Origin of the sequence: Enterobacter sp. CGMCC 5087 (genome assembly GCF_003144775.1) — a bacterium.
GTDB lineage: Bacteria > Pseudomonadota > Gammaproteobacteria > Enterobacterales > Enterobacteriaceae > Enterobacter > Enterobacter cloacae_M.
This window is the reverse complement of sequence record NZ_QFXN01000052.1, coordinates 1-55,943: the sequence shown is the minus strand read 5'-3', so window position 1 is coordinate 55,943 and position 55,943 is coordinate 1. Positions and strand designations below refer to the sequence as shown.

At 56.5% G+C, this 55,943-nt stretch carries 55 protein-coding genes, 2 tRNA genes and 1 pseudogene (1 of these 58 running past the window's edge); 25 read left to right on the top strand and 33 right to left on the bottom strand.

Going from position 1 to position 55,943, the window contains the following annotated elements:
- Positions 1-156, bottom strand: the 5' portion of a protein-coding gene (locus tag DEO48_RS26500; protein ID WP_146198241.1) for a hypothetical protein. The gene continues 93 nt to the left of window position 1, outside the view; the window shows 156 of its 249 coding nt (coding positions 1-156); it begins with the start codon at positions 154-156; its stop codon lies beyond the left edge, outside the window.
- Positions 157-161: 5 nt separating this feature from the next.
- Entirely contained in the window at positions 162-401 is a 240-nt protein-coding gene (locus DEO48_RS05220; protein WP_109844546.1) for a DinI family protein, read from the bottom strand.
- 424 nt (positions 402-825) lie between these two features.
- Here DEO48_RS05220 and pepN point away from each other — a divergent pair, with 424 nt between their 5' ends.
- A complete protein-coding gene (pepN, locus tag DEO48_RS05215; RefSeq protein WP_109844545.1) occupies positions 826-3,438 on the top strand; it encodes an aminopeptidase N in 2,613 nt (870 codons plus the stop codon).
- 100 nt (positions 3,439-3,538) lie between these two features.
- On the opposite strand, the gene ssuB is transcribed toward pepN, so the two are convergent.
- From ssuB to ssuE, 5 genes are read right to left on the bottom strand one after another with little or no spacing between them, the layout of a single operon-like run.
- On the bottom strand, positions 3,539-4,309 hold the full coding sequence (gene ssuB / locus DEO48_RS05210) for an aliphatic sulfonates ABC transporter ATP-binding protein (protein WP_109844544.1): 771 nt from the start codon (positions 4,307-4,309) through the stop codon (positions 3,539-3,541).
- Positions 4,306-5,097 (bottom strand): aliphatic sulfonate ABC transporter permease SsuC, encoded by a 792-nt coding sequence (gene ssuC / locus DEO48_RS05205; RefSeq protein WP_023311016.1) that lies wholly within the window; start codon positions 5,095-5,097, stop codon positions 4,306-4,308. Before ssuC ends, ssuB begins: the two co-directional genes overlap by 4 nt.
- 9 nt (positions 5,098-5,106) lie before the next feature.
- Positions 5,107-6,252, bottom strand: coding sequence for an FMNH2-dependent alkanesulfonate monooxygenase (ssuD, locus tag DEO48_RS05200; protein WP_109844543.1), 1,146 nt, complete (start codon positions 6,250-6,252; stop codon positions 5,107-5,109).
- A complete protein-coding gene (locus DEO48_RS05195; protein ID WP_039261603.1) occupies positions 6,249-7,211 on the bottom strand; it encodes a sulfonate ABC transporter substrate-binding protein in 963 nt (320 codons plus the stop codon). Before DEO48_RS05195 ends, ssuD begins: the two co-directional genes overlap by 4 nt.
- Positions 7,204-7,779 (bottom strand): NADPH-dependent FMN reductase, encoded by a 576-nt coding sequence (ssuE, locus tag DEO48_RS05190; protein WP_008499940.1) that lies wholly within the window; start codon positions 7,777-7,779, stop codon positions 7,204-7,206. Before ssuE ends, DEO48_RS05195 begins: the two co-directional genes overlap by 8 nt.
- 248 nt (positions 7,780-8,027) lie before the next feature.
- Here ssuE and pyrD point away from each other — a divergent pair, with 248 nt between their 5' ends.
- Positions 8,028-9,038, top strand: a complete 1,011-nt coding sequence (gene pyrD / locus DEO48_RS05180) for a quinone-dependent dihydroorotate dehydrogenase (RefSeq protein WP_023311019.1) — start codon at positions 8,028-8,030, stop codon at positions 9,036-9,038.
- A 164-nt stretch (positions 9,039-9,202) separates the two neighbouring features.
- Positions 9,203-9,745, top strand: a complete 543-nt coding sequence (gene zapC, locus DEO48_RS05175; RefSeq protein WP_023311020.1) for a cell division protein ZapC — start codon at positions 9,203-9,205, stop codon at positions 9,743-9,745.
- On the opposite strand, the gene DEO48_RS05170 is transcribed toward zapC, so the two are convergent.
- Positions 9,742-10,851, bottom strand: a complete 1,110-nt coding sequence (locus DEO48_RS05170) for a YcbX family protein (protein WP_109844542.1) — start codon at positions 10,849-10,851, stop codon at positions 9,742-9,744. The two genes, zapC and DEO48_RS05170, sit on opposite strands and share 4 nt — an antisense overlap.
- 98 nt (positions 10,852-10,949) lie before the next feature.
- Here DEO48_RS05170 and rlmKL point away from each other — a divergent pair, with 98 nt between their 5' ends.
- The 6 genes from rlmKL (at position 10,950) to rmf (ending at position 18,876) form a co-directional block, all read left to right on the top strand.
- Entirely contained in the window at positions 10,950-13,058 is a 2,109-nt protein-coding gene (gene rlmKL / locus DEO48_RS05165) for a bifunctional 23S rRNA (guanine(2069)-N(7))-methyltransferase RlmK/23S rRNA (guanine(2445)-N(2))-methyltransferase RlmL (protein ID WP_023311022.1), read from the top strand.
- Positions 13,059-13,070: 12 nt separating this feature from the next.
- Positions 13,071-14,978: an ABC transporter ATP-binding protein gene (locus tag DEO48_RS05160; protein WP_109844541.1), complete on the top strand. Its 1,908-nt coding sequence runs from the start codon at positions 13,071-13,073 to the stop codon at positions 14,976-14,978.
- 13 nt (positions 14,979-14,991) lie between these two features.
- Positions 14,992-16,245, top strand: a complete 1,254-nt coding sequence (gene pqiA, locus DEO48_RS05155; RefSeq protein WP_109844540.1) for a membrane integrity-associated transporter subunit PqiA — start codon at positions 14,992-14,994, stop codon at positions 16,243-16,245.
- Between the two features lie 4 nt (positions 16,246-16,249).
- Complete coding sequence (gene pqiB / locus DEO48_RS05150) at positions 16,250-17,890, top strand: intermembrane transport protein PqiB (protein ID WP_109844539.1); 1,641 nt, start codon at positions 16,250-16,252, stop codon at positions 17,888-17,890.
- Positions 17,887-18,453: a membrane integrity-associated transporter subunit PqiC gene (gene pqiC / locus DEO48_RS05145; protein ID WP_024907767.1), complete on the top strand. Its 567-nt coding sequence runs from the start codon at positions 17,887-17,889 to the stop codon at positions 18,451-18,453. The genes pqiB and pqiC overlap by 4 nt, the downstream gene beginning before the upstream one ends.
- Before the next feature lie 255 nt (positions 18,454-18,708).
- A complete protein-coding gene (rmf, locus tag DEO48_RS05140; RefSeq protein ID WP_013097261.1) occupies positions 18,709-18,876 on the top strand; it encodes a ribosome modulation factor in 168 nt (55 codons plus the stop codon).
- A 71-nt stretch (positions 18,877-18,947) separates the two neighbouring features.
- Here rmf and fabA read toward each other — a convergent pair whose 3' ends face one another.
- On the bottom strand, positions 18,948-19,466 hold the full coding sequence (fabA, locus tag DEO48_RS05135; RefSeq protein WP_008499931.1) for a 3-hydroxyacyl-[acyl-carrier-protein] dehydratase FabA: 519 nt from the start codon (positions 19,464-19,466) through the stop codon (positions 18,948-18,950).
- A 68-nt stretch (positions 19,467-19,534) separates the two neighbouring features.
- Entirely contained in the window at positions 19,535-21,295 is a 1,761-nt protein-coding gene (locus tag DEO48_RS05130) for a Lon protease family protein (protein WP_109844538.1), read from the bottom strand.
- A gap of 186 nt (positions 21,296-21,481) precedes the next feature.
- Here DEO48_RS05130 and matP point away from each other — a divergent pair, with 186 nt between their 5' ends.
- Positions 21,482-21,934 (top strand): macrodomain Ter protein MatP, encoded by a 453-nt coding sequence (matP, locus tag DEO48_RS05125; protein ID WP_008499929.1) that lies wholly within the window; start codon positions 21,482-21,484, stop codon positions 21,932-21,934.
- A gap of 63 nt (positions 21,935-21,997) precedes the next feature.
- On the opposite strand, the gene ompA is transcribed toward matP, so the two are convergent.
- Both ompA and sulA read right to left on the bottom strand, forming a co-directional pair.
- Complete coding sequence (ompA, locus tag DEO48_RS05120; protein WP_023311028.1) at positions 21,998-23,053, bottom strand: porin OmpA; 1,056 nt, start codon at positions 23,051-23,053, stop codon at positions 21,998-22,000.
- Between the two features lie 354 nt (positions 23,054-23,407).
- Entirely contained in the window at positions 23,408-23,917 is a 510-nt protein-coding gene (sulA, locus tag DEO48_RS05115; protein WP_032668147.1) for an SOS-induced cell division inhibitor SulA, read from the bottom strand.
- Between the two features lie 217 nt (positions 23,918-24,134).
- Here sulA and DEO48_RS05110 point away from each other — a divergent pair, with 217 nt between their 5' ends.
- Complete coding sequence (locus DEO48_RS05110; RefSeq protein ID WP_109844537.1) at positions 24,135-24,761, top strand: TfoX/Sxy family DNA transformation protein; 627 nt, start codon at positions 24,135-24,137, stop codon at positions 24,759-24,761.
- On the opposite strand, the gene yccS is transcribed toward DEO48_RS05110, so the two are convergent.
- Both yccS and DEO48_RS05100 read right to left on the bottom strand, forming a co-directional pair.
- Positions 24,718-26,880: a YccS family putative transporter gene (gene yccS, locus DEO48_RS05105; protein WP_109844536.1), complete on the bottom strand. Its 2,163-nt coding sequence runs from the start codon at positions 26,878-26,880 to the stop codon at positions 24,718-24,720. The two genes, DEO48_RS05110 and yccS, sit on opposite strands and share 44 nt — an antisense overlap.
- Positions 26,881-26,899: 19 nt before the next feature.
- Positions 26,900-27,346, bottom strand: coding sequence for a YccF domain-containing protein (locus DEO48_RS05100; RefSeq protein WP_023311032.1), 447 nt, complete (start codon positions 27,344-27,346; stop codon positions 26,900-26,902).
- 123 nt (positions 27,347-27,469) lie between these two features.
- Between DEO48_RS05100 and helD the strand changes: the two genes are divergently transcribed.
- On the top strand, positions 27,470-29,524 hold the full coding sequence (helD, locus tag DEO48_RS05095) for a DNA helicase IV (RefSeq protein ID WP_109844535.1): 2,055 nt from the start codon (positions 27,470-27,472) through the stop codon (positions 29,522-29,524).
- A gap of 58 nt (positions 29,525-29,582) precedes the next feature.
- Here the strand turns inward: helD and mgsA are convergent, their stop codons facing one another.
- Positions 29,583-30,041 (bottom strand): methylglyoxal synthase, encoded by a 459-nt coding sequence (mgsA, locus tag DEO48_RS05090; RefSeq protein WP_109844534.1) that lies wholly within the window; start codon positions 30,039-30,041, stop codon positions 29,583-29,585.
- An 80-nt stretch (positions 30,042-30,121) separates the two neighbouring features.
- A complete protein-coding gene (locus DEO48_RS05085) occupies positions 30,122-30,784 on the bottom strand; it encodes a DUF2057 family protein (protein ID WP_109844533.1) in 663 nt (220 codons plus the stop codon).
- A 173-nt stretch (positions 30,785-30,957) separates the two neighbouring features.
- Between DEO48_RS05085 and DEO48_RS05075 the strand changes: the two genes are divergently transcribed.
- Positions 30,958-31,371 (top strand): CoA-binding protein, encoded by a 414-nt coding sequence (locus DEO48_RS05075; protein WP_023311036.1) that lies wholly within the window; start codon positions 30,958-30,960, stop codon positions 31,369-31,371.
- A gap of 35 nt (positions 31,372-31,406) precedes the next feature.
- Here the strand turns inward: DEO48_RS05075 and hspQ are convergent, their stop codons facing one another.
- Together hspQ and rlmI are read right to left on the bottom strand one after the other, a co-directional pair.
- Positions 31,407-31,724, bottom strand: a complete 318-nt coding sequence (gene hspQ / locus DEO48_RS05070) for a heat shock protein HspQ (protein WP_008499919.1) — start codon at positions 31,722-31,724, stop codon at positions 31,407-31,409.
- Between the two features lie 60 nt (positions 31,725-31,784).
- Complete coding sequence (rlmI, locus tag DEO48_RS05065; RefSeq protein ID WP_109844531.1) at positions 31,785-32,975, bottom strand: 23S rRNA (cytosine(1962)-C(5))-methyltransferase RlmI; 1,191 nt, start codon at positions 32,973-32,975, stop codon at positions 31,785-31,787.
- Positions 32,976-33,148: 173 nt separating this feature from the next.
- On the opposite strand from rlmI, the gene DEO48_RS05060 reads away from it, so the two are divergent.
- From DEO48_RS05060 to yccX, 3 genes are read left to right on the top strand one after another with little or no spacing between them, the layout of a single operon-like run.
- Complete coding sequence (locus tag DEO48_RS05060) at positions 33,149-33,706, top strand: kinase inhibitor (protein ID WP_023311038.1); 558 nt, start codon at positions 33,149-33,151, stop codon at positions 33,704-33,706.
- Between the two features lie 10 nt (positions 33,707-33,716).
- The gene (locus DEO48_RS05055; protein ID WP_109844530.1) at positions 33,717-34,505 is read left to right on the top strand and encodes an AraC family transcriptional regulator; all 789 of its coding nucleotides are present in this window, start codon (positions 33,717-33,719) and stop codon (positions 34,503-34,505) included.
- A gap of 11 nt (positions 34,506-34,516) precedes the next feature.
- A complete protein-coding gene (gene yccX / locus DEO48_RS05050) occupies positions 34,517-34,798 on the top strand; it encodes an acylphosphatase (protein WP_023311040.1) in 282 nt (93 codons plus the stop codon).
- Here yccX and tusE read toward each other — a convergent pair.
- Complete coding sequence (gene tusE, locus DEO48_RS05045; RefSeq protein ID WP_047742287.1) at positions 34,795-35,124, bottom strand: sulfurtransferase TusE; 330 nt, start codon at positions 35,122-35,124, stop codon at positions 34,795-34,797. The two genes, yccX and tusE, sit on opposite strands and share 4 nt — an antisense overlap.
- 87 nt (positions 35,125-35,211) lie before the next feature.
- Positions 35,212-35,871, bottom strand: coding sequence for an FtsH protease modulator YccA (yccA, locus tag DEO48_RS05040; RefSeq protein WP_023311042.1), 660 nt, complete (start codon positions 35,869-35,871; stop codon positions 35,212-35,214).
- Between the two features lie 269 nt (positions 35,872-36,140).
- Between yccA and DEO48_RS05030 the strand changes: the two genes are divergently transcribed.
- From DEO48_RS05030 to DEO48_RS05020, 3 genes are all read left to right on the top strand, one after another.
- On the top strand, positions 36,141-37,769 hold the full coding sequence (locus DEO48_RS05030) for an ABC transporter substrate-binding protein (RefSeq protein ID WP_109844529.1): 1,629 nt from the start codon (positions 36,141-36,143) through the stop codon (positions 37,767-37,769).
- 130 nt (positions 37,770-37,899) lie between these two features.
- A tRNA-Ser gene (locus DEO48_RS05025) sits at positions 37,900-37,987 on the top strand.
- 290 nt (positions 37,988-38,277) lie between these two features.
- Positions 38,278-38,535 (top strand): YjhX family toxin, encoded by a 258-nt coding sequence (locus tag DEO48_RS05020; RefSeq protein WP_021240841.1) that lies wholly within the window; start codon positions 38,278-38,280, stop codon positions 38,533-38,535.
- A gap of 125 nt (positions 38,536-38,660) precedes the next feature.
- Here the strand turns inward: DEO48_RS05020 and DEO48_RS05015 are convergent, their stop codons facing one another.
- From DEO48_RS05015 to DEO48_RS04995, 5 genes are all read right to left on the bottom strand, one after another.
- Positions 38,661-39,497, bottom strand: a complete 837-nt coding sequence (locus DEO48_RS05015; protein WP_023311045.1) for an alpha/beta fold hydrolase — start codon at positions 39,495-39,497, stop codon at positions 38,661-38,663.
- A gap of 251 nt (positions 39,498-39,748) precedes the next feature.
- Positions 39,749-39,967, bottom strand: coding sequence for an acyl carrier protein (locus DEO48_RS05010; protein WP_008499867.1), 219 nt, complete (start codon positions 39,965-39,967; stop codon positions 39,749-39,751).
- Between the two features lie 17 nt (positions 39,968-39,984).
- Entirely contained in the window at positions 39,985-41,418 is a 1,434-nt protein-coding gene (locus tag DEO48_RS05005; RefSeq protein WP_109844528.1) for an AMP-binding protein, read from the bottom strand.
- The gene (locus tag DEO48_RS05000; RefSeq protein ID WP_109844527.1) at positions 41,415-42,533 is read right to left on the bottom strand and encodes an MBOAT family O-acyltransferase; all 1,119 of its coding nucleotides are present in this window, start codon (positions 42,531-42,533) and stop codon (positions 41,415-41,417) included. Before DEO48_RS05000 ends, DEO48_RS05005 begins: the two co-directional genes overlap by 4 nt.
- Positions 42,534-42,661: 128 nt before the next feature.
- Positions 42,662-43,798, bottom strand: coding sequence for a D-alanyl-lipoteichoic acid biosynthesis protein DltD (locus DEO48_RS04995; RefSeq protein WP_109844526.1), 1,137 nt, complete (start codon positions 43,796-43,798; stop codon positions 42,662-42,664).
- Between the two features lie 277 nt (positions 43,799-44,075).
- Here DEO48_RS04995 and DEO48_RS04990 point away from each other — a divergent pair.
- Positions 44,076-44,163: transfer RNA gene (locus tag DEO48_RS04990), tRNA-Ser, on the top strand.
- Between the two features lie 43 nt (positions 44,164-44,206).
- On the opposite strand, the gene DEO48_RS04985 is transcribed toward DEO48_RS04990, so the two are convergent.
- Genes DEO48_RS04985 through hpxO form a run of 3 tightly spaced genes read right to left on the bottom strand, consistent with a single transcriptional unit; the run spans position 44,207 to position 47,360 of the window.
- The gene (locus DEO48_RS04985; RefSeq protein WP_109844552.1) at positions 44,207-45,142 is read right to left on the bottom strand and encodes a PDR/VanB family oxidoreductase; all 936 of its coding nucleotides are present in this window, start codon (positions 45,140-45,142) and stop codon (positions 44,207-44,209) included.
- An 11-nt stretch (positions 45,143-45,153) separates the two neighbouring features.
- A complete protein-coding gene (hpxD, locus tag DEO48_RS04980; RefSeq protein WP_109844525.1) occupies positions 45,154-46,188 on the bottom strand; it encodes a molybdenum cofactor-independent xanthine hydroxylase subunit HpxD in 1,035 nt (344 codons plus the stop codon).
- Positions 46,189-46,205: 17 nt separating this feature from the next.
- A complete protein-coding gene (hpxO, locus tag DEO48_RS04975; RefSeq protein WP_109844524.1) occupies positions 46,206-47,360 on the bottom strand; it encodes an FAD-dependent urate hydroxylase HpxO in 1,155 nt (384 codons plus the stop codon).
- Positions 47,361-47,598: 238 nt separating this feature from the next.
- Here hpxO and uraD point away from each other — a divergent pair, with 238 nt between their 5' ends.
- Together uraD and uraH are read left to right on the top strand one after the other, a co-directional pair.
- Positions 47,599-48,099: a 2-oxo-4-hydroxy-4-carboxy-5-ureidoimidazoline decarboxylase gene (gene uraD / locus DEO48_RS04970; protein WP_109844523.1), complete on the top strand. Its 501-nt coding sequence runs from the start codon at positions 47,599-47,601 to the stop codon at positions 48,097-48,099.
- On the top strand, positions 48,096-48,419 hold the full coding sequence (uraH, locus tag DEO48_RS04965) for a hydroxyisourate hydrolase (RefSeq protein ID WP_047174519.1): 324 nt from the start codon (positions 48,096-48,098) through the stop codon (positions 48,417-48,419). The genes uraD and uraH overlap by 4 nt, the downstream gene beginning before the upstream one ends.
- Here uraH and guaD read toward each other — a convergent pair.
- Positions 48,399-49,715, bottom strand: coding sequence for a guanine deaminase (gene guaD / locus DEO48_RS04960; protein WP_109844522.1), 1,317 nt, complete (start codon positions 49,713-49,715; stop codon positions 48,399-48,401). The genes uraH and guaD overlap by 21 nt on opposite strands.
- A 103-nt stretch (positions 49,716-49,818) precedes the next feature.
- On the bottom strand, positions 49,819-51,315 hold the full coding sequence (locus DEO48_RS04955; RefSeq protein ID WP_023311055.1) for an NCS1 family nucleobase:cation symporter-1: 1,497 nt from the start codon (positions 51,313-51,315) through the stop codon (positions 49,819-49,821).
- Positions 51,316-51,459: 144 nt separating this feature from the next.
- Here DEO48_RS04955 and DEO48_RS04950 point away from each other — a divergent pair, with 144 nt between their 5' ends.
- From DEO48_RS04950 to puuE, 3 genes and pseudogenes are all read left to right on the top strand, one after another.
- Entirely contained in the window at positions 51,460-52,176 is a 717-nt protein-coding gene (locus DEO48_RS04950; protein WP_010429412.1) for a GntR family transcriptional regulator, read from the top strand.
- Positions 52,176-53,052, top strand: a pseudogene (gene hpxA / locus DEO48_RS04945) (allantoin racemase). Before DEO48_RS04950 ends, hpxA begins: the two are co-directional and overlap by 1 nt.
- Positions 52,970-53,869, top strand: a complete 900-nt coding sequence (gene puuE, locus DEO48_RS04940) for an allantoinase PuuE (RefSeq protein ID WP_375232164.1) — start codon at positions 52,970-52,972, stop codon at positions 53,867-53,869. The pseudogene hpxA and the gene puuE overlap by 83 nt, the downstream one beginning before the upstream one ends.
- 48 nt (positions 53,870-53,917) lie before the next feature.
- Here the strand turns inward: puuE and hpxZ are convergent, their stop codons facing one another.
- The 3 genes from hpxZ to hpxX are packed head-to-tail and all read right to left on the bottom strand — an operon-like array spanning position 53,918 to position 55,883.
- Positions 53,918-54,304, bottom strand: coding sequence for an oxalurate catabolism protein HpxZ (gene hpxZ / locus DEO48_RS04935; RefSeq protein WP_109844520.1), 387 nt, complete (start codon positions 54,302-54,304; stop codon positions 53,918-53,920).
- Positions 54,301-55,698: an AtzE family amidohydrolase gene (locus tag DEO48_RS04930; RefSeq protein WP_109844519.1), complete on the bottom strand. Its 1,398-nt coding sequence runs from the start codon at positions 55,696-55,698 to the stop codon at positions 54,301-54,303. Before DEO48_RS04930 ends, hpxZ begins: the two co-directional genes overlap by 4 nt.
- A complete protein-coding gene (hpxX, locus tag DEO48_RS04925; RefSeq protein WP_109844551.1) occupies positions 55,695-55,883 on the bottom strand; it encodes an oxalurate catabolism protein HpxX in 189 nt (62 codons plus the stop codon). The genes DEO48_RS04930 and hpxX overlap by 4 nt, the downstream gene beginning before the upstream one ends.
- Between the last annotated feature and the right edge of the window lie 60 nt (positions 55,884-55,943).

Below are 55,943 nucleotides of genomic sequence, written 5' to 3'. Positions count from 1 at the left end.
CTCCCACTTACCGCTTTTGTGGATAAATAATAAATAATCCGGGATAGTGTCAGCATCCCGGACAACAGCAAAAGTTAGCATGTCGTCGGATGCTTTTGGCAGCTGGTTGTCGGGCGGGAAGTAGATACGCGCTCCCGAGATGATCATGTTGTCCATGCGCATTATTCTTCCACTAGCCACATATCGGCCTCTTCAAACATTTCCTCCAGCATGCGGTTCAGCTTTTCCCGATCGCTTTTGCTGGCATCGCTATTAAGGCCGTTTGCCTGCATCGGCTTCACCTTCACTTCGGCATCAGGGAAAATCTGGTGCACCCGCTTCGTCAGCTCGGCCAGAATGATTTCTCTGGCCCCTTCGAGCCCCTCAACATTACGCTTATCATAAACCAGTTCTACGAACATAAGTGCTCCGCCAATCACTGTTTGAATATACAGTATTTTTGCTTTGGCGGTTTTGTCTGTCAAGGCATGAACGACCTGTTTTTAAATTTTGGGGAACATACTGCTGGCGTGTTTGTTATCGATTTGCCCTACAGGGCTGATGTGGTCTGGCGCTGACTAGAATTATGCGTGGGGCATGGATGGGGCAAAAGTGGTCTGTGAATTTCGTTAAAGTTCGTTAATCGTGCTTTATCTCGATCTCGCTCATCCCTTGTTTAAAGCGCTCCTGGACGATCTTTATCGATTTTAAAAACTATGAGTTCATATTATACAAATGTAGCAAAAAAGGGTTTTGACCCTGAAAAGATGAACATTCTGCATAGCGCGATTTGCGCAACAGGAATATATTGAAACGTTACTCGACAAACGATGCATAAGGTTTTCTATGACACAACAGCCACAAGCCAAATACCGCCACGACTACCGTGCGCCGGATTACCTGATTAGCGAAATCGATCTGACTTTTGACCTGGATGCCACAAAAACCGTTGTCACGGCGGTGAGCCAGGTGACGCGCCATAGCGCAACTGCGGTGCCGCTGCGTCTGGATGGTGAAGACCTGACGCTGGTCTCCCTGCATATTAATGATGAAGCCTGGTCGGACTATAAAGAAGAAAACAACCAGCTGGTCATCGACAACCTGCCGGAACAGTTTACGCTGCGCATCGTGAATGAAATCAGCCCGGCCGCCAACACCGCGCTGGAAGGGCTTTACCAGTCGGGCGTGGCGCTGTGTACCCAGTGTGAAGCGGAAGGGTTCCGCCATATAACCTGGTATCTCGACCGTCCGGACGTCCTGGCGCGCTTCACCACCAAAATCATCGCCGATAAAACCCTGTATCCCTTCCTGCTCTCCAACGGTAATCGCGTAGGCGAAGGCGAGCTGGAGAATGGCCGTCACTGGGTGCAGTGGCAGGATCCCTTCCCGAAACCGTGCTACCTGTTTGCGCTGGTGGCGGGGGACTTCGACGTGCTGCGCGATACATTCAAAACGCGCTCTGGTCGCGAGGTGGCGCTGGAGCTGTTCGTTGACCGCGGCAACCTTGACCGCGCGCCGTGGGCGATGACCTCTCTCATCAACTCCATGAAGTGGGACGAGGAGCGCTTCGGCCTCGAATATGATCTCGACATCTATATGATCGTCGCCGTCGATTTCTTCAACATGGGCGCAATGGAGAACAAAGGCCTTAACGTCTTCAACTCTAAATACGTGCTGGCGCGTACCGATACCGCAACGGATAAAGACTACCTCGATATTGAACGCGTTATCGGCCATGAATATTTCCACAACTGGACCGGTAACCGCGTCACCTGCCGCGACTGGTTCCAGCTGAGCCTGAAAGAGGGCCTGACCGTCTTCCGCGATCAGGAGTTCAGCTCCGATCTGGGTTCACGTGCGGTGAACCGCATCAACAACGTGCGTACCATGCGCGGCCTGCAGTTTGCGGAAGATGCCAGCCCAATGGCACACCCGATCCGCCCGGATAAAGTTATCGAAATGAACAACTTCTACACTCTGACGGTGTACGAGAAGGGCGCTGAAATTATCCGCATGATCCACACCCTTCTGGGCGAGGAGAACTTCCAGAAAGGGATGCAGCTGTACTTCGAGCGTCATGACGGCAGCGCGGCCACCTGCGACGATTTTGTGCAGGCGATGGAGGATGCCTCTAATGTCGATCTCTCTCACTTCCGCCGCTGGTACAGCCAGGCCGGGACGCCAGTTGTCACCGTCAAAGACGATTACAATCCGGAAACCGAGCAGTATACCCTGACCATCAGCCAGCGCACGCCGCCGACGGCGGAGCAGGAAGAGAAATATCCGCTGCATATTCCGTTCAGCATTGAGCTGTACGATAACGAAGGCAAAGTCATCCCGCTGCAGAAGGGCGGCCACCCGGTACACCACGTGCTGAACGTGACCCAGGCCGAACAGACCTTTATCTTCGATAACGTCTACTTCCAGCCGGTGCCTGCGCTGCTGTGTGAGTTCTCCGCGCCGGTGAAGCTGGAGTACAAGTGGAGCGATCAGCAGCTGACGTTCCTGATGCGTCACGCGCGTAACGACTTCTCCCGCTGGGATGCCGCGCAAAGCCTGCTGGCGACCTACATCAAGCTCAACGTAAACCGTCATCAGCAGGGCCAGCCGCTGTCGCTGCCTGTTCACGTAGCTGACGCGTTCCGCGCAATCCTGCTGGATGAGAAGATTGACCCGGCGCTGGCCGCTGAAATTCTGACCCTGCCGTCAGCGACTGAAATCGCGGAGTTGTTCGAAATTATCGATCCGATCGCGATCGTGGCGGTGCGTGAAGCGCTGACCCGTACGCTGGCTGCTGAACTGGCGGACGAGTTCCTGGCTATTTATAACGCCAACAAGCTTGACGCTTATCGCGTTGAGCATGCGGACATTGGTAAACGTTCTCTGCGCAATACCTGCCTGCGCTATCTGGCGTTTGGTGAAACCGAGCTGGCGAACACCCTGGTGAGCAAACAGTATCACGAAGCGGATAATATGACCGACGCCCTGGCCGCGCTGGGCGCAAGCGTTGCAGCTGAACTGCCGTGCCGGGATGCGCTGATGCAGGAGTACGACGACAAGTGGCATCAGGATGGCCTGGTGATGGACAAATGGTTCATCCTGCAGGCGACCAGCCCGGCGGCCGATGCGCTCAGCAACGTGCGCAGCCTGCTGAAGCATCGCTCCTTTACCCTGAGCAACCCAAACCGCGTGCGTTCTCTGATTGGCGCATTTGCCAGCAGCAACCCGGCGGCGTTCCACGCCGAAGACGGCAGCGGTTATCAGTTCATGGTGGAAATGCTGACCGAGCTGAACAGCCGTAACCCGCAGGTGGCGTCGCGTCTGATTGAGCCGCTGATCCGTCTGAAACGCTACGATGCGAAGCGTCAGGCGAAGATGCGTGCCGCGCTTGAGCAGCTGAAAGGGCTGGAGAACCTGTCTGGCGATCTATACGAGAAGATTGCTAAAGCGCTTGCCTGATGTAAAAGCCCGGTGGGCAGGTAAAAGCAAAACGGCAACCTCGGTTGCCGTTTTTAGTGTTTACTCCCTCTCCCCGTGGGAGAAGGCCGGGGTGAGGGCATCAGGCATTAGCCTTAGCTCGCCGCAACTCCGTTTCCCCCCGTTTCATCACCCGATCCAGCACTTCCGCTTCCAGCTCCGCCAGTCTTGCCGAGCCCACGCGACGAGGCCGCGGAAGATCCACCGTCAGATCCAGACCGATTTTCCCTTCCTCTATTAACAACACCCGGTCAGCCATGGCGACGGCTTCGCTCACGTCATGCGTCACCAGCAGTACCGTAAAGCCGTGCGCCTGCCAGAGGGATCCAATCAAATCCTGCATTTCGATTCGCGTCAGGGCGTCGAGCGCGCCCAGCGGTTCATCGAGCAACAGCAGGCCCGGACGGTGAATCAACGCCCGCGCCAGCGCCACGCGCTGCTTCTGTCCACCCGAAAGGGCAGCAGGCCATTCATCGGCTCGATTTTCCAGCCCAACGGCGGCCAGCGCCTGGCGGGCTTCATCCCGCCAGCTGCCCTTAAGACCGAGCCCGACGTTGTCGATAACCGTTTTCCACGGCAGCAGCCGCGCGTCCTGGAACATCATGCGGGTATCGTCCTGAATATTCGCAAGCGGCGTTGTCCCTGCCAGAATGTCGCCGCCGTTGGGGGCTTCCAGTCCGGCCAGCAGCCGTAGCAGCGTACTCTTGCCTCCGCCGCTGCGCCCGACGACGGCCACAAACTGTCCGGCGGGAATATGCAGATCCAGCCCGTTAAGAATGGTGTTTTCGCCGTAGCGTTTGGTGACGCCGTTCAGCAGTAACGGCGTTCCCTGATTCAGTCGTGCAGTGTTCATGCTTTCGCCTCCTGAAGGGTATAGGCCGGGTTCCAGCGCAGCCAGCTGCGCTCCAGCCACTGGGCGCTGACGTCGGCGAGCTTGCCGAGCAGGGCATACAGAATGATGGCAACCACCACCACGTCCGTTTGCAGGAATTCGCGGGCGTTCATCGCCAGGTAGCCAATGCCTGAGTTGGCCGAGATGGTCTCTGCCACAATCAGCGTCAGCCACATCAGGCCGAGCGCAAAACGCACCCCGACCATAATGGAGGGCAGGGCGCCTGGCAGAATGACATGAATAAAGAGGGAAAAACCCGATAAGCCGTAGCTGCGCGCCATCTCCACCAGACCGCGATCGATGTTGCGGATGCCGTGCCAGGTGTTGATGTAGATCGGGAACAGTGTGCCCAGCGCCACGAGGAAGATCTTGGCGCTCTCATCAATCCCAAACCACAGGATAACCAGCGGGATCAGCGCCAGATGCGGCACGTTGCGCAGCATCTGGATGGAGGTATCCAGCAGCCGCTCGCCCCAGCGGGAAAGGCCGCTGATCAGGCCCAGAACCAGACCGATGCTGCCGCCGATGGAAAACCCAATCACGGCGCGCCAGGAGCTGATCGCCAGGTGCTGCCACAGCTCGCCGCTCACGCTCAGCGACCAGAACGCTTCTACGACGCCCTCCGGAGAGGGCAGAATGCGGCTCGACAGCCAGCCGGTGGATGACGCGAGCTGCCAGAGAGCCACAATGCCGACGGGTAAAAACCACGGCGCGGCGCGCAGCAGCCATTTTTGTGAGGTGGCAGACATGGTCACTCCTTAGCTCTGTGCGGCTTTGCGTGGAATAAACTCGTTCGCCACGGCTTCGCCCTGAAGCTGAAGCCGCTGCGGCTGCGGAATTTCCGGAATGGCAACATCCAGATGCGGGAATAACAGCTCGCCCACCTTGTACGCCTCTTCAAGATGCGGGTAACCGGAGAGAATAAAGCTGTCGATACCCAGGTCAGCGTATTCATTAATCCGGGCGGCTACGGTCTGTCCGTCGCCGACCAGCGCCGTGCCCGCACCGCCGCGCACCAGGCCAACGCCCGCCCACAGGTTCGGGCTGATCTCCAGATTCTCGCGCTTGCCGTTGTGCAGGGAAGCCATTCGGTGCTGTCCGACGGAGTCGGTTTTGGCAAACGCGGCCTGCGCCCTGGCGATGGTCTCATCGTCCAGATGGGAAATCAGACGGTCGGCGGCCTGCCAGGCTTCTTCATTGGTTTCGCGCACGATTACGTGCAGGCGAATACCGAAGCGCACCTTGCGGCCATGGGCGGCCGCCTTAGCGCGTACCTGGGCAATTTTTTCTTTCACCAGCTCAGGCGGTTCGCCCCAGGTAAGATAGAGATCGACCTGCTCTGCCGCCAGATCCTGGGCCACATCCGACGATCCGCCAAAATAGAGCGGCGGTCGCGGCTGCTGAACCGGCGGGAAGTAGAGCTTCGCGTCACGAACGTGAATATGCTTGCCTTCAAAGGTGACGGTTTCACCTTCCAGCAGACGTCGCCAGACGCGGGTGAACTCGGCGGAGGCTTCATAGCGCTCGGTATGGTCGAGGAATACCCCATCGCCCGCCAGCTCCTGCGGATCGCTGCCCGTCACCAGGTTAAACAGGACGCGACCGTTGGACAGCCTGTCCAGCGTTGCCGCCTGACGCGCCGCCACGGTGGGGGAGACCACGCTCGGGCGTAACGCAACCAGGAACTTCAGACGCTGGGTGACCGGGATCATCGACGCGGCGACCAGCCAGGCATCTTCACATGAACGTCCGGTCGGGATCAGCACCCCGGTGAAACCGATTCGGTCTGCCGCCTGCGCAATCTGCTGCAGGTAGCCGTGGTCAACCGGGCGCGAGCCCTCTTCTGTACCAAGATAGTGTCCATCACCGTGGGTGGGTAAAAACCAGAAAAGATTCAGACTCATGATTTAGCTCCTTCTTTGCCTGCGGGCTGCCAGATGCGTTCGCGGATAGTGACCTGTTTTGGCACCAGGTGGTTTTGATAGAAAAGGTCAGCCGTTTGTTGCTGAAGCGCGGCGACGTGCGCGTCCACGGGCGTAATGGTGGTCGGCGGACGGTGGTTGAGATAGCTCGCGATCACCGGCTCAGGTAAGCCCATGGTTTTCGCCAGCAGGGCAATGCTCTCCTGACGCTGGGTCTGGGTCAGCGCATCGGCCTGGGTAAAGGTATCCAGTACGCCCTGAATAAATGCGCCGTTCTTTTCAGCATAAGGACGCGCGGCCAGATAGAACGAGCCGGTCTGCTTCAGCGTGGTACCGTCTTTCAGCACGCGAACGCCGCCCTGCAGCAATGCGGCGGAGTAGTACGGATCCCAGATGGCCCAGGCATCAACGTTCTTCTGCTGGAACGCGGCGCGGGCGTCGGCAGGCGTCAGGTAAACAGGCTGAATGTCAGTGAACTTCAGCCCGGCTTCCTGCAGGGCACGCAACAGCAGGTTGTGTGAGCTGGAACCTTTCTGGAAAGCCACTTTATGCCCTTTGAGGTCGGCGACGCTTTTAATGTCGCTGTTTTCAGGCACCAGAATCACTTCGGCCTTCGGTTTGGGCGGCTCAACGCCAACATAGACGAGGTCCGCTCCCGCCGCCTGGGCAAATATCGGCGGAATATCGCCCGTGCTGCCGAGATCGATACTGCCGACGTTCAGGGCCTCTAGCATCTGCGGGCCAGCAGGGAACTCCACCCAGGAGAATTTGGTGTCCGGGAAGCGTTTTTCCAGCAGCTGGTGGCTTTTCGCCAGCACCATGCTGACGCTGCCTTTCTGATAGCCAATGCGCAAACTTTCCGGAGCCGCTTCTGCGGCATGGGCCAGCGAGGTAAGTGCCATCAGACCTGCCAGTCCGATACGGGTTAACGTTTTAAACATGTGCGACTCCTTGAGGCTGACCAAACGCCGGGGCCTGGATATCCCTGCGGTGCAGAGCGTGCCAGAAGGTTTCCAGAGCGTTATCGAGGCGGGTTTGCAGGTTTGGCGTAAAATGAGGTTTATGTTGATAATCGATAACCTGGGAGTCATCTGCGAAAACGCCGTGGAGGATCTCCTGCGCTTTCAACGCGTTCAGCACCGGCTTCAGGGCATAATCCACGGCCAGTAAATGGGCAACCGTACCGCCCGTTGCCAGCGGCAGCACAACTTTGCCGTCCAGGGCGCGCTCCGGAAGCAGATCGAGCAGGGTTTTCAGCGCCCCGGAAAAGGAGGCTTTATAAATGGGCGTTGCCACAATTAAGCCGTCAGCGCCGTTAAGCTGCTCGATGAGCGTTTTAAGAGCAGGGCTGTCGAAACGGGCATAGAGCAGATCTTCAGGTTCGAAGTTATGCAGGTTCCAGTGGCACACTTCCACATCCAGGGCATTGAGTTTTTCGCGGGCATATTCCAGCAGGGCGCTGGAGCGCGAAGGGAATCGTGGACTTCCGGCCAGGGTAATGACGCGCATACTTCCTCCTTATAACCAATTGTTTGCTTTTATCTAACATTCATAACAATTTTCAGGAGTGTGACACCGCGCGGTTATTCCACTAAATGATTTATCTGCAATTAAAATGCGAAAAAGTGCATAAGAAATAGACGGGAAGGTAAACGATTGCGTTTTGCGCTGATTTTTTGCCGCAGGTCAATTCCCTTTCGCGCGTGGATCGCCCATAATCCCCTCCCGGTTTGCACACCGGGAATCCAGGAGAGTTCATGTACTACCCCTTCGTTCGTAAAGCCCTTTTCCAGCTCGACCCTGAGCGCGCTCATGAATTTACATTCCAGCAATTACGTCGTATTACCGGAACGCCGCTGGCCGCTCTGGTGCGTCAGAATGTGCCGGAAAAACCTGTGCAGTGCATGGGTCTGACCTTTAAAAATCCGCTGGGTCTGGCGGCCGGTCTGGACAAAAATGGCGAGTGCATTGATGCCCTGGGCGCGATGGGCTTTGGCTCCATTGAAATCGGTACCGTTACGCCGCGCCCGCAGCCGGGAAATGACAAGCCGCGCCTGTTCCGCCTGGTTGAAGCCGAAGGGCTGATCAACCGCATGGGCTTTAATAACCTCGGTGTTGATCACCTGGTGGAGAACGTAAAAAAAGCCCATTTTGACGGGATATTAGGCATCAATATCGGCAAAAATAAAGACACGCCGGTCGAGCAGGGTAAAGATGACTATCTGATTTGTATGGAAAAAGTCTACGCCTATGCCGGTTATATCGCGGTGAATATTTCTTCACCCAATACTCCGGGTCTGCGTTCTTTACAATATGGCGAAGCGCTGGACGATCTTCTGAGTGCCATTAAAAATAAACAAAATGAACTCCAGACGATCCACCATAAATATGTTCCGGTCGCGGTTAAGATCGCCCCGGATCTTTCTCCTGAAGAATTGATCCAGGTTGCCGACAGTTTGGTTCGCCATAATATTGATGGTGTTATTGCGACCAATACCACTCTAGATCGTTCCCTCGTGCAGGGAATGAAAAACTGTGACGAAGCGGGTGGGTTGAGTGGACGTCCGGTGCAATTAAAAAGCACCGAAATTATTCGCGCGCTGTCTGCGGAATTAAAAGGACGTCTGCCGATTATTGGCGTCGGCGGCATTGACTCAGTGATTGCTGCGCGCGAGAAAATGGCGGCAGGTGCGTCACTGGTGCAAATCTATTCCGGCTTTATTTTTAAAGGACCGCCGTTGATTAAAGAAATCGTTACTCATATCTAATCTTTTCTCTTAATCAGACAACCAGGGCTTTATTTCCAGCCCTGGTTGTTTTATATTCCGTCACTGTTGCTTATTTAGTCATTATAGTCTTTTATTAATGGTGTTATAACGAGGCGGCAAACAGGACATTTTTAGTACAGGACGTTTGGGGACGGGAGAGACACATGCGAATTAAACCTGACGATAACTGGCGCTGGTATTTTTGCGACGAGCATGACCGAATGATGCTCGATTTAGCCAATGGCATGTTGTTTCGTTCTCGTTTTGCCCGCCGAATGTTAACCCCGGATGCATTTTCCCCGTCGGGCTTTTGCGTTGACGATGCGGCGCTTTATTTCTCCTTTGAAGAAAAATGTCGCGATCTGGTGCTCTCTAAAGAGCAGCGTGCCGAGCTGGTATTAAATGCGCTGGTGGCTATCCGCTTCCTGAAACCGCAAATGCCAAAAAGCTGGCATTTTCTTGCGCATGGTATGAGCTGGACCCCGGCAACGGGGGACGCGGCCAGCGTCAATCTGAGCGATACCGCAGAAGAGGTGAGCCTGCTGGTGGTTGAGCCAGGCGAAAATGCGGCGCTCTGCCTGCTGGCACAGCCCGGCGTAACCATTGCCGGGCGGACGATGCAGCTTGGCGATGCCATTAAAGTGATGAACGACAGGCTTAAGCCACAGCTGCGCGTAGATTCCTTCAGCCTTGAACAGGCGGTTTAAGCTTCCAGCTGTACGGACGTTTTCGGTATGCAGCTACAGCACAGAATTGTGCCGTCATTTCCAATTGCCGATTTTTTCAGCGCACTGACCTCTCCATCCACCAGCCTGATGCGGCAGCATCCGCAAATGCCTGCGCGACAGGAATAGGGTACGCGAATACCTGCCTGCTCCAGTTGCTCCAGTAATACCTGCTGGTTGTTGCCACGGATGACGTTGCCCTGCCAGTGAATATCTACCGCAGAGGCGACATTCGTCACAACGTCGACCATTTCTTCTTCCTGACCTGAGCCGTACTCTTTTGCAGGCCCTCGGGCAAGAATTTCTACCTCATCACCGACGCGGATTGCGCCGCTGGAGCGCGGGATCAGGTTCTGACCGAAATCCACATCGCCGTTGTCCTGCGCAGTGCGGAACGACTGCAGCGTCTTCAGCGGTTCGCCGGAAGGGTGCTTCTGGCCTTTCTCAGGGCTCACCGTGGTGAAAATGCAGCGGCTGCAGGGTTTTACGACATCAAAGATGACGCTACCGATGCGGATCACTTTCCAGGAGTCTTCTTCCCAGGCGTCGGCGCCCGTGACCACCAGGTTCGGACGGAACTGTTCCATCTGAACGCTGGCCTTGCAGCGGCCTTGTAAATCACGCAGCGAGGCTTCGTTAGTCAGCAGGAACGGGAAACCATCGGCGAAGGAGAGGGGAACGGCGTCATGGCGCTTCACGCGACGCGTCAGTTCAGGACCTACCCAGCGCAGCTGCACGTCGCGAGAGAAGAAACCGCTCAGCCAGCGGTTAATCTCATCCGGGGCGATGCGCGCGGTAAAATGATTGCCCCACACTTCCGTTGGCGCATCGACAGGCGCAAAATCAGCAAAGCGAATTACCGCGCTGGAACCGTCCGGCGCGGTAAGGTGTATACCGTCATGAAGCGGGGAAGGGGTAAAGAGAACCATCTGCGGGAACTGGCGTGCGGTAATGAACGTGCCGTCAGGCTCGGTGACCATAAAAATACGATCGAAGGCGAATCCGCTCATGTCGGCCAGCGCGTGAGAGACGCCAATGCCGCGCATGGATTTCACCGGATGAATAAAAAGCCTGGATAACGTCGCCACTGCACACTCCCGCAAATGAAAATAAGCCTTCAACTTTATGACATACACGCCATATTAGCTATAATGCGCGACAATTTTCTAAGAGTAAAAGTGACGATATGAATTCTCTGTTTGCCAGTACGGCCCGTGGGCTGGAAGAGCTGTTAAAAACTGAACTGGAAAGCCTGGGCGCGCAAGAGTGCCAGGTGGTTCAGGGTGGTGTCCATTTTGAGGGCGACACGCGGCTTATTTACCAGAGCCTGATGTGGAGCCGTCTGGCGTCGCGCATCATGCTGCCGATGAAGGAGTGCAAGGTCTATAGCGACCTGGATCTCTATACCGGCGTACAGATGATCGACTGGACAGAGATCTTCACGCCCAATGCCACCTTTGCGGTGCATTTCAACGGCGTGAACGACGAGATCCGCAACAGCCAGTACGGTGCCCTGCGCGTAAAAGACGCCATTGTGGACTGCTTCACGCGTAAAAATAAGGAACGTCCAAACGTCGATCGCGAAAATCCGGATCTGCGTATTAACGTCTGGCTCAACGGTGACACGGCGAGTATTTCTCTCGATCTGAGTGGCGCAGGCCTGCACCTGCGCGGCTACCGCGATCGTACCGGTATGGCGCCAATTAAAGAAACGCTGGCCGCCGCCATTGTAATGCGCTCCGGCTGGCAGCCGGGCACGCCGCTGCTCGATCCGATGTGTGGTTCCGGTACGTTGCTGATTGAAGCGGCCATGCTGGCAACCGACCGCGCGCCGGGCCTGCATCGCGGTCACTGGGGTTTTAAAGGCTGGGCGCAGCACGACGAAGCGCTCTGGAAAGAGGTCAAAGACGACGCGCAGACCCGCGCGCGTAAAGGTCTGGCGGAGTACACCTCCCACTTCTACGGTTCGGACAGCGACCCGCGCGTAATCGAACGCGCGCGCAGCAACGCCCGTCGCGCCGGTATCGGCGAGCTGGTCACCTTTGAGGTGAAAGACGTGGCGAATCTGACCAACCCGCTGCCAAAAGGTCCGTACGGTACCGTGATCAGTAACCCGCCATACGGCGAGCGTCTGGACAGCGAACCGGCGCTGATTGCCCTGCACAGCCTGCTGGGGCGCAATATGAAGGACTACTTCGGCGGCTGGAACCTGTCGCTGTTTAGCGCCTCGCCGGAGCTGCTGAGCTGCCTGCAGCTGCGTGCCGATCGCCAGTTTAAAGCGAAAAACGGCCCGCTGGACTGCGTGCAAAAAAACTACCATCTGGCGGAGAAAGCGGCGGACAGTAAGCCATCCGGCGTGGCGGAAGATTACGCCAACCGCCTGCGCAAGAACCTGAAGAAATTTGAGAAGTGGGCGAAGCAGGAGGGCATTGAATGCTATCGCCTGTACGATGCCGATCTGCCGGAGTACAACGTGGCGGTTGACCGCTACGCGGACTGGGTGGTGATTCAGGAATATGCGCCACCGAAAACCATTGATGCGCAAAAAGCGCGTCAGCGCATGCTGGATGTGATTGCGGCCACCATCGCCGTGCTCGGCATTGCGCCTAACAAGCTGGTGCTGAAAACCCGCGAGCGTCAGAAAGGGAAAAATCAGTACCAGAAGATGGGCGAGAAGGGCGACTTCATCGAAGTGGGCGAATACAACGCTCGCCTATGGGTGAACCTGACCGACTATCTGGATACCGGCCTGTTCCTCGACCACCGTATCGCCCGTCGCATGCTGGGTCAGATGAGCAAGGGCAAAGATTTCCTCAACCTGTTCTCCTATACCGGCAGCGCGAGCGTGCATGCGGGTCTGGGCGGCGCGCGGAGCACCACCACGGTAGATATGTCCCGCACCTATCTGGAGTGGGCGGAGCGCAACCTGCGTCTTAACGGGCTGACCGGACGTCAGCACCGACTGATGCAGGCCGACGTGCTGGGCTGGCTGCGCGATACCGACGAGCAGTTCGACCTGATCTTTATCGATCCGCCGACCTTCTCCAACTCCAAGCGCATGGAGGATAGCTTTGACGTTCAACGCGATCACCTGCGCCTGATGACCGACCTGAAGCGCCTGCTGCGTAAGGGCGGCACCATTATGTTCTCGAACAACAAACGCGGCTTCCGTATGGATCATGACGGCTTAGCAGCCCTGGGACTGAAAGCACAAGAAATCAGCCAAAAAACGCTGTCTCAGGACTTTGCCCGCAACCGTCAAATTCATAACTGCTGGTTGATTACCGCGGTCTGAAAGGAAAAATAAATGTCTTTAATTAGTATGCACGGCGCGTGGCTCTCTTTCAGCGACTCGCCGCTTCTCGATAATGCAGAGCTGCATATCGAAGATAACGAGCGCGTCTGTCTGGTGGGCCGTAACGGCGCGGGTAAATCCACGCTGATGAAAATCCTCAACCGCGAACAGGGGCTGGATGACGGCCGCATCGTTTACGAGCAGGATCTGATCGTCTCCCGCCTCCAGCAGGACCCGCCGCGTCACGTGACCGGCAGCGTTTACGATTTCGTGGCGGAAGGGATCTCTGAGCAGGCCGAATACCTGAAGCGCTATCACGAGATATCGCATCTGGTGATGACCGATCCGAGCGACAAGAACCTCAACGAACTGGCGAAAGTGCAGGAGATGCTCGATCACCACGGTCTGTGGCAGCTTGAAAACCGCATTAACGAGGTTCTGGCCCAGCTTGGTCTGGAAGCGGACATGGAGCTGTCGGCGCTCTCCGGCGGCTGGCTGCGTAAAGCGGCCCTGGGCCGCGCGCTGGTCAGCGGGCCGAAGGTGCTGCTGCTGGACGAACCGACGAACCACCTGGATATTGAAGCGATTGACTGGCTGGAAGGCTTCCTGAAAACCTTCAGCGGCACCATCATCTTTATCTCGCATGACCGTTCGTTTATTCGCAACATGGCGACGCGTATTGTCGATCTCGACCGCGGCAAGCTGGTCACCTATCCTGGCGATTACGACACCTATCTGCTTGAGAAAGAAGAAAACCTGCGCGTGGAAGAGCTGCAGAATGCGGAGTTCGACCGCAAGCTGGCGCAGGAAGAGGTGTGGATCCGCCAGGGCATCAAGGCCCGCCGTACCCGTAACGAAGGCCGCGTGCGCGCTCTGAAGGCAATGCGCCGTGAGCGCAGCGAACGCCGTGAAGTAATGGGCAGCGCCAAAATGCAGGTGGAAGAAGCGTCCCGTTCAGGCAAGATTGTCTTCGAAATGGAAAACGTCAACTATCAGGTTGATGGCAAAGTGCTGGTGAAAGCTTTCTCCGCCCAGGTTCAGCGCGGTGACAAAATTGCGCTTATCGGCCCGAACGGCTGTGGTAAAACCACGCTGCTGAAGCTGATGCTGGGCCAGCTGCAGGCCGACAGCGGCCGCATTCACTGTGGGACTAAGCTGGAAGTTGCCTACTTCGACCAGCACCGCGCGGAGCTGGATCCGGACCGCACGGTGATGGATAACCTCGCCGAAGGCAAGCAAGAGGTGATGGTAAACGGCAAGCCGCGCCACGTGCTGGGCTATCTGCAGGACTTCCTGTTCCATCCGAAACGTGCGATGACCCCAGTCCGTGCGTTATCTGGCGGAGAGCGTAATCGTCTGCTGCTGGCGCGTCTGTTCCTGAAACCAAGTAACCTGTTGATTCTCGATGAACCAACGAACGACCTGGATGTCGAAACGCTGGAATTGCTCGAAGAACTAATTGACGGTTATCAGGGGACAGTAATGCTGGTCAGCCACGATCGTCAGTTCGTGGATAACACAGTAACCGAGTGCTGGATCTTCGAAGGTGAGGGACGAATTGGACAATACGTAGGCGGTTATCACGATGCAAAAGGGCAGCAATCGCAGTCTCTGGCGCAGAAACAGTCAAAGTCCAAAATAAGTTCAGAACCTGCTGTAACAAAAGCAGAAACTGTCAAGAAAACCTCGGCTAAACTAAGCTATAACCTGCAGCGCGAACTGGAGGGGCTACCGCAGCGTCTTGAAGAGCTGGAGGCCGCGCTTGAGGATCTGCAAAAACAGGTCGCTGATGCGTCATTTTTTACCCAATCGCATGACTATACTCAGAAGGTACTGGCTGAACTGTCCGCGGCTGAAAAAGCCCTGGAAGAAGCATTTGAGCGCTGGGAGTACCTTGAGTCTCTGAAAAACGGCGCATAAACAGGGATAACATATGTGTGACCAGCACCATGCCGACAGGCATATTTTATGCTCGCAATGCGATATGCTCGTGGCGTTGCCAGAGCTTGGTCACGGACATAAAGCCCTGTGTCCACGTTGCGGCGCAACGTTGACAACCGAGTGGGACGCGCCGCGGCAGCGTCCCACTGCTTACGCTCTGGCAGCATTGTTCATGCTGCTGCTCTCCAATCTCTTCCCCTTCATCTATATGAAGGTGGGAGGGATAACCAGCCAGGTGGATCTGCTTGAAATCCCGGGCGTGATGTTCTCGGAAGATTACGCCAGCCTCGGCACCTTTTTTCTCCTGTTTGTCCAGATAGTCCCGGCTTTTTGCCTGGTCGTTATCCTTTTGCTGGTCAACCGCGTCAGGATGCCCTCATCACTGAAAATCCGGCTCGCGCGTATCCTTTTTCAGCTCAAAAGCTGGGGCATGGCCGAGATCTTTCTGGCGGGCATTCTGGTCAGTTTCGTGAAGCTCATGGCGTACGGTGATGTGGGGATCGGCAGCAGCTTTATTCCGTGGTGCCTGTACTGTGTCCTGCAGCTGCGCGCCTTCCAGTGCGTGGACAGGCGCTGGGCGTGGGATGATATCGCCCCGGCACCGACGCTTGCGCAGACGGTAAAAGTCGGCGTGCCCGGCATTCGTCAGGGGCTACGCTCGTGCCCGTGCTGTACCGCCGTACTGCCCGCCGATCTCGATGTTTGTCCACGCTGCGAAACGAAAGGGCACGTACGCCGTAAAAACAGCCTGCAGTGGACGATGGCTCTGCTGGTCACGTCTATCATGCTGTATCTGCCAGCCAATATTCTGCCAATCATGATCACCGATTTGCTCGGTGACAAAATGCCCTCGACGATCCTGGCCGGTGTGATACTGCTGTGGGGCGAAGGTTCCTATCCTGTCGCCGGCGTGATCTTTATCGCCAGTATTATGGTGCCAACCTTAAAAATGATCGCCATCGCCTGGCTCTGCTGGGATGCGAAAGGTCATGGAAAACGCGACAGCGAACGTATGCACCTGATTTATGAAGTGGTTGAGTTTGTCGGACGCTGGTCAATGATTGACGTGTTTGTCATCGCCGTTCTCTCTGCACTGGTGCGAATGGGCGGCTTGATGAGTATTTATCCCGCGATGGGGGCTTTAATGTTTGCACTGGTCGTGATTATGACCATGTTTGCGGCCATGACCTTCGACCCTCGTTTATCGTGGGATCGTGAGCCTGAATCAAGGCATGAGGAAGAGTAAGAGCATGGAAAATAAGAGTGGAGAGGCGAAAGTGCAGAAGGTCAAGAACTGGTCACCGGTGTGGATTTTCCCCATCGTGACCGCGCTGATCGGGGCATGGATCCTGTTTTATCACTACAGCCATCAGGGACCGGAAGTGACGCTGATTACCACCAATGCCGAGGGGATTGAGGGCGGTAAAACGACCATCAAAAGCCGGAGCGTGGATGTGGGCGTGGTGGAAAGCGCAACCCTGACCGACGATTTAACTCATGTGGAGATTAAGGCGCGCCTTAATGCCGGCATGGAAAAACTGCTGCACGGCGATTCCGTTTTCTGGGTCGTTAAGCCGCAGGTGGGGCGTGAGGGGATTAGCGGCTTAGGAACACTGCTTTCGGGTGCCTACATTGAGCTGCAGCCTGGCGCTAAGGGTAACCAGCCAGCCAAATACCAGCTTCTGGATTCGCCGCCGCTTGCACCGCCTGATGCCAAGGGGATCCGCGTGATCCTCGACAGCAAAAAAGCCGGCCAGCTCACGGCGGGTGACCCGGTTCTGTTCCGCGGCTACCGCGTCGGGTCGGTTGAGAAAAGCACGTTTGATCCGCAGAAACGCGCGATCAGCTATCAGCTCTTCATCAATGCGCCAAACGATCGACTGGTCACCAGCAACGTCCGTTTCTGGAAAGACAGCGGGATCGCGGTGGATCTGACCTCGGCAGGCATGCGCGTTGAAATGGGTTCGCTGACCACGCTTTTTGGCGGCGGCGTGAGTTTTGACGTGCCGGAAGGCCTGGATTTGGGCCAGCCGGTCGCAGAGAATACCGCTTTCCGCCTCTTTGACGATCAAAAAAGCATTCAGGATGCGCTCTATACCGATCACATTGACTTCCTGATGTTCTTTAAAGACTCTGTTCGCGGCCTGCAGCCGGGGGCGCCCGTTGAGTTCCGCGGCATTCGCCTCGGTACGGTTGGGCAAGTTCCGTTCTTTGTCCCGGGCCTGAGCCAGATGCTGGACGATGATTATCGTATTCCGGTGCTGATCCGCATTGAGCCGGAGCGTCTGCTTAACCAGATTGGCGATAATCAGGATATTGCCACCCATATCAGTCAACTGATGGAGCGTGGCCTGCGTGGCTCCTTGAAGACGGGTAACCTGGTTACCGGCGCGCTGTATGTCGATATGGATTTCTACCCGAAAGCACCGCCGATTACCGGTATCCGCGAATTCGGTGGCTACAAAATCATCCCAACGGTGAGCAGCGGTCTGGCTCAGATCCAACAGCGCCTGATGGAGACGCTGGATAAGATCAACAATCTGCCACTGAATCCGATGATTGAAGCGGCGACGAACTCTCTGAGCGAAAGCCAGGCAACGATGCGTCGTCTGCAAACTACGCTGGATAACATCAACAAGATCACGGCGAGCCAGAGTATGCAGCAGCTGCCGCAGGATATGCAGAAAACGCTGCGTGAGCTGAACCGCAGTATGCAGGGCTTCCAGCCGGGTTCAGCGGCCTACAACAAGATGGTGGCAGATATGCAGCGTCTTGATCAGGTCTTACGTGAACTGCAGCCGGTGCTGAAAACGCTCAACGAGAAGAGCAACGCGCTGGTGTTCGAAGCGAAAGATAAAAAGGATCCTGAGCCGAAGAGGGCAAAAGAATGAAAAAGTGGCTATTGATGGTTGGCGCTCTGCTGTTAACGGCGTGCAGTTCAGGGGTAGATAATAAAAGCTACTATCAGCTGCCCGTGGCTACCCACAGCGGTGGGCAAAGCACGGCCAGCCAGGGAAACCGCCAGCTGTGGGTTGAGCAGGTTGCCGTGCCGGATTATCTGGCAGGAAACGGTGTGGTCTATCAGACCAGCGACGTTAAATATGTGATTGCGACGAACAACCTGTGGGCCAGCCCTCTGGATCAGCAGCTGCGCAACACGCTGGTGGCCAATCTGGGCAGCCAGCTTCCGGGGTGGGTAGTCGCGTCGCAGCCGCTGGGTAACGATCAGGATACGCTGAACGTCACCGTAACGGGCTTCCACGGCCGTTATGACGGTGCGGTGGTGATTAGCGGGGAGTGGTTGCTGAACCATCAGGGGCAGCTGATTAAGCGTCCTTTCCATCTGGAGCTGAAGCAGCAGAAAGATGGCTACGACGAAATGGTGAAAGTCCTGGCTCAGGGTTGGGCACAGGAGTCGGCCAGCATCGCGAGAGAAATTTCCCGGCTGCCATAAGTAAAATTCATCATCAAAAACCGCAGTTGGCCTGTTGCTGATTGCGGTTTTTTTTCGTTTTCAGTTCAGTTTGTTACTTGTGCTACGTCACAATTTTTGTACAAATGAACTTCCAGCTAGCTCACAAATATGACACCCGTATGAATTTTGAACATTGACGATGCGACTAATTCGGGGTATTCGTTATCTGTGCCTGTGCATTTAGTGCAGACACTGTTTTCTTTCCACCAGACAAAAGAATGAGGGAAACGAGGCATGAAGAGACAGAAACGAGATCGCCTGGAACGGGCTCATCAACGTGGTTATCAGGCCGGCATCGCTGGACGTTCTAAAGAAATGTGTCCTTATCAGACGATAAATCAAAGGTCACAATGGCTTGGAGGCTGGCGAGAAGCCATCGGCGACAGGGCACTCATAGCCTGATAACGTCTCTTTCAAAAAAGAAACCTCCGCAATGCGGAGGTTTCGCCTTTCTGGGGGTGCCAAAAACACGATCAGAAAGCTGAAGTATCCTGGAACAGGCCGACTTTCAGGTCGCTTGCGCTATAGATCAGACGACCGTCTACCAGCACTTCGCCATCTGCCAGGCCCATAATCAGGCGGCGGTTAACGATGCGCTTGAAGTGAATACGATAGGTCACTTTCTTCGCTGTAGGCAGGACCTGGCCGGTGAACTTTACTTCGCCCACGCCCAGCGCACGGCCTTTACCTTCGCCGCCCAGCCAGCCCAGATAGAAGCCAACCAGCTGCCACATGGCATCCAGGCCAAGACAGCCAGGCATTACCGGATCGCCAATAAAGTGGCAACCGAAGAACCACAGGTCCGGGTTGATATCGAGTTCTGCTTCTACGTAACCCTTATCGAAGTTGCCGCCGGTTTCGGTCATTTTCACGACACGGTCCATCATCAGCATGTTCGGGGCCGGTAACTGTGGGCCTTTAGCGCCAAACAGTTCACCGCGACCAGAGGCAAGAAGATCTTCTTTTGTATAGGATTCGCGTTTATCTACCATGTTCTCAGTAAGCCTTATTTTAGTGAAGGACGCAGGATAGCTAACACGTGTACGCTGAACAAGTCCGATCAGTTCGAACTAAACCAGCCCAGCCAGCGTAACGGCCATGGATAACGATGACGAGCATCCTGCTGTGTCGCCTGAGCTATGCGCTCCTGGATAGTCTGCATCAGGGTAGTTTGCCCTTCGCCATCCCATACCAGATTTGTCAGTAAGGGTAGCGCATCCTCAATCCCTTCGATGGCCCAGATGGCGAATTGCTCTTGCTCAACCGCATCCAGAATATCCTGACTGAGGCTCAAATGGCGTGCGTTGGGAGCAGGAATAATCACACCCTGTTTACCGTTTAAACCGCGCTGCTGACAGATGGAGAAGAAGCCTTCAATTTTTTCGTTGAGGCCTCCCACTGGCTGGGCACGACCAAACTGGTCCACCGAACCGGTGATCGCGATGTTCTGATTGATGGGCACTTCCGCCAGAGCGCTGATTAAGGCGCACAGCTCGGCCATAGAGGCGCTATCGCCATCCACTTCGCTGTAGGACTGCTCAAACGTCAGCGAGGCGGAGAAGGGGATCTGTTGCTCAAGCTGCAGCTCTGACATCAAAAACGCTTGCATGATCATCATGCCTTTCGCGTGAATGTTGCCGCCCAGCTCGGCTTTCCGTTCAATATCGGTGAACTCGCCATCGCCAATGTGCACAACGCAGCTGATACGGGACGGTTCCCCGAATGCGCGCGGATGTCCGGGAAATTCAATCACCGACAGGGCGTTGATTTGCCCTACGCGTTCGCCTTCGGTTTCAACCAGAATTTGTTCCAGCAGAATTTCATCCTGCATACGGTCGGCAAGATAGCCTTCTCGCCACTCACGCTGAGCCAGCATCTGAGTGAGCTGTTCTCCGGTGAACGCCCCGTTACCGCTGATCACACCCACTTCACGCAGCTGTTTGCCGATCCAGAGTGGGCAAAGCGGCAGCGTTTCCTGGTCACCGGTGTAGCGTACCGCTTCGCGGATTAAGCCCGGCCACGCGTCAGCCGCAGGGGTTGGCAGCGCAAAACGTTCAGCAACGTCCATCACCCACTGGCACCACTGCGCCATATCGTCGGCGTCAGCAATCTGGACGTTGTCTTCGTATTCGCTATACACCGCCTGCTCAGCGAGTTCTGGCTCCATTTCCTGGAAGTCCGCCAGCGATTCACGGTCGCCCATCAGCACGACGGTCAGCGACAGCGGCATAGACGGAACAGAGACAGGCAGAGGACGAGACTCATCGTAGCCGACCCAGTCGAAACGCTGCTGGTGCACGATAGTTTTCAGACGCATCCATAGCAGCGGCTGCGAGAGCAGGGTGCGCAGTGAGATGATGAGAACACCGCCATTTGCGCGATGTACCAGCCCCGGCTGCAGCGAAAGTTCGCCATTAAACTGGCGTAGACAACCAAAGAGTTGTTCCGCCTCGACCCAGTTAGCGGTAATCACTTCGCCTTTAACGGCAAAACGGCCATCGGCCAGCGCCGTTGGTTCGAAAGTGACATCATGTCCCGCAATACGATACTGGCCGCCAAAAACTGCGTTCGCTTCCGGCTTCAGCTGGCGCACGGCATCTCCGAGCAGCGTCAGGTATTCCGCTTCTTCCGGGGCCTTGAGCAGCATGAAGGGCGCTGTGGCCCATGGGCTTAACACCTGCTCCAGCGCATAATGCAAACGAGGCTGCGTATCGCTAAGGATGAATTCGTGTTCTTTTGCGAGTTCGGGCTGTGCAAACAGTTCCTGGTAACTTTCGGTATCCGGAACAAGGTCACGCCATGCAAGTTTCGTAATGGTCAAAGTTGATGTTTTTTAGTCAGATGTAAAAGCGTGGAGTATACCGTAAGCGGGGGGCTGTACCCAAGCAGGATTGGGGATTTCGACAGGGCGATTGGCTGCATTCACTCACAGGATATGATTTCTTTTCAGCAGATTGCTAAAAAACTGATATTCTGAACAGAGTTACGTGGTAACACTGAGATCGCAATGAAATATCAACAACTGGAAAATCTCGAAAGCGGCTGGAAATGGAAGTACCTGGTCAAAAAGCACCGTGAAGGGGAGCTGATCACCTGCTACATCGAAGCCAGCGCTGCGCAAGAAGCCGTGGATATTTTGCTGACCCTCGAAAATGAACCGGTACAGGTTAACGGCTGGATTGAGAAACACATCAATCCTGCGCTGTTGAACCGGATGAAGCAAACTATCCGTGCCCGACGCAAACGGCATTTTAATGCTGAGCATCAGCACACTCGCAAAAAATCAATCGATCTGGAGTTCGTTGTCTGGCAACGCCTGGCTGGGCTGGCACAACGACGGGGCAAAACGCTTTCGGAAACCATCGTGCAGCTGATTGAGGATGCCGAACATAAAGAGAAGTACGCCAACCAGATGTCGACGCTGAAGAACGACCTTCAGGCTCTGTTGGGTAAAAAATAGATTTTTCTTTTCTTCAGACAATAAAAAACCCCGCATGGCGGGGTTTTTTTATAAGACGATAACTTATGCCGCTGGCTGAGTTACAACGTCTTTGATGCCTTTAACTTCGATCTCTACGCGACGATCTGGAGCCAGGCAGTCGATCAGTGCAGCGCGAGCTTTCACGTTGTCACAGGTGTTGCCAGTAACTGGGTTAGATTCGCCCATACCACGTGGGGAGATCTTGTTAGCTGGGATACCTTTAGAGATCAGGTAATCAACAACAGACTGAGCACGTTTCTCAGACAGTTTCTGGTTGTAAGCGTCAGAACCGATACGGTCGGTGAAGCCCAGAACCACTACGGAACCGTCTTTAGGATCCAGGTTGCTCAGCTGGGTGTACAGCTGATCCAGTGCCTGCTGGCCTTCTGGTTTCAGAGTCGCTTTGTTGAAGTTGAACAGAACGTCAGACTTCAGAGTGAAGTGCTTGGTCTGTACTTCTGGAGCTGGAGCCGGCGCTGGAGCAACAACTGGTGCTGCTTCTTCCTGCTGGCCGAAACGGTAGGAAACACCTACGCTCAGCATGCCGTTGTCTGGACGAACACCAACGGTGTTGCCGTCGCCGATGTTGTTAACCCACTGGTATTCCAGACGGGTAGCGATGTCACGGGTCATAGCCCACTCAACGCCACCAGCGAATACTGGGGAAACACCGGTGTCATGGTTGTCACCAGAGATGTTGTTGCTGGAATCTGCGCGCCATACCATGCCGCCCAGACGGGTGTACACGTCCAGATCGTCAGTGATTGGGTAGCCCAGTTTAGCGGTCAGCTGAACGCCCTGTGCTTTGAAAGCGCCGTTGATGGTGTCGCCTTTGTATGGCATACGACCTAACCAGTCGTAACCCATTTCAAAACCAACATACGGGTTAACCTGATAGCCACCGAACGCACCTGCACCAAGCTGGCTCTCGTGAGTTGGGCCATCATTGTTCAGGCTGCTGTTGTACCAGCCGGTGTCGTGGAACTGAGACCAGCCCAGTTTACCACCTGCATACCAGGTATTATCTTTCGGAGCGGCCTGCGCTACGGTAGCGAAGCCAGCCAGTGCCACTGCAATCGCGATAGCTGTCTTTTTCATTTTTTGCGCCTCGTTATCATCCAAAATTCGCCATGAAAGTCTCAAGAGAGAATCACGGTTAAATCCTTCACCGGGGGGCGTGGTCAAATATAAATCTACCGATATCTTCGGCTTAGGCCGAGCACCCCTGGCGATGTAAAGTCTACAACGTAGCTGAAAACTTACAAGTGTGAAGTCCGTCAGGCATATGAAAAAAAAAGTTCCGTATACCGATTATTTAACATTTTTCGAACGAATTTTGTGCAATAAAATTAAGGAGAACCGCACCAGACAAGCCTTGCCGCAATTTTGTGACCGGGAACTTTAATGCCATCTTGAGGTCAAAAAAAATTCCAGGAAAAATCTTAATTTCACTCAATGATACAAATTTGAGTGAATTTTTAGCCCAGAAAGTTGTCCTCTGCGGTAAGAATCCGATCGAACCGGACGCATAATGAACCCGATCGCATTCCCTTCTTCGGCTGCTTCAGTCAGACGGTAATGCTCCTCTTCCGTCAATTCTTCTGGTAGCCATCCAATCACCACGCTGTAATTTCCGGTGCGTAACGCGCGGATCATCGACTCAACGGTATCGCACGGCGGGAGCTGATTAATTTGCATGACCTTGGTAAGCGGAAGGCCTGCGGACTGAACCCACTCACGGCTCAGTTTTTGCTGAGGCGTTAGCCAAAGCTGCCAGCGCGATTGCTGACCAAGCTGTTGTAATAACGGCAACAACAGAAGTTGCGTCAACAGGGGCTGGTCTTCACGATAAACCACTTCACTGATAAGCCCCGTGGAAACACGCTCGACGGAATTCTGCGCGACATTGCCTGCGGTAGAAGAGAGAGAGGTTGAGCGATTTGCATAGCCTGAAGTGTGCATATTCATTCCAGCCCTGTAGTTACTGTATGGATATACAGTAACCCCTGTATGCATAAAGATCAACCTCATTTTCGGAAAGCGACTCGCAAAATTCATTCAATGTTGATGTCCCTCGAAAAATCATCTTGCTCATCGGCGATAAGTTGCCTATTTTCCTGCTAACGGATCCGCTAGTAAGAAATTTCGTTGTTACTTTATGATTTTGAAGGGAAATATCATGAAAAAGATATCTTATGAACGGATTTATAAATCCCAGGAATACCTCTCCCCGTTGGGCGAGATTCATCATCGCGCGCTGTTTGGAGGCTATACCCTGGCGGTGGATGATGCGGTTTTTGCCATGGTGTCAGACGGAGAGCTTTATCTTCGCGCCTGTGAGGAGAGTGCGAAATACTGTGTAAAAAATGCCTCCTCTTTTTTAACGTTGATGAAGCGAGGCCGCCCGGTGCTGCTCAACTATTATCGTGTTGATGATGTATTATGGCAGGACAGGGAGCGGTTGCTTCAGCTCTCCTTGTTTGCGCTCAGTGCGGCAAGAAAAGAACGCTATCAGCGCCATCAACGAAACCGACTTAAGGATCTGCCGAACCTGACGTTTCAGCTTGAAGTCTTGCTCTTTGAAGCTGGCATCACCAATGAGGAAACGCTGCGGGCGCTGGGTGCAAGAGCGAGTTGGCTAAAGATGCGGGCAAAAAACAAAGCACTGAGTATTAAAGTGCTCTTCGCGCTGGAGGGGGCCATTGTGGGACTGCATGAGGCGGCACTCCCGGCAGGCATTCGCCGGGAGTTGACGGAGTGGTTTAATGCGCTGCCTGAGCCACAGGAGAATCACTCCTCCAGGTAGCGATTTGCTGTTGCAGCCGGCAAATTTCAGGCAGCAGAGCGATAAGCAGGCCTATCTGCTGAAGAACCAGCGGCGCTTTGCTGTCGTTTCCCGGGTCAAGATGCGCAATGCGTTGAGCCAGTTCATCCAGCGCCAGTTGAACGCGTGGCTCATCGGCCGGACGGTGATGAAGCGCGTCGTCAACATAGCAGACGGCGTCATCGAGCAGGTTGAGAATACCCGGGTTGGTGAGTTTCTCACGGTGGGCACCCAGCGTCGAAATATAGCTGGTGAACGTATGGTTCAGGCAGAGCAGGCGGAACGCGGTCTCACGGATCTCCGCCGTGGCGTGAGGCTCCGTTGACATGTTAGAAACAACGGAGGCCAGTTCTGCATCACTGTTGTGCGCGTCGCGACGTGCTATCCGGTAAGCCAGACGGTTATCGCGCCCCTGGTGGTACTGCTCAAGGATAGCGTCAAGGTATCGGCAGTTGGCGTTCATCGCCCTGTCCACCACGCGCGGCAAATTACGGAAGCGCCAGTCCGGCCAGATAAAGCTGACCGCGGCCCAGGCAATCACACAGCCAATCAGGGTATCGATCACGCGGGGCAGGGCGACTTCAAACCCTTCACCCAGCAGGTTAAAGCAGAGCAGCACCAGCAGCGTAATGAACATGGTGGCGTGGGCGTACTGCACGTTGCGAAACGCGAAGAACAACACGCCGGTGATCACAATCAGGATCAGTTGACCTTCAACGGAGGGCACGAAATAGAGCACCGGAAGGCCAATCGCGACGCCGACCAGCGTGCCGATAATACGCAGCGCAAGACGGTGTCGGGTGGCGTTATAGTTCGGCTGGCAGACGAACAGGCTGGTCAGCAGGATCCAGTAGCCGTGGTGCAGCCCGGTTATCTGGATAAAGGCATACCCCACGCACAGCACCAGCGACATTCTTACCGCGTGGCGAAAGAGAGCCGACTCCGGCGTAAAGTTACGGCTCAGACGCAGCCACATATCGCTAACGCTGTGCACGCTGTCATCAGCAAGCTGATTTTCCACCTCACTGCCCGGCAGCGCCATCGCCTGTTCGGACTCAATGGTTGCCAGCTGGGCATCAATCGCCCGCAGGTTGTTCAGCAGAAAGCCCAGCGCTTTGATGTGCTCCGGTGACGTTCCGCTGGCCTGAACGCGGTCGAGCGCCGCATCAAGATGGCTGAATACCCGTTCAAAGCGTGGGTCATGCTGATAGGGCGTGCGCAGCAGAATGGAGCGCGAGAGCTGCTGGCACGCCTGGGACTGCATGGACAGCAGGCGCTGGAAGCGGAACATTACGTCGCTGTAGCGGAACTTCTCTCGCAGGGCCGCATACTGAACGTGTGAGGAGCTGGCACGTTCGTGAATGTCCTGGGCGGCAAAATAGTAGTGTAAGGTCCTTCGCGTTCCGCGCTGACCGCGATCGCCGCGCAGACGGGTAAGCAGAGAGGCTTTTGTCTGGTTAAGGGTGGCGACCAGTTGGCCATTTGCCAGCGCCAGATCGTAGAGCGGAGCCTGGCTTTCTTCCTCAATATCCGGGTCGAACAGCCGGGATTTCAGTTCCAGATAGTGGGCTAACTGCTCAAAGCTGCGGGCAAGGTTATCCTGCAGCGGGCGAACCGGGAAGATCAGATGACCGGTTAGCGTCAGCAGGTTATACCAGATGGCGCCCAGCAGCAGGAGAACCGGCTGCTGGTACCACTGGTCGTACAGGGAAACGCCCAGCATGGTGTAGATGGCGATCAGCAATGCACCAAACGCGATGGTGGCATAGCGCTGCCCGAGGCCGCCCAACAAAATAAACCCGCTGGTTGAGAGCGTAAGGCCCAGGGCAAACAGCCAGGGCCACGGGAAAAGCAGCTCAACGGACGCTGAAGCAATGAAAAAGCAGACGAGCGTAATGACCAGGTTACGTAAGCGCCCGGCCAGACGATCGTCCAGGTCCGCAAGCGCCCCGGCCACCACCCCCAGCGTGAGCGGAATGGTGAGTTTGACATCATTCAGCCACCAGGGCAGGGCAGCCGTGCCGCAAAGCGCGATAAATATCCTGACGTTGTAGAGCCAGGTGCTGTTCCAGGTATAACGGCGAAGCAGTGGGCTTAGCATAAACGCGGCCGGTCCTTATTTACTGAAAACGACGACGCGCGTTTGCTTCACGCGCCGCCTGGGCCACTTCTACCGGAACTACCCTGCGACCGACGGGCCAAAGGGCGATGGCGGCGATCTTAAAGTTCGCTATCCCCACCGGAATACCAATAATCGTGATGCACTGTGCAATACCGGCAAAAATATGCATGATGCACAGCCACCAGCCGAAGAAAATCAGCCACAGAATGTTCAGCAGGGTTCCACCCGTATTCATCAGAGCGTTTTTGCTCTCCGGATTCAGTTCGTCAACGTGGATGGCTTCATTCCCGTAGGGGATTAAGGAGAGCTTTGTGATTTCCCAGCAGGAACGGGTCAGGGGAAGCGTGAAAATCAGGACGATGCTCACCAGCGTGGCGAAAAGCCAGGAAAGGGTGGTGGCAAAACCGCCCAGCACAAAATTCAACACATTCAGAACGGTACGCATAAACCCTCACTTCCTTTCGATAAAATTAACGCCCAATGATTGTAACGTTTTTTTAGGCTGGAGCACCTTAAAACTGGCAGTTAAACTGTCAGGTAAATTATCTCTTCGTGGATTTGGCGGAACATGGAACTGAAAGCAACGTCGTTAGGCAAACGCCTGGCGCAACACCCTTACGACAGGGTGGTTCTCCTTAATGCCGGGGTGAAAGTCTCCGGGGAACGCCACGAATACCTTATTCCGTTTAACCAGCTTCTGGCTATCCACTGTAAACGCGGGCTGGTGTGGGGCGAGCTGGAGTTCGTTCTGCCTGACGATAAAGTCGTGCGTCTTCACGGCACCGAGTGGGCGGAAACCCAGCGTTTCCATCATCACCTGAACGCACTGTGGCAGCAGTGGAGCCAGGATATGAGCGTAATTGCTGCCCAGGTGCTGCAGCAGGTGCTGGACGATATCGCGCAGAGCAACGCACAGCACGCGTGGCTGACCCGTCAGCAGACCGCCGGGCTGCAGCAAAAGATCCGACAGGCACTCTCGGCGCTGCCGCTCTCCGTGACGCGTCTCGACGAGTTTGACAACTGTCGCGACGCCTGGCGCCAGTGTCAGGCCTGGCTAAATGATAAGGATAAAAGCCGTCTCGCTCATAATCAGGCGTGGACGGACGCCATGCTCACCCAATACGCCGACTTTTTCAGTACGGTGGAATCTTCACCGCTCAATCTGGCCCAGGCGCGCGCGGTGGTCAACGGTGAGCAGTCGCTGCTGGTGCTGGCGGGGGCCGGTAGCGGTAAAACGTCGGTGCTGGTGGCGCGTGCCGGCTGGCTGCTGATGACCGGAGAAGCGGTAGCCGATCAAATTCTGCTTCTGGCCTTTGGCCGTAAGGCTGCCCAGGAGATGGACGAACGCATCCAGGAACGCCTTCACACGCGGGATATCACGGCCAGAACCTTCCATGCCCTTGCGCTGCATATTATTCAGCAGGGCAGTAAAAAAGTGCCTTCCATCAGTAAGCTGGAAAACGACGCGCAGGCGCGTCAGGCGCTGTTCATCAAAACGTGGCGCCAGCAGTGCAGTGAGAAAAAAGCGCAGGCGAAAGGGTGGCGTCAGTGGCTGGAGGAGGAGCTCGGCTGGGAGGTGCCAGAGGGCAGCTTCTGGCAGGATGACAAACTGGCGCGTCGTCTGGGTTCGCGACTTGACCGCTGGGTCAGCCTGATGCGAATGCACGGTGGAACGCAGGCAGAGATGATTGAAAGCGCGCCGGAGGCGATCCGCGATCTGTTTTCGAAGCGGGTCAAGCTGATGGCTCCGCTGCTGAAAGCCTGGAAAACCGCGCTGAAAGAGGAAAATGCCGTCGATTTCTCCGGTTTAATCCACCAGGCCATCATCATTCTTGAAAAGGGACGTTTTGTCAGCCCGTGGAAACACATTCTGGTGGATGAGTTCCAGGACATCTCTCCGCAGCGTGCTGCACTGCTCTCGGCGCTACGGGCGCAAAATAAACATACGTCGCTGTTTGCGGTGGGTGACGACTGGCAGGCCATCTATCGCTTCAGCGGGGCGCAGCTCTCCCTGACGACCGCGTTCCACCACTATTTTGGCGAAGGGGATCGTAGCGATCTGGACACCACCTACCGCTTCAATTCACGCATTGGTGAGATCGCCAACCGCTTTATCCAGCAAAACCCGCATCAGCTGGCCAAGCCGCTCAATAGCCTGCGTCCAGGGGATAAAAAAGCCGTCACCCTGCTGGCGGATGACCAGCTGGAGCCGCTGCTGGACAAGCTCAGCGGCTACGCGAAGCCCGATGAACGTATTCTGGTGCTGGCGCGCTACCATCACCTTAAGCCCGCGGCGCTAGAAAAAGCCGCCACCCGCTGGCCGAAACTGCAGCTTGAATTTATGACCATTCACGCCAGCAAAGGGCAGCAGGCTGACTATGTGATTGTGGTGGGGCTGAAAGAGGGGAGCGACGGTTTCCCGGCTCCGGCCCGCGAGTCGGTGATGGAAGAGGCCCTGCTGCCGGTGCCGGAAGATTTCCCGGATGCCGAAGAGCGGCGTTTGCTGTATGTGGCCATCACCCGCGCGCGGCATCGCGTGTGGCTGCTGTTTAATAAAGAGGAGCCATCCGTGTTTGTCGATATCCTGAAGAGTATTGATGTGCCGGTAGCGCGTAAACCATAACGATGTCAGGCAAGATTTTCCAGGCCGGGTAAGGCGTAGCCGCTACCCGGCAAAAAAGCTACTTCAGTCTATCGGAAAGATAACGCTGATAGTCCGGAATAAGGATATCAACCGGCGAGTTAAACTTCGGTGATTCGATGATGAAATCTGCCGTCGACAGGTTCGTCGCCACCGGAATATTCCACACCGTCGCCAGGCGCAGCAGCGCTTTAACATCCGGATCGTGCGGAACCGCGTTCAGCGGGTCCCAGAAGAAGATCAGCACATCAATTTTCCCTTCGGAGATCTGCGCGCCGACCTGCTGATCGCCGCCCATCGGACCGCTCAGCATGGCATTCACCTGCAGACCCGTTTCGCGCTGGATCAAGTTACCGGTGGTGCCGGTCGCCGACAGGGCGTGCTTTTCCAGCGAAGACTGATGGCGGCGAACCCAGTTAAGCAGCATTTGTTTACAGTGATCGTGCGCCACAAGAGCAATGTGTTTGCGCTCAGGCAGCGTGCGTGTTGTCAATTCCATAATCATATCCATCAGGTTAACTGACTACACGATGACGGGAACCGTCTGACGCTGCAAGAGAAAGGCGTAAAAAATGTGGCTTATGATGAAGGTTGTTGTTTTGCCCACTGTAAAAATCGGGCCCGCGTGTCGGGATCGGCCTGCTGGAACCAGAATTTAAGGCGCTGTTCCGTCAGGGTCTGGGACTGGGGAGGAATAACGTCCAGTTCAGAGACGCCGGATAAAAGCGTACTGTCGTCCGCCATCATGGTGGCAAACTGCGGAAGCGAGGCGCGTTTTCCCGCTTTGTTATAGGTCTGGGTCGCGGCCTCGTAATCCGGGCCTTTCGGTGAGGTCGTTAACGCCAGAATATCCAGCTTCGCCGGAATCGGCATCGCATCCCCGTCCAGCAGTTCAACGCGGGGTGATGCGTCGAAGGCCGCAGATTCCTTCTCCGTTTCAAGTCGAGGCAGGGTGATATTCACCTGACTGATTTGCCGGGTATTAAAGCTGACGATCAGCGGCGGGGAGATGTACATCCGTTGCTCGTGATTAGCCAGACCGATCGGCTTTTCTACGCGGAAGACCAGCTGATGCGGCCCGTTATCTAACTCGATGCTGTCTGCACCGCGCAATAACGAGCTGGAGACCTTTTTTCCGTCCAGTACAAGAAGATCAATGTCGGTAGAGAGCCGGAGCGTGGTAGCAAAAACGCAGACCGGCATCACTAACGCAATCAGGGCAGTGGCAATACCGGTTTTCATAGAAGGCTCCCGTCAGAAATCCTGTCGCCGCATTAATGTATCTAAATTTTTCGATAATCACGTTTACTAACATATAGACATATTTCACCGTTTTGCCCTCATGCATCTGTATGGGATGGATGGTTGAGATGTGCGGTTTGGCGTACACTTTCAAAAAAGCCAGGAGAAAAACCATGAAAGAGAACGATATTGCCGAGATTCTGACATCCACGCGTACCATTGCGCTGGTGGGCGCGAGCGATAAACCCGATCGTCCAAGCTACCGCGTAATGAAATACCTTCTCGATCAGGGCTATCACGTTATCCCGGTCTCGCCAAAGGTGGCGGGGAAAACATTGCTGGGCCAGCAGGGTTACGCCACGCTCGCTGAGGTGCCGGAAAAAATTGATATGGTCGATGTCTTCCGCAATTCCGAGGCGGCGTGGGAAGTGGCGCAGGACGCTATCGCCGTAGGGGCAAAAACGCTGTGGATGCAGCTGGGTGTGATTAACGAGCAGGCCGCCGTGCTGGCGCGGGATGCGGGGTTGAAGGTTGTCATGGACCGCTGTCCCGCGATTGACATCCCCCGTCTGGGGCTGGCGAAGTAATAAAAAAAAGCCCATATCGGGCTTTTTTTACATGCTTAGTTCCGCAGGCGCGGGGCCTGTAACTGTTTGCGGATAGTCTGAGCAAGCTCATCCATTGTGGGTTGCTCCGGATGCTCTTCCTGCAGCTCGCTACTCAGCTGCGCTTCGGCCAGATAGGTGTGAACGGGTTGTCCATCATCACCTTCCATTACCACGTGGTACCAGGGCGCGGCGCGAAGCTCTGCGTTCACCGCCAGCTCGTCTGCTGACGGTTCATCAAGGGAATACTCCGGGTCGATATCCACGACCACACCCAAATACCCTAGCAAAGTGTGGCGGACCTGCTGGCCGATACCGAATTTGCTGGCAATCATAGTCACCTCCCGGGAAATACGACTTACACGTTATGTGCGGGCAATATTTCTCTTTTCAAGTTACATGACGCGACAGGCAAACCCTTTCAGATACAGTCCTTCCGGGTAGGTAGCAATCACGGGGTGATCGGCTGCCTGACGGAACTGCTCTATAAATTGTACATCACGGCCAGCATCTATTGCGGCATCGGCGATGATTTTCTGAAATAAATCTGTGGTCATCAGGCCGGAGCAGGAGAAGGTGAGCAGAACCCCGCCCGGGTTCAGCAGCTGGATAGCCAGCATGTTGATATCTTTATACCCGCGGCACGCGCCCATCAGCTGGCTTTTGTTTTCCACAAACTTTGGCGGATCCATCACGATGACGTCGAACTTCTCGCCCTGGTCGCGATATTTACGCAGCAGCTTGAATACGTCATCGCGTATAAACTCCGCTTTGCTCAAATCCAGCTTGTTGAGCTCGACGTTATGTTTTGCCACGTCCAGCGCTTCCTGCGAGGTGTCCACGCTCACCACCTGAGCACAGCCGCCCATCAGCGCTGAAACGGCGAAACCGCCGGTATAGGAGAAGCAGTTCAGCACGCGTTTGTCGGCAACGTACTGACGCGTAGCCAGACGGCTGTCGCGCTGGTCGAGGTAGTAACCCGTTTTGTGCCCGCCCTGAATATCCACCAGCAGCTTCATGCCGTGCTCTTCAATCGGCAGCAGGGCCGGTGGCAGTTCGCCCGTTACGGGCCCCTGAGTCAGCTCCATGCCTTCTTTTTTGCGCACCGCCACATCGCTGCGGTCGTAAATGGCACACTGCGGGAACAGCGTTTGCAGCGCGCTGATCAGCGCGGCACGCTGGTATTCCGCTCCGGCGCTCAGGAGCTGCAGCACCAGGAAGTTACCGAAGCGATCGATGGTCACGCCCGGCAGGCCGTCGGACTCACCGGCAATCAGGCGGTAGCTGTCCAGCCCGTCGCGTTTTGCCAGCCAGTCGCGCCACTGCTGCGCCTGCTGCAGACGGCGAACGAAGAAGTCGATGTCGATGGTTTCATCTTTATCAAACGTCCAGACGCGAGCACGGATCTGGGACGCTGGCGAGTAGGCGCCGCGCGCTAACCATTTCCCCTGATGGTCAACGATATCAATGGTTTCACCGAGGCTGGCTTTGCCTTCCATACGGGCAACCGCGCCGGAAAAGACCCAGGGATGACGGCGCAGTAATGATTTCTCGCGCCCTTTGGCTAACACTAAACGTACACTCATAATTTGCTGTTCTGTCGATTTCAGGAAATGGCGCGTAGATTACCACATTCAGCAAGGCGCAATCATCTGCGGATGCCGTTGAGCGTTTCGGCACAAAATCAAATCGCTTAGGCACATTACGATATTGCCGCTGGGTTTAGAGTGGGGCTTCCGGTACTGCAGAGGGAGCACCCATGAAAAAGCGCAGTGTGATAGCAATAACCGCTCTGGCGGCGATGAGTTTTCAGGTTTTAGCAACAACGCCTTTCGGCGTCACCAGCCGGGATATTTCCGGCGAAAAGCGGCTGGCGCAACAGCAGGTATTTGAGGGGTTTGGCTGCCACGGTGGGAATATTTCTCCACAGCTGGCGTGGAAAAATCCGCCCGCCGGTACGAAAAGTTTTGCCGTTACGGTATATGACCCGGATGCGCCCACCGGCAGCGGCTGGTGGCACTGGACCGTAGCCAATATCCCGGCGAAGACAATGACGCTGCCCGCGGATGCCGGTAACCCGAACGGCGAGAAATTACCTGCCGGCGTTGTGCAGGGGCGTAATGATTTCGGCTATTCTGGATTCGGCGGCGCATGTCCACCCGAAGGGGACAAGCCTCATCGCTATCAAATTACCGTCTGGGCCCTGAACGTGGATAAACTGCCCGTCGACAACAATGCCAGCGGCGCGCTGGTCGGTTTTATGCTTAATAGTCACGTTCTGGCAAAGGCTCAGTTAACAGCAACCTACAGCAGATAAGGATAGCAGGGTGCAGGAGTTTCATTTTCGACATAACCATCTTACCGCGGGTGAAGTGACTGCCAGCAAAATGCATCGCCTGCACCAGGTTAAGCTCTTTTTTCCGGCTATTTGTCATATCACTCACGGCACTAAGGTGATAGTTCAGGATGATAACCGTCTGGAAGCGACACGGGATGAGCTCATCATTATCCCGGCCAATACGGCGATGGAGATAATCAATCAGCCTGTAAACGGTCTGTTTCACTCGGATTTGCTGATGTTGTCCGCGGAGATTGTCGCCGAGTTTAAAGCGCATTACCTGAAGTCCTGGCCGCGCACGACGCTGCATTCGCTCTGCGCTCCGCTGAGCGAGGGGCTGGCGTTTATGTGGGACAACCTGCTGCACGCCGTGCGTCAGGATTTGCCGGAGGCGCTGCAAAAACATCAGGCTTTCGGTCTTTTGCTGGCCCTGCTGCACGATGGCGTGGCGGGTCCGCTGCTTGTTGAGCGAAACAGTAACCTGACCGAGCAGGTGCGGCAGTTCATTATGCTGTCGCCCGCCAGAGACTGGACCGCGCAGGACGTTGCCAGCCGTCTGGCCTTAAGCGTGCCGACGCTGCGCAGACGCTTGCGTGAAGAGTCGCAGAGTTTTCGCCAGATCGTGGAGGAGGTGAGGATGGCCGTTGCTTTGTCACAGCTCCAGTCAACCCGATTACCAATTGGCGAAATCGCATTACAATGTGGGTATCTTTCCAGCTCTCGTTTCACCGCCCGTTTCCGGCAGCACTATGGCTGTTTGCCGAAAACGCTACGTTAAGGAGAAGAAAAATGTCAAAAGTCTGCACCATTGCCTGGGTTCACGGCGTAGTTCAGGGCGTGGGGTTCCGCTACAGCACCCAGCGCGAAGCGGTTGAGCTTGGGCTAACGGGATACGCGCGAAATATGGACGACGGCAGCGTTGAGGTGGTCGCCTGCGGCGAAGCGGAGCAGGTCGACAAGCTGATGGCGTGGCTGAAGGCGGGTGGGCCGCGCAGCGCGCGGGTTGATAAGGTGTTAACGGAACCGCATCAACCCGGGCGGGAATACGTAAACTTCGGGATTCGGTATTAAATACACTTCACCGGTTTTGGCAGGCCGGCAATCTTGGTGGCCTGTTTTGCCGGGCCTTTCGGGAACAGACGATACAGATAGCGGCTGTTGCCTTTCTCTTCGCCGAACTTACTGGCCATCGCTTTAACCAGCATGCGGATCGCCGGAGAGGTGTTGAATTCCAGATAAAATTCGCGGACAAAACGCACCACTTCCCAGTGTTCGGGGGAGAGGGTAATCGCCTCTTTTTCAGCAATCACTTCCGCCAGCGCTTCGCTCCACTGGGCACTTTCTTTCAGATAACCTTCGTTATCGGTCTCGATCTCTTTGCCTTCAAAACTTAACATAGTCATTCACGCGTCAGTCAAAAACCGCGGCAGTGTACCAAAAAACAAAGCCCCGCATAAGCGGGGCCAGGTTCACAGCGCCGTAACTTAATCGCGGCTGGCGAAGCCCAGGATGCTCAACAGGCTGACGAAGATGTTGTACAGCGACACGTACAGGCTCACGGTGGCGCGGATATAGTTCGTCTCACCGCCGCGAATGATGTTGCTGGTTTCAAACAGGATCGCGCCGGAAGAAATCAGGATAAACACGGCGCTGATCGCCAGGTGCAGGGCAGGCAGCTGCAGGAAGATGTTTGCCACCATACCCACCAGCACTACCACAACACCCGCCATCAGCATACCGCCGAGGAAGGACATGTCCTTACGGGTGGTCAGCACGTAGGCCGAGCAGCAGAAGAACACCAGCGCGGTGCCGCCCAGCGCCAGGCCGATAAGGTCGCCCATGCCGGCAGACAGATACGCGTTCAGCATCGGCCCCAGGATGTAGCCCAGGAAGCCGGTGAAGGCAAACGCGGACAGAATACCGACGGGCTTGTCAGCGGTTTTGTAGGTCAGGAACATCAGACCATACATACCCACCAGCGTCAGGATCAGCCCCGGAGACGGCAGCATCAGCACGGTGCTGGCGGTCGCGGTGATCGCTGAGAATGCCAGCGTCAGGCTGAGCATGAAATAGGTATTGCGCAGCACCTTGTGGGTGCTGAGTAGCGATGTGCGGTCGCGTGAAGAAGTAATTATACGATCCATGAGTCACTCTCTTATGACAGATGTAATTAGTGGAAAGAATAGGAAACGGCACGCCAGTCTCAAAGTGGTTTTACCCATCTTTACTCAGCACGTTAGCGCTGGAGGTGGTTATTTCTTCTGCAGAAATCCGTTTCGCCAGTATGAACAGCGGTTTGCGGCAATTTATCAGATCAAGCTCTTATAGGTTACTGAAAAATATTGCGTTATTACCATTCGAACGCTAAGAGTTATTTCCGGATCGTCATAAAACAGACTATAAGGCGAAGGAAATGAAACCACAAACACGCACTCACTTTACGCTCTCTTTGTTAACCGCAGGGATCCTGTGCGCCAGCACGGCTACCTGGGCGGCTAACGTGCCGGCAGGAACGCAGCTGGCCGATAAGCAGGAACTGGTCAGGAACAACGGTAATGAGCCCGCTTCGCTCGACCCGCATAAAGTCGAAAGCGACGTCGAATTCAATATTATCAGTGATTTATTCGACGGGCTGGTCAGCGTTTCCCCGTCGGGTGAAGTTCAGCCCCGGCTGGCGGAAAAATGGGAGAACAAGGACAACACCGTCTGGACGTTCCATCTGCGCCCGGGCATCACCTGGAGCGACGGCACTGCCATCACCGCGGAAGATGTGGTCTGGAGCTGGCAGCGTCTGGTTGATCCTAAAACCGCTTCACCGTATGCCAGCTATCCAGGCAACATGCACATCGTAAATGGTGCGGATATCGCTCAAGGGAAAAAAGCCCCCGATACGCTGGGCGTGAAAGCCATTAACGACACCACGCTGGAAGTGACATTGACTCAGCCTAATGCGGCATTCCTGGCAATGCTGGCGCACCCGTCGCTGGTGCCTGTGGATAAAGTGCTGATTGGCCGCTTCGGCGACAAGTGGACCAAGCCTGAACATATCGTCACCAGTGGGGCGTATAAGCTTTCACAGTGGGTGGTCAACGAACGCATTGTGGCGGAGCGCAACCCGCGCTACTGGGATAATGCTCATACCCTGATCAACAAGGTGACGTATCTGCCTATCACCTCCGAAGCCGCGGATGTGAACCGCTATAAAGCGGGTGAAATTGATATCGTGTACACGGTGCCGATCAACCAGTTTGCCCAGCTTAAGAAGACTCTGGGCAGCCAACTGGATGTCTCTCCGCAGCTGGCGACCTATTACTACGAATTCAATACCACCCGGCCGCCGTTCAACGATGCGCGCGTGCGTAAGGCGCTCAACATGGCGCTGGATAAAGACATCATTGCCGGGAAAGTATTAGGGCAGGGGCAGCGCCCGGCGTGGCTCATCAGCCAGCCGGATATCGGCGGCGTTAAGCTGCAGAACCCGGATTACGCCAGCTGGCCTCTGGACAAGCGCATCGCCGAGGCGAAAAAGCTGCTAAACGAGGCCGGATATAACGCCAGCCATCCTCTGAGCTTTAACCTGCTCTACAATACTTCTGAATCGCACCAGCGCATCGCGATTGCCGCCAGCTCCATGTGGAAGAAAAACCTTGGCGTGGAGGCAAAGCTGCAAAACCAGGAGTGGAAAACCATGCTGGACACCATGCACACCCACAACTTTGACGCGGTGCGGTACGCGTGGATTGCCGATTACGACGATGCGGCGACCTTCCTGAACAACTTCCGCACGGGAGACAGCGAAAACACCAGCCAGTACAGCAATCCGGACTACGATCGCGCGCTGCTCAATGCCGCAAAAGCCAAAACAACGGAAGAGCGGGGTAAGTTCTACCAGCAGGCGGAAGATCTGCTGGGGCGTGATGTACCGGCCATTCCGGTTTATCACTACGTCCGTACGCACCTGGTCAAACCGTGGGTAGGCGGATTTACGCCGGATAAGCTGGGCTACTATTTCACGAAAGACATGTACATCAAAAAACACTAGGTCTGTGCTGATAAAATCGTCGATGTGTCGTCAGTTCAACCGATTAAACACGTTTTGACTATTTTTACAGCGAACGAGTGCAGCCACTCTTTACAGCTCGCGGTGAGGTGTTTATAGTTCGCCTCACTTAGGAAGTGTGGCCGAGCGGTTGAAGGCACCGGTCTTGAAAACCGGCGACCCGAAAGGGTTCCAGAGTTCGAATCTCTGCGCTTCCGCCAGATATAAACCCCAGGTTACTCGTTAACCTGGGGTTTTTCTTTTGGATTTGCCGATCCTCCTCACACTTTTAAGTCCCTGCCATTTCCCTGTAAAAAACAGGCGTTATCATTCACCCTGTAAATATATTGCTATCTCTTACCGAGGCTTTGATGCTGGAGAATGTTTTCATCAGATAATCAGTTTCCCGCCCTTTTCAGGACGGACTGGTTATCGCTGCGCTTAAACCTTACGCGCGCACCTGCGGGTGTGGGCTCGTTTTTACGCATGATGATTACACAGGTTTTCCAGTATGAATTTATCCCGTCAGGAACAACGTACCTTACACGTTCTCGCCAAAGGTGGACGAATTGTGCACGTCCGCGACAGCTCTGGCCGCGTTACTTCCGTTGAGTGCTACACCCGTGAAGGGCTGGTACTGAGCGACTGCACGCTTAGCGTCTTTAAAAAACTCCGCACCAAAAAGCTGATCCGATCCGTGAACGGGCAGCCATACCGCATCAACACCACCGGGCTGAACAACGTTCGTGCCCAGCTGGATAATCGCTAAGCGGAATAAACAACGCCACCCGCGGGTGGCGTTCATGCATTGAACGGTGCAATTCAGGGATATCGTTACGGATGCAGGAATGTAGGCCGGGTAAGCGCAGCGCCACCCGGCAATAAAGGCGACGTTTAAGAGCGGATAAAGGCCAGAATGTCCGCGTTGATGGTATCCGCGTGCGTGGTATGCATCCCGTGCGGGAAGCCCGGGTAAATTTTCAGTACGCTGTTCGCCAGCAGCTTGTCCTGCAGCAGGGCAGCATTCTTATACGGCACGACCTGATCGTCGTCGCCCTGCATCACCAGAACGGGAACCGTGATGGTCTTTAAATCTTCCGTCTGGTCGGTCTCCGAAAACGCCTTAATCCCCTCGTAGTGGGCCTTGGCGCTGCCGATCATTCCCTGACGCCACCAGTTCTGGATCGTCCCCTGTGAAACGTCCGCGCCATCCCGATTAAAGCCGTAGAACGGACCGCTGGCGACGTCGAGGTAAAACTGGGCGCGGTTAGCCGCCAGCGCTTTGCGGAAGCCGTCGAAAACCTCGATGGGCGTCCCGCCGGGGTTACCGTCCGTTTTGACCATCAGCGGCGGCACGGCGCTGACGAGCACCGCTTTGGCGACGCGCCCCTGCGGTTGCCCATACTGCGCAACATAGCGGGCGACCTGGCCGCCGCCGGTGGAGTGACCGACGTGCACAGCATTGCGCAGATCCAGGCTTTCCACCACGGCCGACGCGTCGGCCGCATAATGATCCATATCGTGGCCTTCACTCACCTGGTCCGAACGCCCGTGACCGCGACGATCGATAGCGATAACGCGATAGCCTTCCGCGAGGAAGAAGAGCATCTGGTTATCCCAGTCATCGGCACTTAGCGGCCAGCCGTGGTGGAAAACAATAGGCTGAGCCTCTTTTGGGCCCCAGTCTTTGTAGTAAATATTGACGCCATCTTTCGTTGTTACGAATGCCATACCGCAGACTCCTCTGTTAAAGGCAAAACGTTCCCCGGCTGAGCGCACAGCGAATCATTAATGCCTTAATTAAGTTGGCTTTTTTCTGTTTCCCGTACCGACAGTACTCCTAAAGTGTAGGAGAAATAATAAAAGCAGTCGGTTTCATTCCTGTGAAAGGGAGCAGGAGAGCGTTCAGGGGGAGGGGGAAGGAATGAAGGCTCTGGAGCGATCCTACAGAGCCTTCAGGGCTGCATTAATAGCAGGGGCGTTTAGCGGTTTTCTTCAATATAGCGGGCCAGGTCCGCCGGGGTTTTTAGCACCGTCGCCACGTCAGTTGGCGGGATCATGCAGCCGTAAACGTCCTGCACTTCCAGCACCATATCGACCGCCAGGATGGAGTCGAGAATGTCGGATTCAATCAGTTCATCGTGAAAGCCCACCTTACGGGATAACACTTTTTCGAACAGGGCGAGAATTTCTTGTTCCATAATTTTTCCTGGAGTCATTAATTTGTGCGGGCGTAAGCGTCCAGCAGCTTGCGGTCAATTTTGCCGTTAGGATTCAGCGGCAAAGCGTCTTTTACGATAATTTGTGAAGGCACCATATAGTGCGGAACCACCTTCGACAGCGACGTTTTGATGGTGTCCGGCGCCATATCCGTCACGCAGAACGCGGCAATGCGCAGCACGCTGCCGCAGGATTTCATCAGCGGCAGAACCACCGCTTCGTTGATGCCGGACATCGCCAGCAGGCGGTTTTCAATCTCGTTGATTTCAATACGGTAACCGTTCAGTTTGACCTGGCTGTCGTTGCGGCCCTGGCAGTAGATGAGCCCCGCTTCATAGCCCAGATCGCCGGTACGGTAGCCGCGAAACGCTTCATCTTCCCGACGGAGTAATTTCGCCGCGTTCTCCTGCGGCAGGCCGAGATAGCCGCGCATGACGTTTTTACCCCAGATAATCAGCTCGCCGTCGGCGGAAATTTCCATTTTGCTCTCAGGCATCATGACCCCCACCGGCAGCACGGCGCTGTCGCTGTTGAGGATCGCATCCGTGATTTCAACCACGGTCGTCGCGATCGTCGCTTCCGTAGGGCCATAGGAGTTAATGATTTTGGCCTGCGGGAAGCGGCGGCGAAGCTGTTTAACCAGCGCCTTATTGAGCACTTCACCAATGAAGATAAAGACGTTGAGTGTGGGCAAATACTCGCTGTTGAACTGCGGGGAAAGCAGCTGCTGGTAAGCAAAAGAGGGGGTCGAAACCCAGGCGGAGACCGCGTTGCTTTTCAGTCGCTCCAGCCAGTTCTCTTTCTGAATGTCCTCTTTGGCGTTCAGCACGATGTGTCCGCCCATCGCCAGATTCGCCAGCAAAGGGATCAGGGAGAGGTCAAAGCTGAATACCGCGTGGTTCATCAGGACCGGTTTTTCCGGCAGTGAAAAGTCCTGGCTGACCCATTTCATGAAGTGCCATACGCTTTCACGCCCAATCTGCACACCTTTAGGCTTGCCGGTGCTGCCTGAGGTAAACATGATATAGGCCAGATCCTGCTCCTCCAGTACCTTGCCCGGTTCCCCGGTGGCGATGAACTGCCGGGTCGCGACGTCGTAATAGTAAGGGGCGCTGGCCAGATGGCAGATCTCCCGCAGGCGCTCCTGCGGATAGATGCAGTCTACCGGGATGTACGGAATGTTGTGCAGCAGGCAGCTATAAATCGCCACGGCGAACTCGGCCTGCTGGTGTCCGTACAATACGACCGGCGTACCGGCAACAGGCTGGCAGCGCTGATAGCGCTGCGCCCAGTCCGTCACGGCAGCGGAAAGCTGTAGCCAGCTTAAGGCTTCGTCGCTGCTGCTGATGGCCAACTGCTGCGGGGAGGCGGGATCGCATAATGCCGCACGTAAGAAATCCTGCAGTTCCTGAAGATCGGAGTGATTTTTCATAGAGGTGACATTCCACTAAAGATGTAAAGGGATCCCGCGGCGCTTCCCAGCGTCAGAATTCGCCCTAAAAACGCAACAGCCGGATACTGCAGGCCGCGATGTAACACCGGGCTGCGTTTGGCTGACCACAGCAGCATGTTGTGAGCGACGGAAATCGCGCCAAACAGCGCGCCGCTGATGACGTAATGGCGTTCCAGGCCATTCCATGCCCCCATGCAGAATAAGGTGCAAAAAATACCGATATTTTGCGCCAGCGTTTTGTTCTGACGGAAAAAGTTGAATTTCATCAGGTTCATATAAACGGGCATAAAGACCACATCGCGCAGCCATTCAGACAAGCTGATGTGGAAGCGGCGCCAGAAATCCTGCGGGTTCTTTGCCAGAAGCGGCATGTTGAAGTTTGCCGGAATATTGAGTCCAAACAGGCGGCCTGCGCCGATGGCCATATTGCTGTAGCCCGCAAAATCAAAGTACAGGTAGGTGCTGTAGGCAATCGACATCACCACGCCCACGGTCAGCGTAAACGGCTTATGGCTCCAGGGCTGCACGACAAGCGAATCAATCAGCATGGCAAACAGGAACTTCTGGACAATGCCGGTAATGATTTGCTCTAACGCGACTAAAAACTGTTCACGGTTAAGGGCAAATACGGGCTTGCTTACGTCACTCATCCATGTCCGCCAGCGGTACATTGGGCCGGCCAGGATAATAAAGGGCATAAACAGATAACAGAAATAGTGCAGGAAGTTCTGACCTTCTTTTTTACTGCGATAGAGCAGCACGTCCAGCGCGCGGAACGTCATAAAAGAGAGGCCGATCATGCCCCAGTGGTTATTTAAATGTAATTTCACCAGCAGCAGCGGCAATAATGTCAGAACGACCGCCTGCCACGTTTTTAACCATCCCTTCTCTTTTAGCGTGGCAAAAACATAAAAGCTGAAAAAAACGGCGACAGGGACAATATAATCACCCTGAAATATATATCCCCATCCCAGCGCCGTCAGAACAGAGAGCGCAGATAACCAGGTCAGACGATGGCGTAATACGCGATTAACCAGCGCAAACGCCAGCGCGGATGAAAATAAATAAACAAAAAACATTCCTGAGCTGTACATCATTCGGCCTCAGAACTTTTGATATTCAAAATGCAGCTGCATACTCATGCTGTCATCGACAGAGGTCCACGCGACGATAGTGATCGCCAGCAGGAGATAAAGGAAAAAAAGACGGATCGCGATTTTCATTATTTAAAACTCTGTGCAATAAAGCGAATCATAGGAACCCAGGCCAGTTCGGAAGGGTGCAAACGATCCCAGTTCCATCCATTTTGATAAGGCATGGCGTACATATCTAAATAAGGGATCTGGTTCTTTTCCAGAATGGTTTTAATTTGCTTATCCACCGGGCGGAAGGTATCGGTATTGTAAAGCGCCCAGGGGTTAACCGGGTCGACGATAGCAATCACCTGCACGTGATGTTCTTTAAGCAGCTGGACGGTTTTACTGAAGGCGGCGATTTGCGCAGGCACAACCGGCGTGTCATCCCACTGTTGCGGCTTACCGTCCTCTTCGTAAATCGTTTTGTCCATCCACAGGGTAGCCGCGCTCTGCTGGCGTTTTTTATTTAACTCGCGCGCATTCGCCAGCTCTTTATCCCAGTCGGGGGCAATATGGGCGGTTGGCTGCTGCGGCCAGGGCTGTACCGTCTGGGGTGTGATGTTGAGCAGCGCCAGCCAGTCGTTTTTTATCAGGGTGCAGACGTTGGCAAACTGGAAGCTCAGCTCGTCCCACATCAGATCGGGGTGCCAGCCAAAGACGCGCATTTGGCCAAAGGTTAAATGGCTTATTTCTTTACTATCAATATGCTTTAAATAATTAACCAGCAGCGGGCGCGCCTGCGGATCCTTCATCAGTGGATTAAAAATAGAGCCGGGAAAATTATCGGCATAGATAGCCGGTGGCAGCCCTTTTGAGTAAAAGCTGTCAGGTGCCAGAAGCAGAACAACTTTACTGTTTGCGTTAAGGCTATTTTTAAAACGTGATAACAGTAAAAATTGCGTTTCATCATCGACGAACGCATCGCCATACGCCACGACGGGTTTGTGCAATTGCTTATTAAAGTAATTATATACAGCGTAATGTTCATCTTCTGAGGTGGCAACCTCAGATGCGCCAATGAAGAAAATAGCATTCCCTTCTAAGGCATGGGAAATAGTCGCAATTTTTTCCGCTTGTTCTTTAGGCGTGCCCGCCATTGATTTAATCAGCGGCTGGAAGGTGAGGGGCGGATTGAAGCTCGTCACCAGCGGGTGAACACAGAGGAACAAAATGGCCAGGGTCGCCATCAGGATATGTAAGCAAAGCGTATTTTTGATTTTCATCATCAACCCGTAACACTGCATGGCAGTAATGTCTAAAATCTGCGGGAATTCAGATTTATAACAATTACACAACAAATGACCTTCTATTTTTGAGGCATTCTATACCAGAGCGATTTAAAAGGATGAGCGTTGCTATGTTACGGTATGTACAAGGTCGAGGTGAGTGACGTGAGAGCAGCGTATGGGTAATTTTTGCGCAGTCAAACGCCGGTGGGTAAAAATAGAAAAATTCCTGCTTTACAAGGCGCTAATAGATGTTTATAGTGCGCCTCACTTTGGAAGCGTGGCCGAGCGGTTGAAGGCACCGGTCTTGAAAACCGGCGACCCGAAAGGGTTCTAGAGTTCGAATCTCTACGCTTCCGCCAAATTCGAAACCCTGCGATAGCAATATCGCAGGGTTTTTTCGTTTTACAGCGCAATCACCAGCTCCCCGGAATGGCTCCGCGAGCAGCACAGCGCCACCTGCTGGTCCGTTGCGCTTTTTTCCGCCTCCGACTGCACGCTATCCCGGTGATCCGCCACGCCGTCAATCACCGGCGTCAGGCACGCCCCGCAGATCCCCATTTCGCATGACAGCGGCACGTCCACGCCGTTTTCCTGTAATACCTGAGCGATGGTCTTATCCGCAGGCACCGGCCAGCGCTCCCCGGTCGAGGCGAGTTTGACCGTAAAGATCTCGCCCGCGTCACCGAGTGCGGCAGGGGCCACAGGCTGAAACGCCTCGCTGTGAAGATGGTCATCATCCCATCCCCTGGCCGTCGCCACGTCTCGCACTTTTTCCATAAACCCTGCCGGACCGCAGATCCAGGCGTGAAGCCCCGACTCAGCCACCGGAAGATGTTCTGCCAGCGCCGTGCGCGGGCTGGCGGTATGAATCTGGCACTCACCGAACCGGGAAAGTTCGCGCGTAAACGCCGCGCTTTCGCGGCGTTTGACGTAATAGTGCAGCGTAAACGGCGTTCCGGCCGCCTTCAGCTGCAGGGCCATTGCATACAGCGGCGTAATGCCAATGCCTGCCGCCAGCAGCAACACCCGCTCAGCCTGATGCAGCGGAAACAGATTGCGCGGAGCAGAAATCGCTAATTTCTGCCCGGGTCGCAGCGTCTCGTGAACGTAGCGCGATCCGCCTCGCGAGGCAGTTTCCCGCCCCACGCAGATAAGATAGCTCTCGTCTCCACATGCCCCGGTCAGGGAATACTGGCGCACCGCGCCGCAGGGCAGGTGCACATCAATGTGCGCGCCGGGCTGCCACGCCGGCAGCGCGTTACCGTCTTCAGCTACCAGCCTGACGGCGAGGCTTTTATCGCCCTCGCGCCACAGCCCGTCAACAATTACGCTCAGCATATCGGCCTCCGTCATACGAGGAAAAATTCGCCAAAGCCCATCTTCTTCAGCCCCCGACGGTAGGCAATTGAGCTTTTATCGGCGGGAATATGGGCTTCCAGGGTCAGATCCAGCGGCAGACTTTCCGGGCGCTGGGTTTCGACCATCAGGCGATCCTCTTCAAAAATCCGCAGATTGAAGGCATGCACATCTTCCACCGGGATATGCAGGTCAAAGTTACGCGCGATCGGCGCGAACATGCGGGTTACACGTGACGAGACGGGCGATGCGGCGTTCATAATGACCAGTCTCGATTCTCCCGGAAAATGAATCGTCAGGGTGGCGGTAAACGGCAGATGCATTTCAAAATGGCGCAGCCACTGGAACCCTTCTGGCGCCTGCACGGGTGAACTGGCGGGATAGTTGCTCACGGAGCTCCAGTAATCGGCAACAAAACCGAACGACGTCTCCTGCGGCTGATAGGTGGGAACCAGCTGATTACTGGGATCGGCAAAGGTATCGGTGTGGATCCAGGCAAAGTGCGCCACGTCCAGAAACCCCTCTACCTGACGACCGGCAAAGCCGTTCACCTCAAACGCCGGGCAGTTGATCTGCTGAAATCCGTCGTCATCCCAGTGCGGCATGGTGGGCAGCGGTACAGGATTGTCCGGGTCAAACGCCAGGCAGGTCCAGATCAGGCCGAAGCGCTCTTCCACGGCGTAGTTAATCAGGTTCAGCTTCGCCGGAACGGGCTGATCGGGGCTGGACGGAATACGGTTGCAGCGCCCGTCCTCCCCAAAGCGGAGGCCGTGGTAGGGGCAGATAATCCCATGCTCATCGTGAAAGCCGAGCGTCAGCGGCACGCCGCGGTGCGGGCAGACGTCACGGGCGACCACGACCTGGTCGTTAATCCGGTAAATCACCAGCTGTTCATCCAGCAGGGTCGCTTTGACCGGTGCCGGGCCAACGTCGCAGGCGCGCGCGACCGGATGCCAGCATTTCGCGAGGCGCAGCCAGTCCTCTGGCTCAAACGTGCAGTGGGCGGGTGGAGTCGGTTCTCTGTTCATCGTTATCCCTCTTACGTTCAGCCTAACGGGCCGCCCTGAATGGTCTCGCACAGACCGTTGATGATGCGCTCGCCGGTCTCCTCTTTGAGCTCCTGATACCAGGCCTGCGTCAACGCCATGTCTTTCCCGTGGGTGATGTCGCAGCGCTTACGGGCCTTCAGGACCAGGTCGCGCACCCGGTCGCAGCGCAGCGCCTCGTACTGCCGCAGCGCCAGCGTGATGTTGTGGTTTTCTCGCAGGCATTCTCCCAGCACCACGGCGTCTTCCATCGCCGCACAGCCGCCCTGGCCGATATCCGGCGTGGTGCTGTGTCCGGCATCGCCGAGCAGCGCGACGTTGCCGCGCACCAGGCTGTCGAACGGCTCAATGTCGTGGATTTCAATGCGGTTGGTCGTTTCAGGATCCAGCGCCGCGATAAGCTTCTGCACCGGCGGCGCCCAGCCGCGGAAGTAGCCCGTAAGGTCGGCGCGCAGGGTGGTGCGATCCTCCGCCAGGCCCGCGGGCAGCGGTACGTCAAAAAAGAAGTAGAAGCGTCCGCCGGAGACGGGCATCAGCGACACGCGTTTGCCTTCGCCAACGAAGGTGGTCCACTGGTGCGCCGGGGCGATCTCTTCGTCAATCTTCACCAGCCCGTTCCAGTTCACGTACCCGGAGTAGCGGCGCTCCGGGGTATACCCCAGCACGTACGGGCGCACGGCGGAGTGGCTGCCGTCGGCGGCAATCAGAAAATCGCCGGCTGCCGTGGTGCCGTCGGTGAAGGTCACGTTCACGCCCGCGTCGTCTTCATGGACGCGTTCGACGCGCTTGCCGAACTGCACCTTATCGCGCCCCCAGAAGTCCAGCATTTCGCGCTGAAGCTCGGCGCGCGAGACGGGGCAGGGACGCCCGCCGGTACGCTCAACCAGCGGGGCAAGGCTGAAGCGGGTCAGGGTGTCGCCGCGCCGGTAATCCTTGTAGGCCATAAAACGCATCGGACCGCCGTACGTCTCGATGATGTCGCCCATGCCGAGGTGCTGCATGCATTTCACGCCGTTAGGCCAGATGGAGATGGCCGCCCCGACGGGCCTGATCTCTTTGACGGCTTCAAACACGGTACAGTCGATGCCCGCTTTCTTCAGCGCGACGGCGGCGCTCAGGCCGCCAATACCCGCACCAATGACGATTGCTCTCATGCTTCTCTCCTTTTGCAGGGTGTAAAGACATTCAGCAATTTGCGTACCAGGCTGCAGAGTGGCGAAAACGGCGTTGTGAGGGAGACGTTTGCACTGCTAAGGTGCGCAAACGCGGTGAGCGTGCCTTTTTTTGAATCAAAAATTTCCTGGTCGACCTTGTGGAATCGACTGTTTCACGCCCGCGCTCAGAGTGGCGTGGTTTGTGCAATACCCGAAGGAAGACAATAAAGGAGACGCTATGATCGCACTGCACGACTTCAATCATCTTCCTCACGAAAAGGCGTTAGCGCTGATTCATCCCTGCGTGGCGCTCCCCGGCTGGGCCGATGCGCTGGCGCTGGGGCGGCCATACGCCAGCCGGGACGAATTGTTCAGTACGGCAAACGCGCTGACGCAAAACTGGGACGAAGCGGCGCTGGTGCAGGCCCTGAGCGCCCATCCGCGCATCGGGGAAAAGCCCGCAGGTTCACAGGCGGAGGCGGCGCTGTCGCGCCAGGAGCAGGGCGCGGTGAATGAAGGCGATGCTGCCCTTGCCCGGGCGCTGCGCGAGGGCAATGCCCGCTACGAGGCCCGCTTCGGACGCGTGTTTCTGATCCGCGCGAAGGGCCGCAGCGGCGAGGAGATTTTACAGGCGCTGCACGCGCGGCTGGAGAACAGCGACGCGCAGGAAGTCCGTGCAGCGCTGGAACAGCTGCGGGAAATTACGCTGCTACGGCTGGAAGGAGTCATTAGCGAATGAGCACACTTAGCACCCATATTCTGGATATCTCGACGGGCAAACCCGCAGAGGGCGTGACGGTTCATCTACAACAGGACGGGAACACGCTGGCCACGGGCGTGACCAACGCCCAGGGGCGCATCGCCGCGTTCGTTCCCTCTCTGCCCGCAGGCCGCTATCGGCTGGTGGCGGAGATCGGCGCGTGGTTTAGCGAAACCGGTCGCGACACGATCTGGCCCTGCGCGCAAATTGATTTTGTGACGGGAGAAACGGCAGACGAACATTTCCACCTGCCGTTTGTGATTGCGCCCGGCGGGTGGTCAACCTACCGGGGCAGTTGACCACACCCGCTCGCCGTTGACCCAGGTCTCGCTGATGTTGCGCTCGTCGCCGAGGGTCATCAGCACAAAAAGCTGCTCGTAGATATCCTGGCAGCGGCGATTGCGCAGGCGCTGCAGCGGCGTCACGTCAGGGTCGATAACCACGAAATCCGCCTCTTTGCCGGGCGCGAAGTTGCCAATCTTATCGTCGAGCCTGAGGGCGTGCGCACCGCCCAGCGTGGCGTGATAAAAGGCCTCGCTGGCGCGCAGGCGGTAGCTCTGAAGCTGGCCGACCTTGTAGGCCTCCCCCAGGGTACGCAGCATGCTGAAGGTGGTTCCCGCACCGACGTCGGTGCCGATGCCCATCCGCACCCTGTGCTGCCAGCAGGCGGGCAGGCGAAACAGCCCGCTGCCGAGAAACAGGTTAGAGGTGGGGCAAAACGCCACCGCCGAACCGGTGTCGTGCAGGCACTGCCACTCGCTGTGGTGAAGGTGAATCGCGTGGGCAAACACGCTGCGCTCGCCGGTCAGGCCGTAGTGGTGATACACGTCCAGATAGCGCTCGTGCTCCGGCCAGAGGTCGCTCACCCAGGCCACTTCGTTGGGATTTTCGCTCAGGTGGGTCTGCATCCAGGTATCCGGGAACTCTTCTCTGAGCAGGCTGACCGCGGCGAGCAGCTCGGGGGATGAGGTCGGCGCAAAGCGCGGGGTAATGGCATACCCCAAGCGTCCCCGGTGGTGCCAGCGCTGGATCAGCTCGCGCGTCTGCCGGTAGCTCTGCTTCGCGTCTTCGCTGAGATAGTCCGGCGCGTGTCTGTCCATCATCACCTTTCCGGCGATAAGGCGCATGTTCAGGCGCAGGGCTTCGGTAAACAGCGCCTCTACCGATTCCGGATGCAGCGTGCAAAACACCAGCGCGGTGGTGGTGCCGTTGCTCACCAGCTGCTGAATGAAAAATTCGGCGATCTCTTTCGCGTAGGCTTCATCGGAAAACTGGCTCTCCACCGGGAACGTATAGGTGGTCAGCCACTCCAGCAGCTGTTCGCCAAAGGCGCCGATCATCTCCGTTTGCGGATAATGGACGTGGGTGTCGACAAAACCGGGCAACAGCAGCCTGCCGCGCAGGTCGGTGTAGCCCTTGTGGGGGTCAAGATACTGCTCACCCTCCTGCCACGGCATGTGCGCCAGAATTTTCCCGCTCTGTATAAACAGCAGCCCGTCCTCAAGGTAGCGCGCGTGTTGGGCAATCGCGTCTGCGCTGTCGCAGGCCTGGGCAATATCAAAAAATGCGCCGCGGATCGCTGTCTGGTAATCCATCATGGTTCCTGCCTTAGTGTTTGCGTAGCGGGGTGAGAAGGCGCAGCAAGAACGGTGCCAGAATGAACGGGCCGCAGCTAAGCTGCGGCCGGAAGGAGGGGGTTTACTCTTTTTGCGTTGCCACGCGGGAGCTGAACGACGTCGCGCCCGCCGTCTCGCGATCTTCCCGCGCCAGCCAGCGGTAGGTCACGCCGCCGAGGAAGACGCCGATAAACCAGCTGAAGTTCGCCACCTCATGCAGGGCCGGGATGAAGCTAATCACCAGGCCCACGGCAACGGACGGGATCAGCGCGCCGATGGCTTTCGGGTTAAAGCCGTTGCGGTACCAGTATTTGCCCTTTGGCGTGTCGTCGAACAGATCGTCAACCGACACCTTGCCGCGCTTAATCAGGTAGAAGTCGGCAATCAGAATGCCGAACAGCGGGCCGATAAACGCCCCGAGCACGTCCAGGGTGTAGTGGATAAGCTCCGGCGAGTTGAACAGGTTCCACGGGGTGAGCAGGATCGAGCCGACGGCGGCAATCATGCCCCCGGTGCGGAAGCTGATTTTCTGCGGCGAGCAATTAGAGAAATCAAACGCCGGGGAGACAAAGTTCGCGACGATGTTGATCCCGATGGTGGCGGTGATCATCGTCAGCAGGCCAATCGCCACGGCCAGATCGTTGCCCACGCGGCTGACGGTTTCGATCGGGTCGGTGATCATGCGTCCAAACAGCGACTGGGTGCCGGAGACAATCACCACGGTGACGATGGAGAACAGCAGGAAGTTAAACGGCAGGCCCCAGCGGTTGCCGCGGCGGATCTCGCCCATGCTTTTGCCGTAGCGGGAGAAGTCGCCGAAGTTGAGCAGCGGGCCGGAGAAGTAAGACACCACCAGCGCGGTCGCGGTGATCATCTGCCAGGTCTGCTCGCCCGCGCTCAGGGATTTGCTGGCGAGGGTGAAGGAAATGCCGTCAAAACCGGTCTTGTATACAATCCAGCCTGCGAGGGCCAGCATCACCACGTAGACCGCCGGACCGGCGATATCAATAAAGCGCTTGATGGCGTTCATGCCGTGCCAGAAAACCATCGCCTGCAGTACCCACATAATGGCAAAGCAGATCCAGCCGAGATGCGACAGGCCCAGGAACGCGCCTGTGGTAAGCGAAGAGAGCGACGGCCAGAACTTCAGCGCCACCAGCATCAGGGCGTTGGCGGCCAGATAGGTCTGAATACCGTACCACGCGAAGGCAATCAGCCCGCGGATCACCGCCGGAATATTGGCTCCGAAGACGCCAAACGCCTGACGGCTGATCACCGCATAGGGCACGCCCGCCATCTGGCTCGGTTTGGCCACCAGGTTGGCGCACAGCTGCACGATGCAAATTCCCACCAGCAGGCAAAGCAGAACCTGCCAGCTTGCCAGCCCGAGCGTAAAGAAGCTCGCGGCGACAACATAACCCCCCATGCTGTGAACGTCCGACATCCAGAACGAAAAAATGTTGTACCAGCTCCAGTTCTGGTCACGCGTCGGTGCCAGATCCTCATTGCAAAGACGTGGGCTGTAAACCGCACCGGAATCAGCGGCCGTACCCTGCTGCGCGTTTTGACTGTTTGGCATGAAACCTGCTCCTGTGAATGAAAACCCGTTAAGCGGGAGTGCAGACGGTGTTGCAGGATCCAGGCCAAAATAATAAATCTTGTATGCAATATTTTATTTTTATGTATACGATTCGATAACGAAGAGTAAAAGACGGAGTGGTGAATGAACAACATAAATGCCCTGCAGACAGCGCCAGACCTGCATGACAAAGATGAATCGATCTTTCAGGCGCTGATGACCGCGATTGTCGAACATCAGCTGCTGCCGGGGAGCAAACTGCCGGAAGAGGCGCTGGCCGAGGTGTTTGGCGTAAGCCGCACGGGCATCCGCAAGGTGCTTCAACGACTCGCCGCTGTGCAAATGGTCACCTTAACGCCCAAGCGTGGTGCACACGTTGCCAGCCCGACGGTGGAAGAGGCGCAGCACATCTTCCGCACCCGCGCCCTGCTGGAGGTCGCAAACCTGCCAGACGTGCTGGCCCGCTGCCAGCCGCCGCACCTTGCCGCCCTGGAAGCCATTATTCGCCAGGAGCAGCAGGCGCACGAGGCGTACGACGGCCCGGCGGCAATTCGCCACTCCGCCAATTTCCACATTCAGCTGCAGGCCATCTCCGGCAACCAGGTGCTGACGGAAATGGTGACCGGCCTGAGCCAGCGCTCGTCGCTGGTGATTGCCACCTGGGGCGCGCCGTGGCGTCAGGGGTGCCGCTGCAACGATCACGAACAGCTTGTGGATCTGCTGCGCCAGAAGGCGCTCCAGCCGCTAAGCGATGCCTTAATGCACCATTTTGAACATATCGTCGCCAGCCTCTGCTTCGAGCGGGCGGGCGAGTGCCTGCCTGATTTTGCCCGGCTGTTTGCCGGCCACAAGGAGTCGTAATGTCCTCTGTCTGTATACAAGTGATTAACCCCAACACCAGCCTCGCGATGACGGAAACCATCGGCGCGGCGGCCCGCGCGGTGGCGGCGCCGGGAACGGAGATCCTCGCGGTCTGCCCGAGCGCGGGCGTGCCGTCTATAGAAGGCCACTTTGATGAGGCCATCGCCGCCGTGGGGGTTCTCGAACAGGTTAAGCTCGGCAGAGAGCAGGGCGTGGATGGTCACGTCATCGCCTGCTTTGGCGATCCGGGCCTGCTGGCGGCGCGCGAGCTGGCGCAGGGGCCGGTTATAGGCATTGCGGAAGCCGCCATGCATATGGCGACGCTGGTGGCGACGCGCTTTTCGGTGGTCACCACGCTGCCGCGCACGTTGATTATTGCCCGCCATCTGCTGCACCAGTATGGCTTTCACGATCGCTGCGCGGCGCTGCACGCTATCGATCTCCCGGTGCTGGCGCTGGAAGACGGCAGCGGTCTGGCGCAGGAGAAGGTGCGTGCGCGCTGTATACAGGCGCTGAAGGAGGACGGCTGCGGCGCCATCGTGCTGGGCTGCGGCGGCATGGCGACGCTGGCGCAGGAGCTGACGCGCGAGCTGCGCGTGCCGGTCATCGACGGCGTCAGCGCGGCGGTGAAGATGGTGGAATCGCTGGTGGCGCTGGGGCTGTCGACCAGCAAGCACGGGGATCTGGCGTTCCCGGAGAAAAAAGCGTTAAGCGGACAGTTTCAGGCACTGAATCCATTTTGAAGATGAGGGGAGACGTAATGGCGCTTTTTGAACAGGATTACCCGCGGGATCTGCGCGGCTACGCGGGCAACCCGCCGCACGCGAGGTGGCCGAATCAGGCGCGCGTCGCCGTGCAGTTTGTGCTCAATTATGAAGAAGGGGCGGAAAACCACGTTCTGCACGGGGATGCCGGTTCAGAGCAGTTCCTGTCGGACATTATCGGCGCGGCCAGCTACCCTGATAAACACATGTCGATGGACTCCCTCTACGAATACGGCAGCCGCGCCGGATTCTGGCGGATCCACAGTGAATTTCAAAAGCGCGGCCTGCCGCTGACGGTCTTTGGCGTGGCGATGGCGCTGGCGCGTCACCCGGATATTGTTGAGGCGATCAAAGCGGCGGATTACGACGTGGTTAGCCACGGCTGGCGCTGGATCCATTATCAGAATATGGATATCAGCCAGGAGCGCGAGCATCTGCAGAAAGCGGTGCATGTACTGACCGATCTGTTTGGCAAGCCACCGACGGGCTGGTACACCGGGCGCGACAGCCCCAACACCCGCCAGCTGGTGGTGGAGCACGGCGGTTTCGACTATGACAGCGACTACTACGGCGACGATCTGCCCTTCTGGACGGAAGTGGCCTGCAGCGACGGCACCCGTAAACCACACCTGATTGTGCCATACACGCTGGATGCTAACGACATGCGCTTCGCCACCGCGCAGGGGTTTAACACCGCCGAGCAGTTTTATACCTACCTGAAGGACAGTTTTGACGTGCTGTACGAAGAGGGGGAACGCGCGCCGAAGATGATGTCCATCGGCATGCACTGCCGCCTGCTGGGGCGGCCGGGGCGGTTTCGCGCGCTGCAGCGTTTCCTGGATTACGTGCAGCAGCACGAGCGGGTGTGGGTCTGTACCCGCCAGCAGATTGCCGACCACTGGCGGGATGTGCATCCGTTTAAGAAGTAAGTGTGCGATGTTTTGCCGGGTGGCGGCTGCGCCTTACCCGGCCTACGACTACGACATCAAACTCACCTGCGCCGCCACGATCCGCCACCCGTAGGCAAACCGCACCCACGTCTGCTGCTGGCGGCCAATGCGATCCGTGCCCTCGCGGGTAAACTCGGTGCTGCACACGGCATAATCCTCCCCGAAGGTGGTAATCACGGTGTGACGCAGCGTCCGCTGCAGCCCGGCGGCGGGGCGCGCCGCGCGAAAGGCGCGGATTTCATCAATCCCATACAGGTTTTCACCCGCCCCCAGACGCACCGTGTTTTTGTCGTGCCAGAACAGCTCGTCCAGCACCGCAACGTTGTTGCTCACCAGCGCGTCTTCATAGCGGTAAAACGCGGCGGTCACCTCGGCAACTACCCACGGCAGGTTAATGTCATCGTGATTCATCATGCGGCCACCTCCGCCGGACGCGCGTCGGCGATCCCACTCTCTTCCAGCACGCGCGCTACGCGCAGGCAGGCCTGCTCGTTAAACGGCGCGGCAATCAGCTGCAGGCCAATCGGCGCACCCTGGGCGGTGCGCAGCGGAACGGTGGTCACGGGCAGGCCCAGAAATGAAATCGGCTGGGTCAGCATCCCCATGCTGGCGCGAATGGGGAGCGGCTGGCCGTTAATCTCCATGGTCTGCTCACCCGCGAGCGTCGCGCTGCGCGGCGTCGCCGGGGCGATCAGCACGTCGGCCTGCGCGAACAGGGTTTTAAACGCCTGCCGGGCGTGCGCGCGAAACCGCTGGGCCTGAATGTACCAGGCGGAGGGGATCATCGCCCCGGCCAGCAGGCGTTCGCGAGAGTGCGGTTCAAAACGCTCGGGCTCGCGGCGAAGCGCGGGCAGGTACTGATTTCCCCCTTCGGAGGCGCTGATGATAAACGCCGCGGAGCGCGCCAGCTCGGCATCAGGGAACTGCAGCTCATCCTGCACGTCGAGCGCCTTCGCCACCCGCGCCACGGCGTCTCTGGCGTCTGCGTCGCACCAGGTGGTGAAATAGCCGCCGAGCACCGCGCAGCGCAGGCCATCAAGCCCGCGATCGAGCAGGGGGCGCGTCTGTTCCCGGGAGCACTCGGCCTGAAAACCGTCGCTGGTATCCCGTCCCTGCAGCGCATCATACACGGACGCCAGGTCGCACACGCGGCGGGCGAAGGGGCCGATATGATCCAGGCTCGCGACAAACGGATGGCTGCCGGATCGCGACAGGCGGCCAAAGGTGGGCTTCAGGCCGTAGATGCCGCACAGGGAGGCCGGAACGCGAATCGAGCCGTTGGTGTCGGTGCCGAGCGAAAAGTGCACCAGCCCGGCGGCTACGGCGGCGGCCGAGCCGCCGGACGACCCGCCCGCAATGCGCGCCAGATCGTGCGGGTTACGTGTGGTGCCGTAGTGGCTGTTTTCGGTCGTGAAGCCGTAGGCGTAGGCGTCCATGTTCACCATCCCGGTCAGCAGCCCGCCCGCGCTGCGCAGCTGGCGCACCGCGAAGCTGTCAGCGGCCGCGGCGGGGCGCTGGCTGAACAGCTCTGCCCCTGCAAGGGTGGTGTGGCCGGCAACGTCGAACAGATTTTTAACCGCGTAAGGCACGCCCGCCAGCGGCGGCAGGGGACGCTTTTCCCGTCGCAGGGTATCAATATTGTCGGCTTCGGCGAGCATGCGTTCTTCCGTCACGGCGGTCCAGGCACCGATCTGCGGATTCACGCGCGCAATCGCCTCCAGCGTCTGGCTGGCAATCTCGCGAGCGCTCAGCTCGCCCGCGCCCAGAGCATGCTGGATCGCGCTGATACTCATCTCGTGTAGCCTCATGCTTTGTACACTCCTGCGATCTCCAGACGGTCGTCGAGCGGCAGCGACATCAGCGGGGCGGCCATGTTTGCAATGCGGCTGAACTGCACCTGCAGCTCGGCGCGGCGGGCATCGTCCAGCGTCACGCCGAGCACGGACTCCATTTGCGCCAGATACGCCTGCCAGTCGGGTTGTTGTGTCGTCATTGTTTTCTCCTCAAAATCCGGCGGCCGCGCCGTTGCTGCGCGGGTCAAATGCCCCTTCGA

Bases quoted from the DNA above. Each gene is read 5' to 3' on its own strand.
- DEO48_RS05220 (WP_109844546.1), bottom strand. From the start codon at position 401: ATGTTCGTAGAACTGGTTTATGATAAGCGTAATGTTGAGGGGCTCGAA.
- pepN (WP_109844545.1), top strand. From the start codon at position 826: ATGACACAACAGCCACAAGCCAAATACCGCCACGACTACCGTGCGCCG.
- ssuB (WP_109844544.1), bottom strand. From the start codon at position 4,309: ATGAACACTGCACGACTGAATCAGGGAACGCCGTTACTGCTGAACGGC.
- ssuC (WP_023311016.1), bottom strand. From the start codon at position 5,097: ATGTCTGCCACCTCACAAAAATGGCTGCTGCGCGCCGCGCCGTGGTTT.
- ssuD (WP_109844543.1), bottom strand. From the start codon at position 6,252: ATGAGTCTGAATCTTTTCTGGTTTTTACCCACCCACGGTGATGGACAC.
- DEO48_RS05195 (WP_039261603.1), bottom strand. From the start codon at position 7,211: ATGTTTAAAACGTTAACCCGTATCGGACTGGCAGGTCTGATGGCACTT.
- ssuE (WP_008499940.1), bottom strand. From the start codon at position 7,779: ATGCGCGTCATTACCCTGGCCGGAAGTCCACGATTCCCTTCGCGCTCC.
- pyrD (WP_023311019.1), top strand. From the start codon at position 8,028: ATGTACTACCCCTTCGTTCGTAAAGCCCTTTTCCAGCTCGACCCTGAG.
- zapC (WP_023311020.1), top strand. From the start codon at position 9,203: ATGCGAATTAAACCTGACGATAACTGGCGCTGGTATTTTTGCGACGAG.
- rlmKL (WP_023311022.1), top strand. From the start codon at position 10,950: ATGAATTCTCTGTTTGCCAGTACGGCCCGTGGGCTGGAAGAGCTGTTA.
- DEO48_RS05160 (WP_109844541.1), top strand. From the start codon at position 13,071: ATGTCTTTAATTAGTATGCACGGCGCGTGGCTCTCTTTCAGCGACTCG.
- pqiA (WP_109844540.1), top strand. From the start codon at position 14,992: ATGTGTGACCAGCACCATGCCGACAGGCATATTTTATGCTCGCAATGC.
- pqiB (WP_109844539.1), top strand. From the start codon at position 16,250: ATGGAAAATAAGAGTGGAGAGGCGAAAGTGCAGAAGGTCAAGAACTGG.
- pqiC (WP_024907767.1), top strand. From the start codon at position 17,887: ATGAAAAAGTGGCTATTGATGGTTGGCGCTCTGCTGTTAACGGCGTGC.
- rmf (WP_013097261.1), top strand. From the start codon at position 18,709: ATGAAGAGACAGAAACGAGATCGCCTGGAACGGGCTCATCAACGTGGT.
- fabA (WP_008499931.1), bottom strand. From the start codon at position 19,466: ATGGTAGATAAACGCGAATCCTATACAAAAGAAGATCTTCTTGCCTCT.
- matP (WP_008499929.1), top strand. From the start codon at position 21,482: ATGAAATATCAACAACTGGAAAATCTCGAAAGCGGCTGGAAATGGAAG.
- ompA (WP_023311028.1), bottom strand. From the start codon at position 23,053: ATGAAAAAGACAGCTATCGCGATTGCAGTGGCACTGGCTGGCTTCGCT.
- sulA (WP_032668147.1), bottom strand. From the start codon at position 23,917: ATGCACACTTCAGGCTATGCAAATCGCTCAACCTCTCTCTCTTCTACC.
- DEO48_RS05110 (WP_109844537.1), top strand. From the start codon at position 24,135: ATGAAAAAGATATCTTATGAACGGATTTATAAATCCCAGGAATACCTC.
- yccS (WP_109844536.1), bottom strand. From the start codon at position 26,880: ATGCTAAGCCCACTGCTTCGCCGTTATACCTGGAACAGCACCTGGCTC.
- DEO48_RS05100 (WP_023311032.1), bottom strand. From the start codon at position 27,346: ATGCGTACCGTTCTGAATGTGTTGAATTTTGTGCTGGGCGGTTTTGCC.
- helD (WP_109844535.1), top strand. From the start codon at position 27,470: ATGGAACTGAAAGCAACGTCGTTAGGCAAACGCCTGGCGCAACACCCT.
- mgsA (WP_109844534.1), bottom strand. From the start codon at position 30,041: ATGGAATTGACAACACGCACGCTGCCTGAGCGCAAACACATTGCTCTT.
- DEO48_RS05085 (WP_109844533.1), bottom strand. From the start codon at position 30,784: ATGAAAACCGGTATTGCCACTGCCCTGATTGCGTTAGTGATGCCGGTC.
- DEO48_RS05075 (WP_023311036.1), top strand. From the start codon at position 30,958: ATGAAAGAGAACGATATTGCCGAGATTCTGACATCCACGCGTACCATT.
- hspQ (WP_008499919.1), bottom strand. From the start codon at position 31,724: ATGATTGCCAGCAAATTCGGTATCGGCCAGCAGGTCCGCCACACTTTG.
- rlmI (WP_109844531.1), bottom strand. From the start codon at position 32,975: ATGAGTGTACGTTTAGTGTTAGCCAAAGGGCGCGAGAAATCATTACTG.
- DEO48_RS05060 (WP_023311038.1), top strand. From the start codon at position 33,149: ATGAAAAAGCGCAGTGTGATAGCAATAACCGCTCTGGCGGCGATGAGT.
- yccX (WP_023311040.1), top strand. From the start codon at position 34,517: ATGTCAAAAGTCTGCACCATTGCCTGGGTTCACGGCGTAGTTCAGGGC.
- tusE (WP_047742287.1), bottom strand. From the start codon at position 35,124: ATGTTAAGTTTTGAAGGCAAAGAGATCGAGACCGATAACGAAGGTTAT.
- yccA (WP_023311042.1), bottom strand. From the start codon at position 35,871: ATGGATCGTATAATTACTTCTTCACGCGACCGCACATCGCTACTCAGC.
- DEO48_RS05030 (WP_109844529.1), top strand. From the start codon at position 36,141: ATGAAACCACAAACACGCACTCACTTTACGCTCTCTTTGTTAACCGCA.
- DEO48_RS05020 (WP_021240841.1), top strand. From the start codon at position 38,278: ATGAATTTATCCCGTCAGGAACAACGTACCTTACACGTTCTCGCCAAA.
- DEO48_RS05015 (WP_023311045.1), bottom strand. From the start codon at position 39,497: ATGGCATTCGTAACAACGAAAGATGGCGTCAATATTTACTACAAAGAC.
- DEO48_RS05010 (WP_008499867.1), bottom strand. From the start codon at position 39,967: ATGGAACAAGAAATTCTCGCCCTGTTCGAAAAAGTGTTATCCCGTAAG.
- DEO48_RS05005 (WP_109844528.1), bottom strand. From the start codon at position 41,418: ATGAAAAATCACTCCGATCTTCAGGAACTGCAGGATTTCTTACGTGCG.
- DEO48_RS05000 (WP_109844527.1), bottom strand. From the start codon at position 42,533: ATGTACAGCTCAGGAATGTTTTTTGTTTATTTATTTTCATCCGCGCTG.
- DEO48_RS04995 (WP_109844526.1), bottom strand. From the start codon at position 43,798: ATGAAAATCAAAAATACGCTTTGCTTACATATCCTGATGGCGACCCTG.
- DEO48_RS04985 (WP_109844552.1), bottom strand. From the start codon at position 45,142: ATGCTGAGCGTAATTGTTGACGGGCTGTGGCGCGAGGGCGATAAAAGC.
- hpxD (WP_109844525.1), bottom strand. From the start codon at position 46,188: ATGAACAGAGAACCGACTCCACCCGCCCACTGCACGTTTGAGCCAGAG.
- hpxO (WP_109844524.1), bottom strand. From the start codon at position 47,360: ATGAGAGCAATCGTCATTGGTGCGGGTATTGGCGGCCTGAGCGCCGCC.
- uraD (WP_109844523.1), top strand. From the start codon at position 47,599: ATGATCGCACTGCACGACTTCAATCATCTTCCTCACGAAAAGGCGTTA.
- uraH (WP_047174519.1), top strand. From the start codon at position 48,096: ATGAGCACACTTAGCACCCATATTCTGGATATCTCGACGGGCAAACCC.
- guaD (WP_109844522.1), bottom strand. From the start codon at position 49,715: ATGGATTACCAGACAGCGATCCGCGGCGCATTTTTTGATATTGCCCAG.
- DEO48_RS04955 (WP_023311055.1), bottom strand. From the start codon at position 51,315: ATGCCAAACAGTCAAAACGCGCAGCAGGGTACGGCCGCTGATTCCGGT.
- DEO48_RS04950 (WP_010429412.1), top strand. From the start codon at position 51,460: ATGAACAACATAAATGCCCTGCAGACAGCGCCAGACCTGCATGACAAA.
- hpxZ (WP_109844520.1), bottom strand. From the start codon at position 54,304: ATGATGAATCACGATGACATTAACCTGCCGTGGGTAGTTGCCGAGGTG.
- DEO48_RS04930 (WP_109844519.1), bottom strand. From the start codon at position 55,698: ATGAGGCTACACGAGATGAGTATCAGCGCGATCCAGCATGCTCTGGGC.
- hpxX (WP_109844551.1), bottom strand. From the start codon at position 55,883: ATGACGACACAACAACCCGACTGGCAGGCGTATCTGGCGCAAATGGAG.